Origin of the sequence: Virgibacillus sediminis (assembly GCF_042643265.1) — a bacterium.
Taxonomy (GTDB): Bacteria; Bacillota; Bacilli; order Bacillales; family Amphibacillaceae; genus Virgibacillus_O; species Virgibacillus_O sediminis.
Genome location: NZ_JBHRRZ010000013.1, coordinates 1 through 57,671, shown reverse-complemented (window position 1 = coordinate 57,671; position 57,671 = coordinate 1). Strand labels below are relative to the sequence as shown.

The 57,671-nt window shown below is 37.3% G+C and carries 47 protein-coding genes and 2 pseudogenes (1 of these 49 running past the window's edge); 11 read left to right on the top strand and 38 right to left on the bottom strand.

Features of this window, described 5'->3' with window-relative positions; all coding sequences use genetic code 11:
• Window positions 1-1,275: the 3' portion of an MFS transporter gene (locus tag ACFODW_RS07250; protein WP_390304766.1), read on the top strand. 135 nt of this gene lie to the left of the window's left edge; only the last 1,275 of its 1,410 coding nucleotides appear in the window; the start codon falls outside the window, past its left edge; the stop codon is at window positions 1,273-1,275.
• Window positions 1,276-1,434: 159 nt separating this feature from the next.
• Complete coding sequence (locus ACFODW_RS07245; protein ID WP_390304764.1) at window positions 1,435-1,584, top strand: hypothetical protein; 150 nt, start codon at window positions 1,435-1,437, stop codon at window positions 1,582-1,584.
• Window positions 1,585-2,103: 519 nt separating this feature from the next.
• Here the strand turns inward: ACFODW_RS07245 and ACFODW_RS07240 are convergent.
• The 11 genes from ACFODW_RS07240 to ACFODW_RS07190 form a co-directional block, all read right to left on the bottom strand.
• On the bottom strand, window positions 2,104-2,376 hold the full coding sequence (locus ACFODW_RS07240; RefSeq protein ID WP_390304763.1) for a helix-turn-helix domain-containing protein: 273 nt from the start codon (window positions 2,374-2,376) through the stop codon (window positions 2,104-2,106).
• A 140-nt stretch (window positions 2,377-2,516) separates the two neighbouring features.
• Complete coding sequence (locus ACFODW_RS07235; protein ID WP_390304761.1) at window positions 2,517-3,233, bottom strand: hypothetical protein; 717 nt, start codon at window positions 3,231-3,233, stop codon at window positions 2,517-2,519.
• A 139-nt stretch (window positions 3,234-3,372) separates the two neighbouring features.
• Complete coding sequence (locus tag ACFODW_RS07230; protein WP_390304759.1) at window positions 3,373-4,215, bottom strand: TauD/TfdA family dioxygenase; 843 nt, start codon at window positions 4,213-4,215, stop codon at window positions 3,373-3,375.
• Window positions 4,216-4,235: 20 nt separating this feature from the next.
• On the bottom strand, window positions 4,236-5,267 hold the full coding sequence (locus ACFODW_RS07225; RefSeq protein WP_390304757.1) for a hypothetical protein: 1,032 nt from the start codon (window positions 5,265-5,267) through the stop codon (window positions 4,236-4,238).
• A 201-nt stretch (window positions 5,268-5,468) separates the two neighbouring features.
• Window positions 5,469-5,852 carry a Swt1 family HEPN domain-containing protein gene (locus ACFODW_RS07220; RefSeq protein WP_390304755.1) on the bottom strand — a complete coding sequence of 128 codons (384 nt, stop codon included), beginning with the start codon at window positions 5,850-5,852 and terminating at the stop codon, window positions 5,469-5,471.
• Window positions 5,853-5,973: 121 nt separating this feature from the next.
• Complete coding sequence (locus ACFODW_RS07215; protein ID WP_390304753.1) at window positions 5,974-6,303, bottom strand: YolD-like family protein; 330 nt, start codon at window positions 6,301-6,303, stop codon at window positions 5,974-5,976.
• Window positions 6,304-6,644: 341 nt separating this feature from the next.
• Entirely contained in the window at window positions 6,645-7,715 is a 1,071-nt protein-coding gene (locus tag ACFODW_RS07210) for an ornithine cyclodeaminase family protein (RefSeq protein ID WP_390304751.1), read from the bottom strand.
• A gap of 62 nt (window positions 7,716-7,777) precedes the next feature.
• Entirely contained in the window at window positions 7,778-9,223 is a 1,446-nt protein-coding gene (locus ACFODW_RS07205; protein ID WP_390304749.1) for a sodium:solute symporter family protein, read from the bottom strand.
• A gap of 23 nt (window positions 9,224-9,246) precedes the next feature.
• Window positions 9,247-9,390 (bottom strand): hypothetical protein, encoded by a 144-nt coding sequence (locus tag ACFODW_RS07200; protein ID WP_390304747.1) that lies wholly within the window; start codon window positions 9,388-9,390, stop codon window positions 9,247-9,249.
• A 40-nt stretch (window positions 9,391-9,430) separates the two neighbouring features.
• Window positions 9,431-11,170, bottom strand: coding sequence for a hydantoinase B/oxoprolinase family protein (locus ACFODW_RS07195; protein WP_390304745.1), 1,740 nt, complete (start codon window positions 11,168-11,170; stop codon window positions 9,431-9,433).
• Window positions 11,151-13,238, bottom strand: a complete 2,088-nt coding sequence (locus tag ACFODW_RS07190; protein ID WP_390304743.1) for a hydantoinase/oxoprolinase family protein — start codon at window positions 13,236-13,238, stop codon at window positions 11,151-11,153. Before ACFODW_RS07190 ends, ACFODW_RS07195 begins: the two co-directional genes overlap by 20 nt.
• 299 nt (window positions 13,239-13,537) lie before the next feature.
• Here ACFODW_RS07190 and ACFODW_RS07185 point away from each other — a divergent pair, with 299 nt between their 5' ends.
• Together ACFODW_RS07185 and ACFODW_RS18330 are read left to right on the top strand one after the other, a co-directional pair.
• Entirely contained in the window at window positions 13,538-14,389 is an 852-nt protein-coding gene (locus tag ACFODW_RS07185) for a MurR/RpiR family transcriptional regulator (RefSeq protein ID WP_390304741.1), read from the top strand.
• Between the two features lie 478 nt (window positions 14,390-14,867).
• On the top strand, window positions 14,868-15,029 hold the full coding sequence (locus ACFODW_RS18330; RefSeq protein ID WP_449366028.1) for a helix-turn-helix domain-containing protein: 162 nt from the start codon (window positions 14,868-14,870) through the stop codon (window positions 15,027-15,029).
• Between the two features lie 210 nt (window positions 15,030-15,239).
• On the opposite strand, the gene ACFODW_RS07175 is transcribed toward ACFODW_RS18330, so the two are convergent.
• The 4 genes from ACFODW_RS07175 to ACFODW_RS07160 form a co-directional block, all read right to left on the bottom strand.
• A complete protein-coding gene (locus ACFODW_RS07175; RefSeq protein WP_390304739.1) occupies window positions 15,240-16,499 on the bottom strand; it encodes an MFS transporter in 1,260 nt (419 codons plus the stop codon).
• A 451-nt stretch (window positions 16,500-16,950) separates the two neighbouring features.
• Window positions 16,951-17,883 (bottom strand): alpha/beta hydrolase, encoded by a 933-nt coding sequence (locus tag ACFODW_RS07170; RefSeq protein ID WP_390304737.1) that lies wholly within the window; start codon window positions 17,881-17,883, stop codon window positions 16,951-16,953.
• Between the two features lie 197 nt (window positions 17,884-18,080).
• The gene (locus tag ACFODW_RS07165) at window positions 18,081-19,208 is read right to left on the bottom strand and encodes an FAD-dependent monooxygenase (RefSeq protein ID WP_390304735.1); all 1,128 of its coding nucleotides are present in this window, start codon (window positions 19,206-19,208) and stop codon (window positions 18,081-18,083) included.
• Between the two features lie 1,372 nt (window positions 19,209-20,580).
• The gene (locus tag ACFODW_RS07160; protein ID WP_390304732.1) at window positions 20,581-20,823 is read right to left on the bottom strand and encodes a hypothetical protein; all 243 of its coding nucleotides are present in this window, start codon (window positions 20,821-20,823) and stop codon (window positions 20,581-20,583) included.
• Window positions 20,824-20,837: 14 nt separating this feature from the next.
• Between ACFODW_RS07160 and ACFODW_RS07155 the strand changes: the two are divergent.
• Window positions 20,838-20,936: pseudogene (locus ACFODW_RS07155) on the top strand (SAM-dependent methyltransferase); the annotation flags it as partial.
• A gap of 89 nt (window positions 20,937-21,025) precedes the next feature.
• Here ACFODW_RS07155 and brnQ read toward each other — a convergent pair.
• From brnQ to ACFODW_RS07125, 6 genes are all read right to left on the bottom strand, one after another.
• On the bottom strand, window positions 21,026-22,381 hold the full coding sequence (brnQ, locus tag ACFODW_RS07150) for a branched-chain amino acid transport system II carrier protein (protein WP_390304729.1): 1,356 nt from the start codon (window positions 22,379-22,381) through the stop codon (window positions 21,026-21,028).
• Between the two features lie 151 nt (window positions 22,382-22,532).
• Window positions 22,533-23,510, bottom strand: coding sequence for an ornithine cyclodeaminase family protein (locus tag ACFODW_RS07145; RefSeq protein WP_390304727.1), 978 nt, complete (start codon window positions 23,508-23,510; stop codon window positions 22,533-22,535).
• A gap of 99 nt (window positions 23,511-23,609) precedes the next feature.
• Entirely contained in the window at window positions 23,610-24,791 is a 1,182-nt protein-coding gene (locus ACFODW_RS07140; protein ID WP_390304725.1) for an NAD(P)/FAD-dependent oxidoreductase, read from the bottom strand.
• A gap of 38 nt (window positions 24,792-24,829) precedes the next feature.
• Entirely contained in the window at window positions 24,830-26,038 is a 1,209-nt protein-coding gene (locus tag ACFODW_RS07135) for an NAD(P)/FAD-dependent oxidoreductase (protein ID WP_390304723.1), read from the bottom strand.
• Complete coding sequence (locus ACFODW_RS07130) at window positions 26,031-26,369, bottom strand: (2Fe-2S)-binding protein (RefSeq protein WP_390304721.1); 339 nt, start codon at window positions 26,367-26,369, stop codon at window positions 26,031-26,033. The genes ACFODW_RS07135 and ACFODW_RS07130 overlap by 8 nt, the downstream gene beginning before the upstream one ends.
• A gap of 3 nt (window positions 26,370-26,372) precedes the next feature.
• Entirely contained in the window at window positions 26,373-26,639 is a 267-nt protein-coding gene (locus tag ACFODW_RS07125) for a (2Fe-2S)-binding protein (protein WP_390304719.1), read from the bottom strand.
• 414 nt (window positions 26,640-27,053) lie between these two features.
• Between ACFODW_RS07125 and ACFODW_RS07120 the strand changes: the two genes are divergently transcribed.
• Window positions 27,054-27,602: a helix-turn-helix domain-containing protein gene (locus tag ACFODW_RS07120; RefSeq protein ID WP_390304717.1), complete on the top strand. Its 549-nt coding sequence runs from the start codon at window positions 27,054-27,056 to the stop codon at window positions 27,600-27,602.
• A 729-nt stretch (window positions 27,603-28,331) separates the two neighbouring features.
• Here ACFODW_RS07120 and ACFODW_RS07115 read toward each other — a convergent pair.
• Entirely contained in the window at window positions 28,332-29,099 is a 768-nt protein-coding gene (locus ACFODW_RS07115; protein ID WP_390304714.1) for a hypothetical protein, read from the bottom strand.
• A 298-nt stretch (window positions 29,100-29,397) separates the two neighbouring features.
• Here ACFODW_RS07115 and ACFODW_RS07110 point away from each other — a divergent pair, with 298 nt between their 5' ends.
• Window positions 29,398-29,676: an IS3 family transposase gene (locus ACFODW_RS07110; protein WP_390304712.1), complete on the top strand. Its 279-nt coding sequence runs from the start codon at window positions 29,398-29,400 to the stop codon at window positions 29,674-29,676.
• 139 nt (window positions 29,677-29,815) lie between these two features.
• Here ACFODW_RS07110 and ACFODW_RS07105 read toward each other — a convergent pair whose 3' ends face one another.
• The 4 genes from ACFODW_RS07105 to ACFODW_RS07090 all read right to left on the bottom strand — a co-directional run bounded on the left by ACFODW_RS07105 (window position 29,816) and on the right by ACFODW_RS07090 (window position 35,292).
• A complete protein-coding gene (locus tag ACFODW_RS07105) occupies window positions 29,816-31,207 on the bottom strand; it encodes an NAD-dependent succinate-semialdehyde dehydrogenase (protein ID WP_390304709.1) in 1,392 nt (463 codons plus the stop codon).
• A 280-nt stretch (window positions 31,208-31,487) separates the two neighbouring features.
• Window positions 31,488-33,080 carry a sodium:solute symporter family protein gene (locus ACFODW_RS07100; protein WP_390304707.1) on the bottom strand — a complete coding sequence of 531 codons (1,593 nt, stop codon included), beginning with the start codon at window positions 33,078-33,080 and terminating at the stop codon, window positions 31,488-31,490.
• 81 nt (window positions 33,081-33,161) lie between these two features.
• Window positions 33,162-33,302, bottom strand: a complete 141-nt coding sequence (locus ACFODW_RS07095; protein ID WP_390304705.1) for a hypothetical protein — start codon at window positions 33,300-33,302, stop codon at window positions 33,162-33,164.
• Entirely contained in the window at window positions 33,295-35,292 is a 1,998-nt protein-coding gene (locus tag ACFODW_RS07090; RefSeq protein WP_390304703.1) for an oxidoreductase, read from the bottom strand. Before ACFODW_RS07090 ends, ACFODW_RS07095 begins: the two co-directional genes overlap by 8 nt.
• A 302-nt stretch (window positions 35,293-35,594) precedes the next feature.
• On the opposite strand from ACFODW_RS07090, the gene ACFODW_RS07085 reads away from it, so the two are divergent.
• Both ACFODW_RS07085 and ACFODW_RS07080 read left to right on the top strand, forming a co-directional pair.
• Complete coding sequence (locus ACFODW_RS07085) at window positions 35,595-36,182, top strand: helix-turn-helix domain-containing protein (protein ID WP_390304701.1); 588 nt, start codon at window positions 35,595-35,597, stop codon at window positions 36,180-36,182.
• Between the two features lie 820 nt (window positions 36,183-37,002).
• The gene (locus ACFODW_RS07080; RefSeq protein WP_390304699.1) at window positions 37,003-37,635 is read left to right on the top strand and encodes a hypothetical protein; all 633 of its coding nucleotides are present in this window, start codon (window positions 37,003-37,005) and stop codon (window positions 37,633-37,635) included.
• An 854-nt stretch (window positions 37,636-38,489) separates the two neighbouring features.
• On the opposite strand, the gene ACFODW_RS07075 is transcribed toward ACFODW_RS07080, so the two are convergent.
• From ACFODW_RS07075 to ACFODW_RS07050, 6 genes are all read right to left on the bottom strand, one after another.
• Window positions 38,490-38,612 carry a hypothetical protein gene (locus ACFODW_RS07075; RefSeq protein ID WP_390304696.1) on the bottom strand — a complete coding sequence of 41 codons (123 nt, stop codon included), beginning with the start codon at window positions 38,610-38,612 and terminating at the stop codon, window positions 38,490-38,492.
• Between the two features lie 418 nt (window positions 38,613-39,030).
• Window positions 39,031-40,470 carry a cytosine permease gene (locus ACFODW_RS07070; protein ID WP_390304694.1) on the bottom strand — a complete coding sequence of 480 codons (1,440 nt, stop codon included), beginning with the start codon at window positions 40,468-40,470 and terminating at the stop codon, window positions 39,031-39,033.
• A 127-nt stretch (window positions 40,471-40,597) separates the two neighbouring features.
• Window positions 40,598-41,833: a M20 family metallo-hydrolase gene (locus ACFODW_RS07065; protein ID WP_390304692.1), complete on the bottom strand. Its 1,236-nt coding sequence runs from the start codon at window positions 41,831-41,833 to the stop codon at window positions 40,598-40,600.
• Between the two features lie 674 nt (window positions 41,834-42,507).
• On the bottom strand, window positions 42,508-44,283 hold the full coding sequence (locus tag ACFODW_RS07060) for a hydantoinase B/oxoprolinase family protein (protein WP_390304690.1): 1,776 nt from the start codon (window positions 44,281-44,283) through the stop codon (window positions 42,508-42,510).
• Entirely contained in the window at window positions 44,280-46,364 is a 2,085-nt protein-coding gene (locus ACFODW_RS07055; RefSeq protein ID WP_390304688.1) for a hydantoinase/oxoprolinase family protein, read from the bottom strand. The genes ACFODW_RS07060 and ACFODW_RS07055 overlap by 4 nt, the downstream gene beginning before the upstream one ends.
• Before the next feature lie 369 nt (window positions 46,365-46,733).
• On the bottom strand, window positions 46,734-48,140 hold the full coding sequence (locus tag ACFODW_RS07050) for an NAD-dependent succinate-semialdehyde dehydrogenase (protein ID WP_390304686.1): 1,407 nt from the start codon (window positions 48,138-48,140) through the stop codon (window positions 46,734-46,736).
• Between the two features lie 375 nt (window positions 48,141-48,515).
• Between ACFODW_RS07050 and gabR the strand changes: the two genes are divergently transcribed.
• A complete protein-coding gene (gene gabR, locus ACFODW_RS07045) occupies window positions 48,516-49,925 on the top strand; it encodes a MocR-like transcriptional regulator GabR (protein WP_390304684.1) in 1,410 nt (469 codons plus the stop codon).
• A 282-nt stretch (window positions 49,926-50,207) separates the two neighbouring features.
• Here the strand turns inward: gabR and ACFODW_RS07040 are convergent.
• Window positions 50,208-50,553: pseudogene (locus ACFODW_RS07040) on the bottom strand (group II intron maturase-specific domain-containing protein); the annotation flags it as partial.
• 189 nt (window positions 50,554-50,742) lie between these two features.
• Here ACFODW_RS07040 and ACFODW_RS07035 point away from each other — a divergent pair.
• Complete coding sequence (locus ACFODW_RS07035; protein ID WP_390304681.1) at window positions 50,743-50,979, top strand: JAB domain-containing protein; 237 nt, start codon at window positions 50,743-50,745, stop codon at window positions 50,977-50,979.
• 674 nt (window positions 50,980-51,653) lie between these two features.
• On the opposite strand, the gene ACFODW_RS07030 is transcribed toward ACFODW_RS07035, so the two are convergent.
• The 5 genes from ACFODW_RS07030 to ACFODW_RS07010 form a co-directional block, all read right to left on the bottom strand.
• Window positions 51,654-53,123, bottom strand: coding sequence for a sodium:solute symporter family protein (locus ACFODW_RS07030; RefSeq protein WP_390304679.1), 1,470 nt, complete (start codon window positions 53,121-53,123; stop codon window positions 51,654-51,656).
• Window positions 53,124-53,153: 30 nt separating this feature from the next.
• Window positions 53,154-53,345, bottom strand: coding sequence for a hypothetical protein (locus ACFODW_RS07025; RefSeq protein ID WP_390304676.1), 192 nt, complete (start codon window positions 53,343-53,345; stop codon window positions 53,154-53,156).
• Window positions 53,346-53,503: 158 nt separating this feature from the next.
• Window positions 53,504-54,571 (bottom strand): C45 family autoproteolytic acyltransferase/hydolase, encoded by a 1,068-nt coding sequence (locus tag ACFODW_RS07020; RefSeq protein WP_390304674.1) that lies wholly within the window; start codon window positions 54,569-54,571, stop codon window positions 53,504-53,506.
• Between the two features lie 155 nt (window positions 54,572-54,726).
• Window positions 54,727-56,160, bottom strand: coding sequence for a sigma-54 interaction domain-containing protein (locus ACFODW_RS07015; protein ID WP_390304672.1), 1,434 nt, complete (start codon window positions 56,158-56,160; stop codon window positions 54,727-54,729).
• Between the two features lie 864 nt (window positions 56,161-57,024).
• The coding region (locus tag ACFODW_RS07010; protein WP_390304668.1) for a transposase at window positions 57,025-57,671 on the bottom strand (647 nt) is incomplete at its 5' end.

Sequence of the window (57,671 nt, the reverse complement as noted above, 5' to 3'; positions counted from 1 at the left end):
TTCCTAATGGTGTTCTATACCGACATCTTTGGGATTAGTGCTGCAGCCGTTGGTACTTTATTTTTAGTTGCACGTATGTGGGATGCGGTAACCGATGTCTTATGGGGACGTTTTATCGACTCCAGAAAGACAACGTCAAAAGGAAAATTTCTACCTTGGATTTTTAGAATGTCATTCCCGCTTGTCATTGCAAGTGCTTTAATGTTTCTGCCAATTCCAGGTATGTCTGAAGGCTTTTATCTTGCATATGCCTATGTAACATATATTTTATGGGGGATGTTATATACATCTGTTAATATCCCATATGGTTCCATGGCTGCGGTAATCTCTAGTGATTCTACCGATCGTACATCCTTATCTGGATGGAGAACAATGGGAGCAACATTAGCGAGCTTAGTCATCAGTGCCGGTGCACCATTATTTGTTTTCGTAAATAACGAACTGTCTGCAAGCCGAATGTTCATGACAGCAATACTTTTTAGTATTCTTGCACTAGCTTGCTATATGGGTTGTGTAAAATTAAGTACCGAACGCATTCAAACACCAGATAAAAAGCCAGGTGAAAAACTTAACTTTGCAAAAACAGCTAAAGGTCTTGTGAAGAATACTCCGTTAATCACGATCTTGGCAGCATCCCTTCTATTTTTGATGACCATGATGCTTGTAATGTCCATAAACGTTTATTTGTTCAAAGATTATTTTGGAAACGCAACAGCATTAAGTATATTTACTATTCTCCAGACTGCTGCTGTTTTTGGTTCTATGCCAGCATTGACTCCACTAGTTAAGCGTTTTGGCAAGAAAGAGGTTGCTTCTTTCGGTATGCTGCTTGCGGGAATGGCATATCTTACTCTGTATTTCATACCAACCATTTCCTTGGCTGTGTTCTTCGCAGTCAACTTCATCGGCCTTCTAGGTTTTGCGTTGTTCAACTTGATTATTTGGGCCTTTGTTACAGATGCTATTGACTATCAAGAATACCTTACTGGAACCCGAGAAGATGGAACCATATATGCTATTTACTCATTCGCACGAAAAATGGGACAGGCATTTGCCGGTGGTCTTACAGGATTTGCGCTTACATTTGTCGGATATACTGCGTCTACAACGCAATCACAGGAAGTAAAGGACGGTATCTATACGGTAGCCACATTAGTACCTGGCGTCATGTACCTTCTTGTTTTCTTGATCCTCGTATTTGTGTATCCGTTAAACAAAAAGCGCACCAAACAGCTTGAAATTAATTTAGCTGAGAAACGGGAAGCAAACGAGTAAAAAACTTAAACGGTTAGAATAAGGCAATATACTCTATTTAAATAAAATAAGTGCACCCTGAAAGTTAGAGTCAAAAATCTAACTTTCAGGGTGTTTTATTATGGCTACGTATAGCTTTACATTATCACACCAAAGACAAGAAAGTCGCGACGTAAAATTATGGTGGAAATACCGCTCCTAGCTGAAACGAGTGTGACACTAGAGCAAATCATGGACCGCCTTGGCCATACCGATGATCAAACAACAAAAGATATATATATCCACGTTACACAAGAAATGAAAAAAGAGGCTTCCCAAAAGTTCAGCTAAAAACTTTGAGAAGCCTCTATTAATATAACTCGGGTGTTAGTAAAATGTGAGCATTTCACTCTCATCTTACTTAAAAACTACTAATATCAACGGTTTGGGGGCGTAATCCAGTTGCACAGGCTAGATGCTCCCGTCATAAGCAATCCCTTTACAAGTCCCAAGTTCAGGGACTTTACGTGGGTTTGCTTATGCGTGCGCATCTGGGCGAGCCTGTTCCACTTTTTGGATTACATCATGCCGCCCATGAGTTTAGCATCTGTTGGAAATAATATCTTTAGATATAAATCCTTTCACCATAGGGTTTATAACTGATTTCCAAGATATTATTTTTATGATTTTACCTTCATTTCTACACATACTAGGTTCAAAAATAGGTTCATTTTAGTAAATCATTTAACGACATATATAAGAAAATTCTATTTTTAACACTTTAACATGAGGGGGATATCAGTTTACTGAATAAAGCTTTCTGTTTATTGTATAGTCTTCTCTTTTATAACTAATCACGAATACGGCTGTTCAATTCCTTCCTTTCTGTGGTTCGGTTGATTTCTTCGATTTGCCCCCGGGTATTCTCCCGTGTTGATACACCCCAAAGACGATATAATCCAGGGTGACACCATATAGGTCGGCTATTTTCATCAATGTATACAATGAGGGTGAACTCTGTTGCCTTTCATAATTTCCATACGTATTTTCCGTAAAACCTAACTTGTAACTAACCTCCTTTTTAGTCCATCCGTGCTGTTCACGCAATTGTTCAAGACGTTTACCCCATTCTTTTTCTTTCATACAAATCCCTCCTATAAGAGGAATCTACCATCATTCCTTTGCTTTTTGAGAAAAACACACGAAATGTGTGTCCAACTATTAGAAGCATTGCAATTTATCGAAAGAGCTGTCATCCAGTGTAAGCTAGTTGGATGGTAGAACTAGAAAGGTAAATCAGTTACTAATCCACCATTTTTATCGATTGTAAATTCTTCATTAAAAATAAGGTGATCTAAGGCTTCTTTATAAAGATATAAGTATTTTTTTGGGAAATTCTTGGAAAAGTGATTAATTACTTCGGTAGGTAACATTCCTGGATTGCTATATACAAAAGTCTTAAGATCTTGTGTTGTTTTATTGAATTCCTCTGAATTCTTCAGCCTATTATAGCTATCAATATTATTACTAAACAACTTTTTGGCCTTTTCATAAAATTCTTCTGGTTTATCATCCAGTTTACTATCTTCCACTAACTTATATAAGGATGACAGTAAATCAGTATTCTCTTGATATCTCTTTTCTATTTTTGTCAATCCCATCTCCAGCTCTTTAGAAAAACTTGATGATTTATTCACAATCTCACTTAATTTTTCAATTTCCTTTTTCATATCGTAAACATTTTGTTTCTGACCAGAAACATCAATCAAAGTTATTATTATGGCAATAACAGCTAGTAATACAGAGCTTAAAGTTGCAGCAAAAGCTAGCATAGAACCTGCATATTCCGAAGACTTAAATATAAATGATGTAAGTAAAGTAATGATAATAGCCGCTATGCCAAGCAAATAGTATAAGTGATAAGTTTTGACGTATCCTTTTTTTAAATATTCTTTTTCTGTATTATTATTATTAATACCATTTACGGATTGTTGACTCAAAAATCTTCCCCCTTCTCAAACTTAACCCGCTTTACTTTATAATCTTTTTTTCTATTAACTGATATAGCTGAAGTTAACTATTCACTAGATAAAAAGTTTACTTTTTCTATGTACCTTTTTTATTCCCTTAACAGCCATATTAAATTTCTTTATGGAAGAGCCCTCTTATCATTGTTCTTTTTTTATTGCCATCAGTGTACTCCCTTCTCCCATGAGATATTTTGTGATTTGCCATTAAAACCCCCTGGTTCCCTTTTAGCTTAAATTCAATATAATAGGGAGAACTATTTTTCACCATTTCAACCATAAGATAATAAGCTTCTCTTAAAAATTGGACTTCTTTAAAACCATATTCCCAGTAACAAGTGTTATCCAATGAGAATCTTGATAAAATTTCTCCTTCTTTTATTGAAAAAGCTGGGCCAATATTCATCTCTCCGCCCCCATTAACTGCAATTCTTTTCAAAGCCCGTGGATCAAGTAAAGAAGAAGCTATCGAAGCTAACCTTTCATTCTTAAGTAAATCGTAAAATGCAGCAACACTATTGAAAATTATCGTTTCTCCACCTTCAACAGCTGGTGTTATACAAAGTAATACCGAGGATTTAATTTTTCCTATCGGTTCTAAAGTTCCATCACTATGGATTTCTTGTTCGTTACCTGACTGAAAGGCTCTGTGGGTTCCATTGCTTATTTTTATTTCATTTAACCCATTTCTCTTATAAATATTTTTTTTAGATGAATAGATATTAGGAATAAACGGATTTCCCAATTTTAGACTCGTTGCTAATTTTAACAATGCATCTTGATTAACTTTATTGTCTAGTAATTCAAAAACTACAAAACCTGCAGTATTATACTGTTTTACTAATTTCCTATGTTCAATTTCAGAAATCATGTCAACTGACTTTATTAATACAGGAGTAGTGTCTCTCGCACTATAAACATAATTATATATCGGCTTTTGATTTATTGGCTTCATCTACACAACACCTTTGCTATTTAATCATTTATCCCAAGGGCTCTCATCGCCATATGTTTAGTTGCCAATGACAATGCTTTACAGTCCAATTTACTAACATTGTCCTCAAAAATATCGTTCTCTTCATTATGTATAGCAATTACACCAATTCTTCCCGGCAAACATATTGTCAATACAGATTTATAGTACAAGTCATGTTCAGAGAAGTCTACAACCTTATCTTCCCCTCGCTCTAGACATTCCCATACAGAAGAGAGATTTCCACGAGACTTAATCCAGCTTGATCCAAAGTTTTCTTTTGTAGGAAAACGTGAGAATGGAACTAGCATTTCAACCTGCTCTTTGTTATAAGTTTTAATAACTCTTAAATATAGTTTAGCAGAATAACCTTTCCCCCCAAATAAGACCTGGGCAGTTTCGCTGATTTCTTTCGTAATGTGGTCGAGGCTAACTTTTTCTTTGTAAGAAAGATCATAGTCCTCAATTGGTAGAATTACATTTGTGTCTCGTGAAGAAGTAAAGCGCGCCTTCAAATTTACACATTGTTCGATAATAGATTTAATTTCCTGATCCATCTCAGAATAATCTTTGACTCTATATGATATTTGATCTATAACCTCTCTATTATCAATTACATCATGTTCATTAAGTCTTTCAAATAGGGCTAGTTTAGCTGCTAAGCGCTCCGACAAAGCAATTAACTTAATTTCCCTAACATCTTTTGCTAAATTCTCATAATCATCAGGATAAAACCGATACACAAAGTTTATAAATATATTTAAAACAGCATAAATTACCCAAACAGAAATGGCTACATATGTTGTTTCTATATCTCTTACTAAAATTGCAACAAGAACGGAAGCCCCGCTAATAAGTAACTGAGTAGAAAAAAGAAATGTTTTAAACCTATTATAAGTTTTACTGTCTTTAAGCCATTTATTGACTAGTCCTCTCCATTTGGAATAGCTATTCTTGTTATACTCCTCGTCTAACCCCTCTTGTTTTGCAGTTTGATTTAAAATTTCTTTAATGCTTCCTTTAATCAAATTCATTCACCCCCTTCCTTCCACATTATATTATATTAATTAACATTGCAGAGGAATAAATGATTATCAATGCCTTTGAGGAATATCACTAGTATAATTGTGTTGTCTATTAAACGGTCTATCTCGTTCCCTCTTTATAAACTACTTTAATTCAAAGCCAGAATAATATTGCGCTTATAGTAAGATGCTAGCATCAATTCTAACCAGCTATACATAACTAGTTATTTCTTCCGTAAAGGTTATACATTCCATGGCTAACTTGTGAGTAACCTGTAATCGCGCCATCTCTTCATCACTAATGCTCTTACAATGAGCAATTTTATTTCGAATGGGAACGGTTCTTACCAATTGAAGATAAACGTCTTTAGGAAGTTTAGGAAAACAAGGGTAAGCTCGCAGCATAGAGATAAGTTCGTGGTAATAGAAGGATTCGAAGTGTTTAGAGTAGGGTTTGTATTTCATGGTGGCAGGAGCTTGAATTAGCCAGCCGACCCCATAGGCTTTCTCCATCGTCTGTTCAATGTATTGACTCAGCCCAGTTTCTATTTCAAAGAACAACCCATATGCTTCTTTCATGTATTCAGTTTGCATGTGCCCATTCTCCTTAATTATTCTATAAGCAAATAGTACTACGTAGATATATTCGACAGGAATAAACGAATTCCTGCTGCTAATACCAATTATATCCAAAAATCACCCCTCAATTGAGGGGCTAGTCAATAATTATATCTAGGACACAATCAAGAGGAATTACGGTTCCATCCTCATCATTTAACTGGATCTGTTTATTCAACAAATCAATCTTCAGCAGTTTACCTTGAACCGTTTCATAGTCATGCCTAGCATAATATTTAATGTTAACCGTCAAGTTGTTATGTATTGCGAGTTGCAGCTGAGCATTGATGTCCTGCATCTTCTGCTCGTCTAAAATGGGTTTCTCTTTGTATTCCTTCTCTTCCCACATCTGATTTAACAACTGAATGTGCTCCGGCATCATTAGGGAAGTCCATTTCTTGGTTCCACGATCGTTTACTTTGCCCATTATACTTCCACCTTTCTAAGTTAAATAGGAACGTTTGTTCTTATGTTATCACTAAGGTTATTATGGTGCAAAGTTAATAATTAACAAGGTGTATCTCTTTCAACGCTTTTAAGATACTTTACTATCGGGGTTATGTTTATTTCTCCCGTTACTATAAATTAAAAAAGGCCTCAAGTGTAGTACCTCTAGTTGCTTCTGCACCACCCTTTTACATTTATCATCCACAAAACAATCAAAATGAATGATTTTTAATGATCCATTAGAAATACCAGCCATGAAAAATAACGTACAAAAAAAGGATAGGCCTCAAAAAGGCCCATCCGTTCTTTAGTATTATTTCATTAAGACCAGTGCGGTGCTTCCCACAACGGCAGGTCTTTTCCAATTCCCATTTTCTTCGCGTTTTGGTAAACTCGATATGCTTCAGAAACATCATGAATAGACATCCCAATTGGGTTAAATAGGATTTTTTGTTCGGCATTTTCTCTTCCTATTTTCTTCCCTGTCATAATGTCTCCTAAATTAAATACTGCTGAGTCAGAAATAAAACCATCTCGTACAGCTCTGTAACTTACATCAACACCATGACTTTTTACATGTTCGAAATCATCCACTACTACTTTATCATAGTAAGCCACTTCTTCTGGATCGGTATCCCAGAAAGAAATTTCTGAATGAAAAGCACCCTCTTTTAACCATTCCCCTTTTACATAGGGATAGGTTGACATGGTTGCAGTAATAACAACATCTGAGTTATGAAAAGCTTCTTCTGCACTTGTACTACGAACTAATTTTACTCCCAACTCCTTCGTCATTTCTTTTGCAAATTTTTCGGTTTTATCTTGATCTAAATCGAATACTTTAATTTCTTCGATTTGTTTTCCAAAAACACCTACAACAGCCATTAATTGGGTTCTACTTTGTACCCCTGCACCAATAATACCAACTCGACTTGAATCAGGATTAGCTAAATATTTTGCAGCAACTCCAGTGGATGCTCCCGTTCGCATGGCACTCACAATCGTACCATCCATAATAGCTAAAGGAAATCCATTGTGCGGATCCGTTAAAATGATGATGGCTGATGCGCGTGGCTGACCTAGTTTCTTCGGATTCTGCGGCATACTAGGAATCCACTTCATACCTGCTACATCTAATTCTCCTCCAAGGTAAGATGGCATTGTCATGATTCTTCCTCTTGTTTCTTCAGTTTCAGGGCCACCCCAGCGAATAACCGGCTTAGGTGGTTGAATCACGTCCTGCTTTCCATGTAGCTCAAAGGACTTTTGAATTGCTTGAAGCGTTCCATTCATGTCAAGGCCACCAGCCTTAATACAATCTTCTTGGGATAAGTATAAAAAACCTACCCCCATACTTTGAGAAGTTTCTTGTTTTTTCTCCACTTTATTCATCCTTAGCATCTCCTTCATATTAAACTAGCAAAAACATCTAACTGGAATTCATTATTCCTAGGTTATTTAATCATTTTCATATCTTTTGAGTTGCCTTCCTTTTTTTCATTTATTCTGTTTTCAATCAATGTTCCGACAATTAAAGTGATTAATGTAATAGGAAGACCTAATAAAATAGGATCTAATGCCCAAACGAACACTACTCCTCCCTCACTTCCTGAGGCAGCTTGACTTCCAATAATAACACCTATTATTACCCCCGCTGCTCCAAGAAGCATCGATAGAATAGTAGAGTAGTAAGCCTTTCGAGCAGCTTTCCAAAATACGAGAGCAAGCAGTACTGGGGCGAGAGAACCAGCCATAATCTTTCCACCCGTTAATAGTAACTCGAGAATATATGGTAAAGAGCGACCAATTAATGTCCCAACAATCGCTACACCAATAACCGAAATCCGTGTAACCATTACAAGTTGTTTTTCGGATGCATTGGGGTTAATAAATTGTTGGTAAATATCATAAGAAATATTGGATGCGGTTGTTAGTGTTGACGAGCTAAGTGTCGAAATACAGGAAGCGACAATAATGATTGCAAAAATAAGACTTCCAAATGTTCCAAATAGCTCAGTCATACTGATAAATGCATCACTAGGACTTATATTTGGAAAAATAACGATAGCTACAATCCCTACCAAAAATGGAATCATATACCAAATCAGGGCAATAAGCCCTCCATAAACAAAGGATTTCTTCGCTACTGCCTCACTTTCCGCTGATAACCCTCGTTGTATTAGTGTTTGATAACCTATAAAGGTTAGCGCTCCTGCAATAAACCATGCGAAGGTTTGCGATCCACCGGCACTAAATAAATCCACATGCGTTGCAGGTATACGATCGATAAATTCTGTCCAACCACCAATATAAGCAATCCCTAATGGTATCATGATCGTCGTTCCAATTAATATAATGATCGATTGGATTGTGTCTGTTATCATAACCGCCCACATACCGCCTAGCACGGTAAAGGTTAGGGTTACAACAAGGGTAATTAACAGTGCTAAATCTAGTGAAATATCAAATACAGATACAAAAACAACTGCCATACCAATTGATGCTCCAGCTGTAACCCCCATGTCGCGACACATAACAAGAACCGTTGCAACCGTTCTGTGTTTCCAGCCAAAAAAGCGGCTAAATAATTCAGGAATTGTTGTTAGATTCGCTCGGCGTAACCTAGGAATAAACCAATACCCCATCCACACTAAGGCAACCATATAGCCCATAGCTGAGAAGTAGGCAGAAATTCCTACCTCATAACCAGACCCTCCATACCCGAGTAAGGTGGCAGAATTTATTAATGTAGCGATAATTCCGCCAACCACTAACCAAAGGGGAACTGATCTCCCTGCTAAAATGAAATCACCGGAATCCTTCTTTTTCATTTTCTTCACAGCTATAGGACCGATAACCATCATGAACCCGAAGTACAAGATAAATAATGTTAGAGCCATCACTTCACCACCTATTTAGTATTCTAGGGCATCAGTAAAACCACCCATAGATAAGCATACAAAAAGCCCATTATTGTCATTAGAATAAATAAACTACTCATTTTTAAAATTGAAGATTCTACTTCATCCATTTCAGAGCCATCATATGTTTTTTTCAAATCACCCATTATTTGACCCTCCATATAGTCCAAATTTCAATTCTTTTTTCTACGCCTCTACACTACCTCTTATACAATCTGTTTCTGTCTGATTAACCGCACGATCCTCCGCATCAATAACAACACCATACTGATCCTTTGCTTGCTCTAGTGTAATATTACCTAGTATGACGTCCTGTAAAACAGCCTCTGGATCTCTTTCATACGAGGAACCGTAACCACCACCTCCAGATGTCGATAGAATAATTGAACTTCCCCTAGGTGCTGTAATCGTGACCTTAGAAGATAATTCTTCACGCTCGCCTTCTGGTGTAACTAACGTACAAGCGGAATTTTGACCACCGTCTCCACCAAAAAGTCCCCAAGGAGATAGCTTCTGACGATCCGACATTAACGTAACCGTGAAGTCATCACCTAATAGTTTGATATCACGCATTAATCCAAGACCACCCCGATGTTTTCCTGGGCCACCGCTACCATCCACTAAACTATATCGGTTAACGAGTAATGGGTAAGTTTGTTCAATCACTTCTACAGGTGTATTTAGTGTATTCGTCATATTGGTATGAACCCCATCCATCCCATCTAAATCAATGAGTCCACCTTGTCCTCCGCCATATGTTTCTACATAGGAGAAATACTCATCTTCCTCGGAATTAAATCCACCAATGGCAAATCCATTCATCGTCCCCGCACAAGCTGACATGGATTCTTCAGGAAGAATTTGCGCAATCGCACCAAAAATTGTGTCCGTAATACGTTGAGACGTATTGACATTTGCGTTGGATACCGCTGCAGGGAAATTAGGATTCACAATCGTCCCTTTCGGTGCAACAATTTTAATACTGCGATAGGTTCCACTATTGGGGGGCACTTCTGAATCTAAAACCGATTTGAGTGCATAGTACACACATGCATTAGTCACACCATGCGTAGAGTTAACTGGACCTTTCGCCTGCTTAGAAGAACCTGTAAAATCAACTTCAATTTCCTCATCACTAATATGGACGTTTACTTTTACGTTGATCAAGTCGTCCGTGATCCCGTCACCTTCAATGACGTCCTCAAACTTGTAACTTCCATTTGGAACTTTGCTTATAGCTGCTTTCATTCTACGAGCAGAATAGTCCATAATTTCTTTCATACTTGCAAAAACATGATCTAACGAATAACGATCAATGAGATCAATCATTCTTTTTTCCGCAACATTATTTGCTGCTAATTGCGCGTAAATATCACCGACAACTTCTCTACCTGTTCGAACATTTTTCTCAATTAATCGAAGCACTTCATTATCAATGATTCCTTCTCTTACAATTCGTACGCCTGGAAGTCTTAACCCTTCTTGGAAAATTTCCGTTGCTTTAACAGACATACTTCCTGGGACTAAACCTCCTACATCCACATGGTGAGCAATATTTGCAGCTAGGGCTACAAGCTCATCCTCATAAAAAATTGGACTGATCATAAAAATATCCGGAAGATGGGACCCACTGATGTAAGGATCATTGATTAAGATTGCATCTCCTCGTTTTAATTCGTATGTTGGGAAAATCTTCAATACTTCCTTCACAACCGATGGCATCAAGCCTAAATGAAGCGGAACATGCTCTGCTTGTGCTACTAGTTCTCCCTCTTTTGTATAAATGGCAGTGGAACAGTCCATTCTGTCTTTTATATTAGTGGATATCGCTGTTCGAATGAGGGTTATCCCCATCTCTTCTGCAATAGTGTGAAACGCATTTTTCATTACCTCAAGGGTTACCCCATCAATTTTTTGAATACTCATACTGAACTTCCTCCCTTGTTTGTTCGACAGCAAGATCAATGATTAAATTTCCTGTGTGATCTGTAGTAACTTTTTGATCTGGATGAATAATGATGGTTGAATCTAATTGTTCAATAACCGCAGGCCCTGTAATAGATACACTGCTATTCATACTAGTACGCTCATAGATTGGGGTAGTAACAAATGAATCATTGAAATAAATATCACGTTCTCCGATTTTTTCAACCTTTCCATCTGTTAAAAGCTCTTCTCGATCAGTGGACACTTCTTTTATTTTTCCATTTCCAATTAATCGAACATTAATTAATTCAAGTTCTTCTCCTTTACGGTTAAAACCATATACTCTTTCATGAATTTCATGGAACAGGTTAGTCGCTTTTGCTAACGAACTTTCCGTTACTTTCAGATCATGAATAGGTACATTAATTTCATATGCTTGACGGATGTAACGAAGATCTAAACTAGCTTCTAGTTCAATATCATCCTCTGCAAACCCCTCGTTTTCTAAATCTTGTTTCGCTTCAGCAGCAAGAGAGTCTACTATTTCATTCACCTTATTAAAATCTAGTGCCGACAGTTTAGTAGAATAGGTTTGAACGTAATCATGGCGTACATCTGCCATCAACATTCCCATTGCACAAGCAATCCCAGGACTTGGAGGAATAATTACTTCCTTTGATCCAAGCTCTTTAGCAATATCCACCGCATGTAGAGGTCCTGCTCCACCAAAAGCCATTAAGGAGAAGTTACGTGAATCATGCCCTTTCTCTATGGATATAACTCGAATTCCTCGAACCATGTTGGCATTAATCACTCGCAAAACACCTTCAGCCGCTTCTTCGACAGTGATTCCTAAAGGAGCCGCAATTTTTTCTTTCATTGCTTTACGTGCAGATTCCACATCCATTTTCATTCTTCCACCTAAAATGGAATCTGGATTCAATCTTCCTAAAATTACATTCGCATCACTTACGGTTGGCTCTGTTCCACCTTTTCCGTAACAAACTGGACCAGGATCAGCACCAGCACTATGTGGACCTACTCTTAACGCCCCACCTGCATCAATCCAAGCTATACTTCCCCCACCAGATCCGATCGTATGCATCTCCACCATCGGCACTTTTATAGGACGACCATCAATTTCACTCACCGTTGTATATTGTGGTTCCTCGTTCTCAATTAGGGCAGTATCTAAGCTTGTTCCTCCCATATCAATTGTAATGATATTTTTATAGGCTGTGTTTTTAGCAACGATACACCCAGCTAACACTCCACCTGCCGGTCCAGACAACATCGTACGTACAGGCATATTCATGGCTGTATCCGCACTGATAACCCCACCATTTGATTGCATAACATATAGGTTACTAGGTATTTCCATTTCCTTGATACTGTCATCTAAATGCTTTAAATAATGCTTCATTTTTGGTAAGACATAGGCATTCGCAACAGACGTACTGGTGCGTTCATATTCTCTAAATTCCGGTAAAATTTCACAAGATAGCGTGATGGAAACTTCTGGGACTAGCTCGTTAAGAATACGTTTCACTTCTTGTTCATGTGAAGCGTTTATATAGGAATTAATCAAGCATACCGCTAATGATTCAATCTTATTTTCTTTAAGTAACGCAGCTAGCTTCTTCAGCTCAACTCGACTAATCTCTTTTAAAACGTTTCCATTTGCTTCGATACGTTCATCCAATTCAAAACGTAAATTCCTAGGTACAAGAGGATTTGACTTGCGCGCACGAAAATCGTATAACTTCGGACGAGTTTGTCTTCCAATTTGCAAGACATCTTTGAACCCTTTTGTTGTTAACAGTGCTGTATTTACCCCTTTTTCTTCCAGCAGCGCATTCGTCGCAACCGTTGTACCATGAATAAAAAAGGATAAATCTTTTGTATCAATGCCAACCTCTTTAACAATCTGTTCAACACCATTTAATACAGCTACAGAAGGCTTACTTGGTGTTGATGGAACTTTGGTAACATACGATTTCCCCGTCTTTTCTTCAATCAATGAAACATCTGTAAACGTTCCACCAGTATCTACTCCAATGCGATACATAACAGTATAATCCCCTTTCAACTTAATGAATTTGTCTACTTTTACTCAACCATTCGTAAAGCGCTTACAAACGAAAAGTGAATAAATCGTTAAGGCACATAAACCTTAATGTTTAATCTTCTTTCTTTTACAAATGGTTTAAATAATTTGATATTATTGATTTTAGCACACAAAAAGGAAAAATCAATCCTTTTATTAAATAAAAAGGTTTAAATTTTCCCCTTTTCACACTACAATGATTATATTAAGCTCGATTTTTCTAAAGAAAATTGACCTCCTTAGAAAGGGTTGAAGATAGAATGAGTAATGAGAGCATCCTGAATCATTTAATTTCCATAAAGAACAATCTCCCTAAAAAACAACAAATTGTATGTAATTATATAATTGAAAACTATCAGGAGTTAAGCGTGCTATCGATCACCGAGCTAGCTAAAAGAATTGGAGTAGGACAAACAACAGTGATGAGGTTTATGAAGAAAGCTGGGTATGATAGTTATAATGACTTCAAAAAACAATTTCATTATTTCACGATAGAATCTACAAAACCTACATGGTGGCATCTAGAAAAGTCGCTCACTCATGCAGGTGTGAAAGATGGAACCCTTAATCAAACATGGAATGAAATTTTGACATTACTGGATCAGAGTATGAGTCAACAATTAATCGATAACTTCGATAAAGCCGTTGATTTAATCATCAAGTCGTCCACTGTGAACCTTCTTGGATTAAGGACTTCTAAAGCGGCAACGTATTATTTTGAATATATGCTTTCAGAGTTCTATCCAAATGTACGGCAACTTAGCTATGATAGTGACTTTATTTATGATCGAATCTTACACCTTGATAAAAATAATGTCTTGGTCATTATTGCTTTATCTCCATACACGACATTAACATTAGACATTGCCGACTATTGTCACAAACAAGACATTCCGATTATTTTGATCACCGACCATCTTTCGTGTTCTATATCGAGTTATGCAACGTATATTTTGCCAATCAAGTCTAGTGATGTTCAGTATTCCATCGTACCAGTTATCACACTGATCGAGGCCTTAGTAATCGAAATTGGCCAACGAACATCCAAACACTCGATCAAACAACTGAATAAATTAAACAAACTATTAACAGACAAAAATATAACAACTTAATGGGAAAGATACAAATATCTCATCCCGCTTTTTTTGATACACTAGACTAAACAGTTTTCCACAAATAAAACTGGCTCTTACGTACTTTTGGTGATAGTCACAATTTTCTCTTGATTGGCTTGTTAGATATCTCTTAAAGTCGAAACATTAATCGCTTTCTAAGCAGTCTGATGCCGACACGACCATACAGTTGTCGCTTGATCATTTTCAACTTGGTAATATATATTAATGTATGAATATGTGAGGGCTCCCCGGACGGAGTCCTTTTCCCTCTTTCAACTTATCTTCCTATAAATTTAATAAACGTTCGTTTTTGATACAATCCTTTAAATCATTTGAAGCTCTTAAAAATCCCTAAATATAGACTGAATTCTAGTTTCAAAAGTCGTCTCAAAATAAAAGTTTCAATATGTACTTACTTTAATCTTTTTGATCATATAAAAGTTATCAAAAGGGGGCCCAAAAATGTCATTTGGCTATGCGCGGGTCAGTACCAAAGATCAAAATCTACATAAAAGACCAATCCAAGTTGGATATGGCCTTTCGTATGTATGATAGTAAGCAATATAGTATTCAAGAGATATTGGATGCTGCTGGGGTAAGTCGGGCTACTTTTTATCTCTACCTATCTAATAGATGAGTGTACTATCTATCTAAAATCATATATGGAACTTCAACTTTACTCTTGCTCATTATATGTAAGGGCAGTTACGGATACTTAATTTAATTTCAATTGAATTTTGTTTTTTATTCTCGAACACAGATTCTATATAATAAATTATCATTCTTAGAATCAAAACTTTTAAGTTATGATTACTGATTTCTAATTTGTGATCAGCTTTAAAAAATCTTATTCAATTGAAGCACCTGATTGCGGAAGATTATATGAAATTAATTTTTTACTAATTAGCTTTTTTTTTTCTCTACTTTGACTGGATACTCTTTCCTTTTTTCCATGTAGAATGTAGTAAAGTAAAATTGATACTAGAATCACAAAGACCATCGCCAAGAATAAACCACGGTATCCTGTAATTGGAATGAGGAATCCGAGTAAGAAAGGTCCTACACCAAGTCCTGATTCATATGAAATAAAATAAGTAGAAGTAGCCAATCCTACTCTATCAGGTGGGGTCTCTTTTATAGCAATTGCTTGAACTACGGAAATAAAGTTGCCATAACCTAAACCAATAAGAACAGCAGCTACTAATAAAGTCACTCCTTGATCTGCCTGACTAAATAACAGCATGCCAAGAGCAAAAATAATAAGACATGGATATACTATGATATTTGGCCCTTTTTGATCCATCCATTTCCCCGTAAAAGGTCTTAAGATTAAAACAAAAATGGCATATACTGGAAAGAAAAGTCCCCCAGCTTCTACTAATTGAATCTCCTCAGTATAAATAGACAGAAAAGACATAATACCAGAATAAGCGAAACCAATGATAAGCGCTACAAACGAGATGGGTACTGCATTTGGTTCAATGAAATGGGAGAGTTTTAATCCTTTTGCCCCTTTATCTTGATTTTTGTTAGACAGTTGATACATAGGGATATTCATAGTAAATGAGATGACCAGGCAAATAATAGCTAGAATTAAATTAAATAACAAGATCATTGCAAAGTCGGAATTACGCATAAAAAGCATGCCTATAAATGGACCAATAGCAGAGCCTAATATAGCGGTCATACTAAAATAACTAATTCCTTCTCCTTGTCGCTTTCTAGGAATGACTTGAGCAACAATCGTTCCGGCCGCAGTACTAGCAACTCCTACAGCAATCCCATGTAAAAGTCTACTAATAAGTAATAATGGTAAATTAATAGCTGTATAGTATAATGCTGTAGTGATGATGAAGAAAATGAGTCCAACCAACAAAATTTTCTTACTGCCTTTATCTTGAATAATTCTTCCTGTTATTAAACGTCCAATCAAAGAACCAATAATAAAAATACCTGATACGAGCCCAGCAATACTTGTAGAAACATTGAATTCTTCTACAGTATAAGGAGCAATTGTTACTATTAATGAAAAATATACCATCATGATTAAAAAATTAATCAAGGATACTAGTGTAAATTCCTTTGTCCAGAGTTTCCCCTTATTCATAATGTCCCCTCCTGAATCTTTCGAAGCGCCAAAGTTCCACTGGCTTCAAACTGTTCTTCTTCATTATCCTCATTATCTGGTGTTAAGCATCTTGTTGAAACTGTGGCTCTCCATTTGCCGAGTTATATGTTTGCTTCAACAATTGGATAGGTCCCTTCTTTTTTATGGAGGGTTCGTGTTAACGATAGATCCATTCCGGCTCTTAATAACAATGTCGAGTGTAATGATGATTGTGGCTAGCTTTGAGTAATGTGTACTTAAAATATCCTACAAGAGTAATAATTAAAATTGAGTAGGATAGCCTCTATGGAGGCTACCCCCTCATTAACATAGAGATAGTTTATTAAAGCCTACCGAGACCATTTTATGGGAGGCCGTATTATCAAAGGTGCCGTGCCCCAATTCTTTATAAACTCCCTCGGCGTAGCTCAGCTGTATAAAGTACGATTGTTTAGTCTAATTTTTCATTTAAAAAAGCACCTGTACGCTGGTAAATGTTTCTATACTCATCAAGATGAGTGAATTTGCCTAGGAATCCATGAGTGACACCTTCATATCTTTTTGTTTTTACATGTACACCAGATTCTTTTAAATTCTCCGCAAATAGTTCCCCTTCATCCCGCATTGGATCATATTCTGCTGTGACGACAAATGCAGAAGGGAGGTTTTTCAAATCTTTTTCTCGAATTGGTGAGACAAGCGGATTATCGGTATCTACGTCTCCTAATAAATAAAAGAAGTTGAATTCAGCCAATTGATCACTTTCCACGAAATAGCCCTTACCATTTTCCACTAACGATGGGTACCGAAATTCACTGACGTCAAGGTCTAAGGATGGATAGTATAAAACTTGCTTTGTTAGGGTGAATTCCTTTTTGTCACGAGCCATTAGAGACAGAGCAGCTGCTAAGTTACCTCCTGCACTATCCCCTGCCACTGCAAGGTTCTTACCATCCCACTTTAATTCATCCCCATGTTCTGCTGCCCATTTTGTGACATTGTAGCAATCTTCTAATGCAGCCGGAAATGGGTGTTCAGGAGCAAGACGGTAATCAACAGAAATGACTTTATAGCCGGACTCCATGCAGATCGGACGAACAACTTCATCATGACTTTCTAAATTTCCCGAGAAAAATGCTCCACCATGGAAATACATAAGAATGGGATAGGAATCTTTTTCCTTTGGTGTATAAATTCGTACCGGTATATCTGCTTCCGAAGTTGAAACTGTAATGTCATCCACCCCATGAACCTGTACCCGCTTTTCGGGTGGCACTGTAGGTGCATTCATACTTTCTCTGGCTTCTTCTGGTATAATTTTCTGTTTAGCATCGGACTGTGGAATAGAGTCCAAAACTTTTTTTATTTCGGGATGTACTGGCATCTGTGAGAACCTCCTAATTTTTCAGTATTTTAGCTGAACGACTCCTTTATTTGTAAGATTGTTAATAATACCAATATTCGAACATCAAAAAATATATTGAGGCCAATATTATATGTGTGCGTGCCCAGCAAGTTTCTAAGCTGGTTGGTTATTATCATTGTCTGTAATAAGGAATGCTTGATTGCGTGATTAATAGATTAATTGAGTATTTTTTCAAAGTGTTCTTTTTCTGGAAAAGCTGTTTCAGCTTCTTCTGATGGGAAAATACGTGATAATTGTTGATATTTCGTTGTAATTGGCTTTCTTCGTGTCTCATATTTTTGTAACGCTTCTGTAACTGTATTGGATTCACGTAGTGCCACAGCCAATGCGCCTCCGTCTTGAATCGCCTGGTTTGCACCTTGCCCTACATTGTGGAGCATGGCATGTGCCGCGTCCCCTAGTAATGTGACGCAACCAAAGCTCCAACGTTCGAGCGGTTTAATATCATATAGCGGTCGACAAGTGAAGTCTTCAATATTTAGGTTTTCTACAATTCGTTGGATTTTCGGATCAAAGCATTTTAAGTGGTTAAGAATTTCTTCTTTCGCCACTTTTGGGCGCCATGACTCATCCGAAGAAGGAGCTGTTACATCAACTGAAACTTGTTTTCTATCTTGTAGCGGCATTAAATATACCTGTACTTGACCATCCACATAAATTTGTAAGATATTGGCGTCAGATGCCATATTAAATGCATTTTCTTTATTTACGATTGTCCGATAAGCATGGAATCCAGAGTAAACAGGCTTATCCTCACTGATTAACTTTGAACGAATAAGGGAACGGATGCCGTCAGCTCCAATAACTAAATCTGCTTCTATGGAGTGACCGTTCTCAAAATGAACTTCTACATAATTTTCATGATGACTGATTGATTTACAGCGGTGGTTTAAATGAATGGAATCAGATGGTATTTGCGACAAAAAAGTGTCTAATAGATCGGCTCGATGAATCAATCTTGCCCATCTTTCTTTTGGGTTATCCGTTAAAGCAGGCCAATTTTCCTTGATTTTGACTTCACCATTTCCTGCAAGGATTTCCATGTAGTCACTTTGACAGCTTTTCTTTGCAACCTGTTCGTAAATTCCCCAATCCTTAAAATACTGGACCGTTGGTGAACGTAAACCAATGCCAGCCCCAACCTCTGCTAAAACGGGGGCTTGCTCATAAACTTCTGCATGAATACCTTCATTTCGCAAAGCAACTGCAGCTGCTGCACCCCCAATTCCTCCTCCGATAATAGCAACTTTTAACTCAGATATTTTTTTGTCTACTATACGCATAAACAACTTCCTCTCCACTTAAAATTTTGTACTTAAGAGTACATTTGTGAATCTGAAGTAAATGTTAACAATATAAAAGTTCAAAATTCAAACGATATTTTTCTGAAAACATAGGGAATAATCCTAAAAGACTACACTAAACGATGGTGCTATGTGACTGGTTTCTCGATTTTTAATATAAGATATACTAAGCAGAAAGTAATGTTATAAGCATAGAAAAGTAGGAAGAATACCCGGGTGCCTTTTGATCATTTTTTAGAAGAAATTTCCAAAAAGTGATCGACAAAAATAGATTCCGCTAAAGAAAATTTAAAAAGAAGGATTTACCCTTTTCCCTTTGCAATCTGAGAGAAAAAAGACTCAGGTCATAGCATTCAATTGGAAATGACGGCTAACCCATCAATGGACTTGTGTTCATTGCGCAAGTACGTTAGTACATATTTAACAAAAGTCTCCCCTTTCTCTAGAAATACTTCTAGGACTTCGTTTAAGTTTTACCGGGTTCTTTATATAGCGAGGTTTAATAGACCCCACACACCATGACTATTCCTTTCAGTCTCATTGCTTTTTGCAATCGTTTCGCTGACAACTTCCGACACCATTAATTACACCCTATCAGCATCAGAAACCATTCTAGCGGGGATAGTGGCTCTTTTATCTGCCTTTACTCCTTAGCCCGTAGAGAACTTTAACTACAAGTCACCGCCAATACCGAACACAAAATCAAAAAGTCACTCTCCAATACGAAAGACATTGAGCTTGTAGAAAAACACGGGGTTTCTCTACAAGCTGAGAGCCTACTCCCCCTATAAAGGAAGTAGGCTCTTTTGTTTGGTTGCTCTGTTACGTATGGAGAAAATGCAAGGGAGACCTTACATCATGCCGCCTATTCACTCGGCTAGTTAACAGGAAAATAATAAGGCCCACAGAACCTTACTATCTCAAGGTTTCCGTTAGCAAATAAATTGATTAAACATAATAAGTTTCAATACATTATGAACAGTATCCAGTCATAATCCAGTCACTCAAAACATCACCTAAGTTTCAGACTATAAGAAAATGGACCTTAACTTGAATAAGAAGGTTTAGGCGAAAGCAGAGAGAAAATATCAGCTAATAACGGTGGGGCAATCATAACCCATAGAATTTCCTGATACCCACCAAACCAATCATAAAAGATTCCAACCAAATGCTGAACCTAACACCATTACAGTCTGCGCCAAACCTTTGATACTTCCTAAATGTTTTCTTCCAAAATAATTAGGCCTCACGATACTTCACACAATTCGCACAAACCCATTAACACTGCCCCAAATCACTCCGTAAATAACCGCACCGGTCCATGAACTGACTTGTAAAAGCACGAATAAAGCTATAACTTGTCCGCCAAATGTAATGGCTGATAAATAATGAACAGGTACTCGATCCACAGATAACCGACAAAAAAAGTTACCGAAAATCCGATAATTGCCGTCATAGATAGAACCAAAGCTGCAACGGAATCTCCTAGTCCTTTCCCATCTGCAATAGATACAAGGTGGAATGTAACTCCAGTGTTAACCAAAGCGGGTACACTATAACAGAAGAGAATGAGCCAAAAAGCTTTTGTTCTCATGGCTTCCTTGAGAGTCAAGGTACACTTTTTCCACTCCTTATGTAAAGGGTAGAGTTCTAGACCTCGTGTGTGGAACAGGCTATGGAAGTGCCATGGTAGCAAAAGAGAAGAAAATTGTGCAAAATACGAATCAGCATATTAAAGCACAAGCAAAAAAAGCAAAAGAAGAAGCCCGATTCTGTTTTACTTATCATTATCCAAACTAAGCATCTTTCACTTCTTGTCCAGCGTTATTAATTAAAGTAGTAGGTTCTCTTTTGCCCTTCGCTATCATAAGACCTACAGCAAACCCTACTAAACCAGTCACAATCCACCCAGCTCCATTTTCAAAAAAAGGTATGAACATGAAATAACTATTGATTGTTCCTGGGGCTATACCTGCTTCTTTTAAAGCATCCAGTATTGCTACAATACCTACTCCCGTTATTGTCCCAACATATACTCCTTGATGACCTCCAAATATGTTATTAGCAAATATTAATCCGATTAGTGCTATAGCTAATGGGTATAAAAGCAAAAGAACCGGAGAAGCCATAGTCAAAATAGTATTTAGCCCAAAATTGGTAAAAACTAAGCTTAATACTCCAAATACTATTAACCACTTCTTATAGGACACAGACGCTTGGATTTTTTCGAAGTACTCAGAAACAGCCCCTAAACAAGCAACGTTAGTAGTCACTCCAGTTAGAAGGATAACCAGCCCAATTACATATATGCCCGCCTGGCCAAGCAAGTATTCTGAGCTTTGTGCTAATACTTCTCCTCCGTTTTCTTTATAACCGATTGCGTCTATACTTGTGGCGCCGATCCAAGCCATAGATACTTGAAGAGCTACTAAACCAACAGTTGTAATCAACCCTGCTTTTACAAATAACTTTGAAACTTCTTTTTCTGATTTTATACCTAACCCCTTAATCGACTTAATGAAAATACCGCCAAATACAAAGGCAGCTAAAACATCCATAGTATAATACCCTTGGGTGAAACCCTTCAAAAAGATTCCACTTACGTATTCTCCTTGAGGAGAACCTAGACTACCCATTGGTGTAGCAATAGATTTTATCACCAAGACCAACAGCAAAACTCCGAATATAGGGGTTATGATTTTCCCTAAACGATCTACAAATTTTGTTGTATTCCAAGATAGAAGTATAGTGAACAGAAGAAATAAAAAGGAGAAAACGAATAAATATATCGCTGTGTTTTCAGTTCCTATAACAGGTTTTATCGCTATCTCATAAACCACAGAAGTTGTTCTTGGGATGACATAGAAAGGGCCAAGCGCTAAAAAAAGGAGAACTGAGAATACCACCGCAAACTTAGGATGCACTCTGCTAGCCAATTTTTCTACTGTTCCTCCGCCACGTGTTAGGGCCACAATTGCTAAAAGAACGAGCCCTACACCTGTTATTAAAAATCCTGTCATAGCAATCCAAGTATTTGTTCCTGCTTGCTGTCCAACTATTGGTGCGAAGATGACATTTCCGGCTCCCAAAAACATAGCAAAAAGCATAAGACCTATAATTAAAATTTTTGAAAATGGCAATGAATCGTTCATTCACCAATTCCTCCTTCATTTTTTATATCTAATACTCCAAACTTAAACCGCTTACATTTTTTGAATGAATATGGAGGGGATTATAGAAAAAAACACCTTCTCAAGTCATCTTTTTGAATGATTTTCGCCACTTATCATTAGGGTATCGAATTTAAAACTGAATTGTCGTTCCTACATTATTCTTTACAGCTTTGTCATAAATGTATTGGGCTACGATGATGTCAACCACAGCTACTCCTACCGATTCAAATACCGTTATCTCTTTATCACTATTTCTTCCTTTCAATTCACCATTGGCTATTCTTCCTAGTTCTCCATAAATGTCCTCTGAATTAAAAACACCTTCTTGGATGGGTACTAACAAATCACCCGTTTCTTCTAAAGCAGCTTCTATCGCTTCTACTACCACCTTGTCTGCAGAAGATACAGCATGAGAAGGCAATTCTTGCATCGTTGGCCTGAATGATCCAACAGCATTTACGTGCACGCCTGGCCTTAACTCTTGTGAAAATACAGGAGTTGAAGAATTTGTGGTTGTAACAATAATATCAGCATCATTTACGGCCTCATTAGGATTCGTATATACGTGCACGCTCTTATGAAAGTTTTCTTTGAGATATTCAGCGAATTCTTGTGCCTTTTGAGCTGTTCGGTTGTATAGCAAAATTTCCTCTATCTCACGTACAGCCAATACAGAAGCAACGAGGCCTTTCGCTTGCTCCCCCGTACCAATAACACATAGTTTTTTTGAGTCTTCACGAGATAAATATTTGGTAGCTACCCCTGACAAAGCACCAGTTCTAACCATTGTCAAATGGGATCCTTCTAATAGAGATATAGGCTCCCCCGTTTCAAAGTCAGAAAGCATGACAACTCCATTAATCGTTTTCTTACCTATTTTTTTGTTATTAGGAGCTACAGTTACGACTTTTACCCCTACGCTTTCAAGCTCTTCAGCTACCGAAGGCATAACAAGGGATGTGTTCTCTCCTTTCCGAAACGGCAAGGCAGCACGTATAGGAGTTACTGTTCGCCCTGATGAAAACTCTTTTAATGCTACAGCTACGTAATCAATCACCTCATTCATATCTATAAGTTTCTTCTGTTCTTCAGCAGTTAAAATTAACACTTGTACCATCCTCTCTTTCACAGTCACTAATACTTTTTAAATAAGTTCTACAGTTACAATAATGTAAAGAAAACTCTTCCTTCATAGAAATAAATGTAGTCATACTCTCTCTTCCATACTAAAACGATCATAACGAAGAGGTTCAGTAGGTATAGAGGTTTCGACCCCATTTATCATCTCTTCGATTACTTTACCTGTGATAGCAGCTAAACTAATTCCGTCTCCTTCGTGTCCAGCTGCTATATAGAATCCTGGAACCTCCTCTACATGTGAGATGATAGGAAGGTGATCGATCGTCCACGGGCGGAGCCCGGCATATGTTCTAATTACGGTCATATCTCTTATCTTAGGGAAGAAGCGTACCGCTCTTTTGGCTATGTGCTTTACAACATCATGATCTACTTTTGTATCATAACCATTAAATTGACGACTACTTCCTACTAAAAAATTTTGGCTTGCGGTAGGTTCAAACACTAGAGCAGCTCCATACTTCTCAGTAATTGGGTCTACCTGCCTCTCTCCACCAAATTTTGATATAAGATAACCAAATTCCATGACATTCCTAGTCGCAACAGTCTTCTGTCTTGAGGCGACGATGACATGCCCTTTTCGTGGTTTAATGGGAATATTTATGTCTAACATTTCTCCGATATATGGAGCCCACGCCCCACATGCATTCACTACTTTGTTTGCAGTGAAAGTACCGTTGTTGGTTTCTAAAACAAATATCTTTTTTTGATTTTTATATAGATTTTTCACTTCCGTATGAGTATGTATTTTCGCCCCGAACTTTTTTGCCTCTTCCCCCATTGCATATGTCAACATGTAGGGATTTACTATAGAATCAGTCCGGCATTCCAGACCTCCGAAAAGATCATCAGCTAAATAAGATGACTCATTACGTAAATCCTCTCGGTCTAACATCCTGAAATCCAGCCCCGCTTCTTGTTGTTGGTCAACCCATCGCTGCGCAGTCTCCATTTCCAATTCGTTTTCACAAACCAACACACTGCCAGGATTCCTATAGTCAAACGGAATCTCGAGTTCCTCTTTTAATTTATGAACCAGATTTTGGCTTTTCAAAGACATCTGACTATCAAAACCTGGATCTTTGTCAACTGCCAAGATATTGCCGTCACATTTAGAAGACGTACCACTAGCCAACTCTTTCTTTTCCAGAAGGGTAATATCCAATCCAGACTTCGAACAATAATACGCGATAGCCGAACCGACAATACCGCCTCCGATTACTACAACGTCGCAATAACGATTATTTGCCAAATCAATTCCTCCCTGGTGTTATAAAATACCCCTCTCACTCACTCTTCCGAATGATAAGATTTCCATTGATTTAAAATCTTTGTATGTCCTTTATCTATTTCCGGATGAAATTGTATATGAGCTTCCTCTCTAGTTTTAGAAGTTTGTTTTATAGAGTATTGAACCTCATCCTCCAGTTGATTGTCCGTGGCGTGACAAACCATAGATAACCCGGCAGTTCTTCCTTGAGAAGTAGCAACTTTGGCTCCTTCAATACCGGTGATATTACCTGCGACATAAAGCCCTTGCAGAGGAGTTTCCATTCTTTCATTATGTAATGGAACATAGCCACCTAATTCTTCTACCAAATAGAACGGGCACCCTGCGACAGCAGCTAATTCGGCCAGAGGGTATAACCCTCCTGCAATACACACAAAGTCTAAAGCAATATTTTCTTCACTTCCCGGAACAATCTCTCCTTTGGCATTAATCGTAGCTAGTTTGACTCCTTCTACTTTATCGTCACCATAAATTTCTGTAACAGCTTTTCTAAGTTGCACTGGAATGTTCCACATTTTCACTCCACTCTTAGGATAGAAATTAACTCCTAACGTTTGCATAAAACTGTTCTTCATAAGTCTACTACCCCAGCGAGCGAACCTAGAGGGAGCCATATGAGATACATGTAGCAGAGATTTCATAACCTCTTTTGGATTCGCGGTTTCTTGAGTGATAAGGTTTTTCTCTGGTAAAGCTAGTGAAACTACTTCTATATTTGCTAAACTTAATTCCATTGCGATTGCAGCAGACAAGACATTCACGCCAATAATAATTCCTCGATCGCCAGGTTGAACACGATGAACATTTGTCATCACTTGGGCTGCCCCCACCGACATAACTCCTGGCAACGTCCACCCAGGAATAGGAATTGGAGACTCTGCCGCTCCAGTTGCTAATAATAGATGTTCGGTTTGAAAAATTTCTTGCTCAGTATAAATAGTCCAAACGCCGCTATCATTTTCCAAATTATTGACCGGAGTATTCAAGCGAAATTCAACTCCTAGCTCAACGGCTTTTTCATATAGATTGCGTGACTCTTTAATTCCATTCCACCAACTACCATCTGGTTCTTCATATAGTTGTCCCAGCAACCGGCCTCCAGTTCTCATGTACTCGTCAATAACCAGGACGTTCATTCCATTTTCTGCACAAGTCGCAGCTGCGGTAAGTCCTGCGGGCCCCGCTCCTATAATGATTGACTTATTCATCCTCAGCCATCACCCTTCCTTCTCTAGAAGGTATAGATTTGCCACTTTCGACAACCATCCCTTCCTTAACAGGTGTTAAACATGCTCTAACCCCTGGCCTTCCGTCTACAGTAACCCTACACTCATAGCAATGACCAATATTACAATAAACTCCTCTAGCTCTTCCACTTTCTTCATGATAACGTAGCTTTCGAATGCCATTAGCTAACAACGCAGCAGCCAATGACTCATTCTCTATTCCTTGGTAAGTTACTTCATCAAATTGAAAAGATACATAATTAGAGTCTTCAATTCTTCCCAATATAGGGTGGTCTAAGATTCTTCGCGTCATTCCCTATTCCTCCCCTAAATCTTCAAACCTCATTGGTCGAACAGGTGGTTGATATTTCAGTGATATATATGTGCGATCTTGCTTACTTTCTTTTGAATTCGGAATTTTGTCCACCATTGGACGGCATGATCTCCCCCCACAGTACCCCATGCCTGCCCGTGTTCGTAGTTTCAACTCTCTGGATGTACATTGGTATTTTTGAGCTGTAACTCTTAAAGTTTGATAATTCACTTCTTCACACCTACATATGATCAATTCATCCTTATTCATTATTAAGCCTCCATCGGTTTACTCTTAGTAAAAACTAGTATTCGCAAAATATTAGTATCTTTATGGCAGAAACTATACCTTAAGAGAAAGGTTGATTTTAGTAAGCGCTACCAAGTTACAGTGACACTGAAATTATTAAACAAAAAAATATATATTCTCTTGTTAATTAGAGTTTTTAAAAGCTATCATGTGTGAAATTTAAGTGTTACTGAAATTATACTTTATGTTTCCTTAAAATTCAAATACTTATGCTGTTTTATGCAAAGTATCCATTATGAGCTATGCTGTATCATCCCTCGATCTTCTTTGTAATCTTTACACCCTCGTGTTTTAATTATTTCTGTATTCCTATATAATTTGGTTAAATAACAACACTAAGATTAATTGAACATATACTGATTTTGAGGTGTACTCATGAATGAAGAAATAGGAAGTTTAATTAAAAGCCTAAGAAAAGAAAGAAAAATGACACTAAAAGAAGTTTCGGAAAAAACAAATTTATCTATAAGTTTTTTATCACAAGTAGAGCGTTCACTTTGTTCTATAACATTATTGTCTTTTAAGAAAATCTCCGAAGCTCTTGAAGTGAGTCCAAGCTATTTTTTTCCTGATAATATACAAGTTGACGAAGGCATGATAAGAAGAGCAAGTGACGAGCAAACCATACAAAAACAATCTTTTACTTATTCTGACCTTTCCGGGAATGTTTCCAATCCTTTATTTGTTCCTGTCCTAGTCACATTACTGCCAGGCGATAAAAGAGGCATCCCCTTTTCACACGAAGGTCAAGAGTTTATTTATGTTATAGATGGGACATTAACTATTATTTTGGATGAAAACGAGTATGATCTTTATTCTGGAGATAGTATTCACTTAGATTCAAGTAAACCTCACAATTGGTTCAATAAAACTGAAAACCCTATTAAGTTTTTATTTGTTAGTACTACTAACTCTAGCGAATAAAAGCTGTGATTAATATTTCCAGCAATCAGGGAATAGTCTGTTACTCATCAAAATACTTAAGAATAAAGAAATGGTTAATTATCAAGCGTAATGCTATGAAATTTGGGTACGCGAGGGGATCAACCAGTAATCAAGATTTAGAAGGAAAGATTCAACCTCGTAACAAGAATGGTGCGAGGAAACTTACCAGGATTTTGTAACAGGGGCTAAGCGAGGAAGGTGAAAAAATTCAATGAGCTCATCAATCGATTAGCTGACTCGGATATACATTAGTCATCACCAAACTGGACCAGTTTGATCGTTCGGCTAATTACACGACGAATTATTAAAAGAACCGGCTAACAGTGTCTCCCTCTATCCTAATAGATTATTTATAGCTTATCTTACCGGTCACCTATTAAAAGAAAATCCCCTCAATAGTTTATAAACTCTTGAGAGGACCTAGATTTAGCAAACGTTTTTTAAAACCAGTCAAAATCCAGTCAAATTGTTCTCAAACCCTATGTTGAAAGGGTTTTGGGCGTTATCACATCATGCCGCCCCTTACGTCTTAACCCCTAATCATGGTAGCGAATTATATAAAAGCTGTCATATGAGCATTTTGAGTGATTGTCACTTGTTAAATCAATATTTTAAAATACGCTTTTATATTTTTTCTGTGACCAATTTTGAGTAATAAAGCATGCAACAAAGTCTTGTGCTATAGGCCACAAAAATGCATTCACTATTTTAGAGTTCATCTATCTGGGTTATATTTTCAGGTGAAATACAAACTTCTTCATTTAAGAAAACCATAAAATTCTGGTCAGGGTCCCAATAATTTGTCTTTTTAAATAAAACATATTCTACTGCCTTTATTACATATTCCGCAGGTTCAAAATAATTGATATCTTCAAAGTTCACTAGGAGTGACATTTTCATTGATTTGGCACTTTCTTTCCATTTTCCAATCAACCCAGGCAGCTGAATAAGTTTGCTAATATCCCATATAAATTCAGGGCATTCTCTAATATGTCCTACATTTGAATTACTTTCAGCATCTTCCTTAATCAAAAAACCGTTAATACATCTATCTGAGTTAAAACGATGAAAAAGCATCTCATCTTCGAAAACTTTTCCCTTAAAATGAATTAATGGTGCCGAACCTTCCTCATATTGAATTTTAACCCCCGAAGCAGTAAAAAAAGAAGATAAAATATCATTTTTAATTATAGATTGTAAGTTCAAGATTCCATACTGTCGAAAGCTCCTATCATCAATTCCAGAAGTAAGATGAAACATAAGTAATTTATCAGGAAGAATTTCATCTTTACGTAAATTAAAAAAGTCTAATACCTCTTCAATTTTGAGGTTATCATAATACCAGCATTTATCTTTATTAGTTACTCTGTACTTATTACTCTCAATATACATATCTAAAGTTGCTTCGTCAGTTCTAAGCAATTCACATAAAGACTTTAAAGCTGTGTCAACTGTTGAACAATCTAGCACTCTCACGTTATTTCCCCTTCCAATTGTTTAAAAATTTATCCTATGTCAATCACTCATTTAACTGTAAATCTTCACTCGCTTCTTTGATGGTTCGATTTAGAAGGTTTCTTTTTTAGAGAAATAATTCCTTTATATAGAATTGCTTTGAAGAGATAATAAATTTTATACCTCATATGTATCACGGAGAGATCCTTTCATACGGAATTAGTATGCGCCCGACACTAGGTCTAGTGATGAAGCCACTGAAAGACGTCCTCCAAATGGTTAAAATCAAGTACCGGACAACTATACACTCTGATCAAGGATGGCATTATCAGCACAGGAAATGGGGCAGAACTCTAAAAGAACACAACGTGTTCCAATGTCTCGGAAAGGAAACTGCATCAATAATTCACCGATGAAGAATTTCTTTGGACTAATGAAGCAGGAAATGTACCATGGAGAGTCTCTTCGCACTTACGAAGATTTAAAAAGGGATATCGAGTCTTACATCAATTATTACAATAACAATCGTATTAAACAGAAATTGGCCGGTATGAGTCCGGTTCAGTACCGTCTTCACAACAGCCAATTAACTGCTTGATATAAAACTCTAACTTTTAGGGGTCACCTCACTCTAGGGCTTTTTTATAATCTATGGGAGTGATGGGTTTATATCCGTGCGTCCATACTTCACAGATTTATTTGATTTTCGTACGGTAAAATAATTGTACTATTAATAACTACTTTTTCAATCCCCCAATTGACAAATACTTTGTCTCTAGATAAGACTCAATTCCTTCGATTCCACCTTCTCGTCCTAATCCGCTTTCTTTCATACCACCAAATGGTGTGTGTGCCGCAGATGGAGCACCATCATTCCAACTAACTATTCCGAAATCTAAGTTCTCATGGAAATAAGCTCCTGTTCTGTAATCATTGGTAAAAAAATAAGCTGCAAGGCCATAGGGAGTACTATTAGCGATTTCTACTGCTTCTTCTATTTCTTTAAATGTAGTAAGTGGGATAACAGGCCCAAAGGTCTCTTCTTGCATGATAGCCATATTTTCATTAACATTTTTTAATACAGTGGGATGAATAAAGAAACAACCGGCATCCCTATTGGCATTGTAGTTATTCCCGCAAAGCACTTCTGCTCCCTTTTGCATCGCATCGTTTATTTGATAAATGATTTTATCAAAACCTTTTTCATTAATAATTGGGCCTATGTTTATGTCTTTTTCTAATCCATTACCAACCTTTAATTTTACTACTTCTTTTGTTAGTTTTTCGGAAAATTCATCAACTATATTTTCGTGAACTAATACACGATTAACGCAAATACAGGTTTGGCCAGCATTTCTGAACTTCGAGGCTATTGTCTGTGATACGGCAAAATCAATGTCAGCGTCCTCCGAGATAATCAGTGGTGCATGCCCTCCTAATTCCAAAGATATGTGTTTTACCGTGTCTGCACTATCCTTCATGAGCAATTTGCCAACAGTTGTCGATCCTGTAAACGTGATTTTTTTAACATAAGTACTAGCTGTAAATAGTTTTCCAACTTCATTTCCATACCCATTCACATATTGAACAACATCTTCTGGAATTCCGGCTTCATGTGCTAATTGAACCAACTTTATCGTTGTTAATGGGGTGTTTTCAGCCGGTTTAATGATAAATGTACAACCTGCAGCTAGGGCTGGCGCCGCTTTCCGAGTCATCATTGCTGCTGGAAAATTCCAAGGTGTAATAGCAGCAACAAGTCCAACCGGCTGACGCGTCACAATAACGCGTTTCGATTCAGAATTAGCCGGTATTGTACGTCCATAGATTCTCTTAGCCTCTTCAGCATACCAATCTATATAACTTGTTGCATAATCGACTTCATTAAGTGATTCCTGAATTGGCTTTCCACTTTCTAGAGTAATTGTTTTAGCAATCTCTTCTTTTGCTCCTTGCACTTTATTTGACCATTTTTTTAATAACTTTGAACGATAATGGGCATTAACTTTAAACCAATTGTTAAAACTCTCATGCCCCCTTTTTAATTTTTGTTGAATCTCTTCTTCTGTATTGATAGGTACTTCCTGAACAAGTTGCCCAGTAGCAGGGTTTTTTATCTTGAGTTTCATATCAATACTCCTTCCTTTTCTTATGACTCTTATTTATTACTCAAATTTAACCAAATAATATTACGTTTTTCTGATAATAAATTAGATCAAAAGTCGAGACTCTTCTTACATTGCTCACCATTGAGTTAGCAGGATAGACTAAGGAAATTCATCCATATGTTCAACCCCATTTAAACCAAATCTCCCTAAAGGTATCCATGGTTTAGTTGGTACAAAACCTCAAGAACATCCAAGTGATCGAGCGTAAAGTATCTATTCCATTACTGTTATAGAAACAACTTTATAAAAGATGCAAAGGAGTATAGTAGAAAACAATAGTGATAGCGATTAATAGGACTCCACTTATTATAAGTGCATTGGGATATTTCTCAGTAATATTTACTTCATTAACATCCTCAAAAGTTTCTGGTACCTGCAGTATTTTCTGCTGAAATGCTCTCTCCGCTTCTGTAACATTTTCTGACTTCGAGATGAAAATTATAGCAGAGGTAGATAATACAGTACCTATTATTACTGGATGTAAATAAACAGGTAGCCCCATTACAAATGTTTGAAATAATTCAGCCCCTACAACGCTTAGGAAACCAACGATTACACTCCAAAAAGCAGCTTTTTTTGTGATTGTTTTAGAATAAATACTTGAGAATGCGACCGGCCCCCAGGAAGCTGCAAACAACGTGGCCGCAAAGTAACCAATCCACATAACCGCTGGTGGCTGCCAGTATGTTATAAAAAGAATAACCAAACTAGTAACCAACATAGTGTTTCGACTAAATTTCAAAACTACACTGCTATTTTTTTCTTTATTGATCAGTATGTCATGAGCAACACTGTTACCTATAAGTTGTAGAAATGTGGAACAAGAAGATAAAATAGCTGCCATTATTCCAACAATTACAATAATCCCCAACCATGTTGGCATAAGGTTTATCGCTGACCAAATAAATACATTTTCTGCTGGATTTATATTTGGATTCACCAAATTCACTGTAGCCATCCCGATATGAAGAAATAGGTAAATTACAAAAATCGAAATCGTTGCGATAACTCCTGATCGAATTACAACATGTTCACTTTTAGCCATTAAGTACCTACTAGTTTGCCAAGGACTAACAGCAACAACTGTCCCCCATACCAGACCTAGTATTATTGCCCACGTTAGTGCTTCAGCAGGTGTACTAAAATAAGCATCTGTTCCAATCATTCCATGCCAGCTAAGAATACCTTGATGTGATTGCAAAGATGCGGTCTCTAGAATAGCATTCGGCCATCCCCCTGTTGCATTTAAAATAAAAGGAACACCAACTACAGTGGCAACTAAAAAAATGATGAACATAATCGTGTCATTTACCAATACACCCTTAGCTCCTGAGAGGAATGTAAAAGAGGTGTATGCAATCCATATAATAATTAGAGAAAGACCATAAGAAAGACCTGAAACCGAGGAGAATAATAATGCTCCACCCTGAGTAACCGCTATAATATAGGCAGATACACCTAGAATTGTTGTTATTCCTGCAACCTTTCGTAAGTTTTGTGAATCAAATCGCTTGCCAAAGTATTCAGGAACAGTTAAAGCTTGGCTTCTGCGCAAGTATCGCCCAAAGAAAAATGCTCCTAACACGTAACCACTTGCATTAAATATAACTAGAATCAACTGGACAATTGGATAGCCTTGATATGAAAAACCAGCCTCTCCCATAAAGGTAACTGAGCTTAAAAATGATGCAACCAGAGAACCGGTTATTAATAAAGTTGGAGCGTTCCGTCCTGAAACATAATAATCATCAATGTTAGTTACTTTTTTTGCTAAAATTATTCCAATAAAAATAAACAATAAAAATGCTATGAGAATCCCAATCAAATACGCCATCCAATCACTCCATTTCTTAAAGTATTAAATAATTAAATATGTCTCCACAGTCTGAGAGTAAACAAACTGTGGAGAAACATTTTATTCAGCTACATTCTTTTCACTATGAAGTCTTTCAATTCTTTCATTTTCATTCTTAAATTTATTCATCATATATTTTGCAAACAACCCAATAAGTATTAAAGCGCTTCCATAAAAGATAGAAAAAATCAACTCACCCATACATCATCTCCTCCTCACTAGCTTTGGAAAGCTTTAATCCTATATTAAACCCTTCAGATACAGCTTCATCTAATGTTCTAGGACTTTTAGCATCTCCTATCCTAAAAACTTTTTTGAAACGTTCCTTTAATAGTCGATACTCATTTAAAGAATCAGAAGAGTCTTGACCAAGGGTGATTACAATCGCACCGGGTTTACGACCTTCAGTTCGACCGCTAAATAAGTGTTCCAAAACTACATTATCTTTTTTCACTTCGACAAGTTTAAAATTTGGTGTTTGCTTGACTCCTAACTTATCCATTTGCTCAAGAAACTTATTCCGTTTGTACTGCTGAAGGGCTTCTGCAATTCCATAACTCTGAGAAACAATTTCTACTTCCTTCCCCTTCGAAGCTAAAAATTCCGCTGCTTCTACTCCAGGCCAATCCCCTTTCCAATCTAGAACTAATACATTATCCTCCACTATCGTTTCTCCTTTTAAAACATTCCACGATGTGTAAAGAGGAATGTTTGTCTGCGAAAACATCTTTGGTATAAGTGGTTTCGAACCAGTTGCTACAATTACCCCATCAAATCTCTTACTCTCTATTTCTTCCATATTGAATCTCTTGCCCTTTTTTATCTTTACATTCAATCTTTTTAATTCATTTGTAAGGTATGTTTGCCAGCTTTCAACTTGACCTCTGTTTATGGCACCTCGAATAATATTTAATTGTCCACCGAGCTCATCACTCTTCTCAGATATTGTCACGTCATGCCCTAGCTTAGCCAATGTAATCGCCGCCATCATCCCGGAAGGTCCGCCTCCTACGACCAAATAATATTTTCTACTATCAGCCTTTGGTAAATCTGTAAAGTATTTCTCACGACCTGTGACAGGGTTAACTGTACAACGAATAGGTAGATGTTCTTGGTACCGACCAATACAACCTTGATTACAAGCAATACACGGTATGATTTGTTTCTCGTTATCTTGTAATATTTTAGAAGGAAGATAGGGATCAGCTATTAAAGCTCTTGTCATACCTACAACATCGGCGTATTCATAATCAATTAATTTCTCGGCTATTTCTGGCTTGTATATTCTAGAGGTTATAATTAAAGGTGTCTTCCCAATAATCCCTCTGACTTTGCTTACTTCGGAAAAAAGTTGCGCGGCTGATTCACTAGCCGGAGGGACAATATAAGTACTACCTTTATAACTGGCAGATGAACCGATTACTAAGCTCCAATAATCAAGCATTCCCAGTTCATGAAGATAACCAATTATTTTAAGAGACTCCTTTCCCGAAGTCCCTATGTCATCCTTTGAATTTAAAGACATCCTCATTCCTAATACAAAATCTGCCCCCACAGCTTCTCGTACCCTTTTAATTACTTCTGTTGTAAACCGCATCCTATTTTCAAAAGAACCACCCCATTTATCAGTTCTCTTATTTACTGCAGAGCTCCAAAATTGCTCAAATAAATAAGTATGGGAACCCACAAACTCTGCCCCGTCTAGTCCAGCTTTCTTCAAGTTAAGAGCACTTACTACAAATCCATCAATAATTTCTTCAATTTCTTCTTCTTCTAACTCCCTTGGTATAATATGAAACCTCTCCGTTGGTACTGCAGAGGGGGCAACAACGTCATTACTACCTTCACTAACATAAGCTTCCCGTCCATGATGAATTAATTGAGCGAATAATTTCCCTCCGTATCGATGTACCTTTTCAGCGGTCTTTTTGTGAAGATCAATTATTTTTGGATGGCTGGCATCGATAGCAAAAGGAGTATTAAGACCTGTTTTATGAACACCATGGGCCTCCATAACTATTAGACCAACCCCTCCTTTCGCCCGTTCTGTATGATACGCGGTGAAATCCTCTGTTGGTAAATGTTCTTTTACTAACGTTGTTTGGTGACCACTTGTCATAATACGGTTTTTAATTTCTACGTCCCCAATTTTATAAGCAGAGAGTAATTTAGGGTATTTACCATTTGTCATAAGCTTACCTCCATCATTTTAGAAATTAAATATTAGTTAATTAATGAATATTTTAACAAATTTTATTAAACAGTCAATACTGAATTTTATAAAAATAATAAAAGGATTTTACTTAGGAAATACAATTGTTAATGGTACTAATACCCTGTCTCTTTTAAGTGAGTCCCACTAAAGTAGCCGTTGAAAGCTCGATGGCTTATAGCACATATCTGGATCCTTCTTGTATTCCTTTTTTTATTTGAATGAATATATTATATTATCATTAATAAAAGTTGTAGCTTATCAAAGGGGGCAGTAAAATATTGAGCGGATCTAGAGAAGATAAATATACAAAAAAAGTGGGTCAAAGATTACGTACGATTCGTTTATCAAAAAAATTAACATTAAATTATATCGCCAGGCAAACCGGACTCACTGCAAGCTTTATTAGTCAATTTGAACGGGGATTAACAACTGCTTCAATTGCCTCTATGCAGAAAATAGCTCAGGTGTTAGGATTTCCTTTAGCTTCTTTATTTGAGAATGGTAATATACAGGATTACAAAACCAACGAGGTGAGTATAGTTAGAAAAAAAGACCGGAACCATCTCTTTTACCCTGAACCGACTCTCACTAAAGACTATTTACTTACAAAACTAGACGGGAAAATACAAGTGATATACTCTATTACAAAGCCTGGAGGGGAAAGCGGGGAGCCGTATAGTCATAATAGCGATGAAGAGTGTATAATAATTATGTCTGGAAAGATGGAATTAACAGTAAATAATCAAACATTTACTTTATTCGAAGGTGATACAGTCAATTTTTCCAGCCGTTTACACCACAGCTGGAAAAATACAGGTAACAAAATACTAGAAGTTTTATGGGTCATTACCCCCCCTAGCTTCTAAAGCATTCGACATATCAAACCCATATAAAAAAAGAAGAACCATAGATTTCATTTCTATATCCGTCGGTATAACTTGTAGAGTGGCTTTAGCCCTATATATTGCCGAATCGACAATTTTCGCGTGTTAATCGTCTGATTAGGATGCAATCAATGCAAGGAAAATTATGGACGGTAAAAGCCACTCTCGCTGCTGCACTTATACTGTTAATAATATTAAGTTCCGAATTGATCTATATATTATCGTATATTTAGGTTCCTAGTAAAACTCCTCTTCAAGTTAAAGAACAATCGCCTAAAGCGAAAACCTCTTGATCAAGAGGTCCAAAGATAGCTGCATGAATTAGAGTGTAACAGTTGCTCAATTCCTTCCTTTATGTGATTTGGATGATTTCCTCGATTTGCCCGCGGGTATTCTCCCGTGTTGAAACACCCCAAAGACGATATAATCCAGGATGACCCCATATAGATCGGCTTTTTTATCAATGTATACAATGAGTTTGACCTCTGTTGCCTTTCATAATTTCCATACGTATTTTCCGTAAAACCTAACTTGTAACTAACCTCCTTTTTAGTCCATCCATGCAGCTAAGGAAGCTTGACCGACTATTAGGAACCTATTGTTATCCTTTTCTTAAATTCAGGAAAATTATTCATTTAGAAGTGGTAAAATCATAGGTGATTTTGTAAGTAAGTGGGATGAGATAATCAGTTGATGATTTGTTAGGAACGAATAAATAAATGAGAAAAGCTTTGGATTATGTACTGGAGCTAACTAAACAACAATCCACACTATTCATGAGGTATGTAAGGAGGATAATAAAATGACTCATTGGATTATGGTACTATCCTTGCCATTGGTATTTTTAATTGTAATGGTTATTATTGGTAGTGGAATATTCGGTAAGAAAACAAAGTATGGTTTCCAGAAACTCAAACAGTTTATGGTATATTTCATAGAGATGTATACAGTTATCTTTATTGGAATTAGTGCAATTACTTATTTTGAATCAGGATCATTTATATTTTGGCAATCCAATGAATCGTTTTTTGAATATTTCCAGCGTGGTCTAGCCGTTTACAGTACCTATCAATTATTTGTTTTTGCAACCCTAAAGTTATCCGTTGCAGCCGATCAAGATTCATATTTGGCTTATAAGAAGGTATTAAGGGTTGTTTTGCAACATATAGATAATGACTTATCATTAAGTAAACTAAAAGAATTTTTGGAAGGTAACTATGAAAGTCCAATGTTTTCAAATGGGGTAAGAAGTTCCTTATCACATTTAATAGAAGTAATAGAAGAATATAGCGTAATTACAGATAATTATGATAAAGGGGGTTATAAAAAGGAGTTAGTGTTAACTCTTAATTCCCAAATTATAGACGTAGAACATATCTTAGAAACTTACAATCTTGCATGGATGAGTTCATTTTTGCTATATATATTAAAATAAATGGCTTAAGACATAGTGTTCTTTAAATTCAGCAATTGGTCATTTTGTGGGATAAGTATCTAGGAAAGGGGGGATTTTAATATTATAACTTTATTTTAGAGCCATAAGAATATTGTGCGTTCAATTAAAATGCTAACATCAATTCTAACCAGCTATAAATAGCTAATTATTTCTTCTAAAAAACATATATAACTCTTGGCTAACTTGCACGTATCTTGTAATTGGGTCATTTCTTCATCACTTATACTCTTACAATGAGCAATTTTATTTCGGATGGGAACGGTTTTTAGCAGCTGGAGGTAAACGTCTTTAGGGGATATCAGTAAAACAGGGATATGTACGCAGCATGGAGATAAGTTCGTGGTAATAGAAGGAGTTGAAGTGTTTAGAGTAGGGTTGTATTTCATCGCAACGGGAGCTTGAATCCGCCAGCCGATCCCATATGTTTTCTCCATTGTCATTTCAATGTATTGCCAGCCCGGTTTCTAATTCAAAGAGTAACCCATAGGCTTCTTTCATGTATTCAGTTTTCATGTGTCTATTCTCCTTAATCATTCTATAAGCAAATAGTACTATATAATATAGATTCGACAGGAATAAACAAACTCCTGCATTAAAACCAATTATTCCCAAAAAAATCACCCCTCAACGGAAGGGCTAGTCGATAAATACATCCAGGATACTATCCAATGGAAGTATGGTTCGGTCCTCATCATTTAACTGAACGTGTTTATTCAAGAATCAATCTTCAGCAGTTTACCTGACCGTCTCATAGTCATGGTTGGGATAATATTTAATGTTAAGTTATTATGTATGGCAGCTGCATCTGAGCGTTAATGTGCTGCAGCTTCTGCTCATCTAAAATGGGTTTCTCTTTGTATTCCTTCTCCTCCCATATCTGATATAACAACTGAATAGTGCTCTGGCATCATTAACGAAGTCCATTTTTTGGTTCCATGATCGTTTACCTTGCCCATTATGCTTCCACCTTTCTAAGAACGTTTGTTCTTATTTACACTATTGAGAGTTTTATAATATTTCACCAGTATGCTAAACCTAGAATAATGACCACCCTATTTTGAAACACCGGATGACAATTTGCGCGTGAAAGAAGAAATGTTTTCTCATTCACCAATATACTTGAACATTTGTTAAATGCTAGTCAGTCTTCCTTAGTCATTAAATTTTCTTAAAAAGCAAGGGCGGATGTAGCAGGATCTCAGGGCAGAAGGACCAAAAAAAAAAAAGACCAATACAAGCAGGAATTGGCCTTTAAGATATAAGATAGTATAGTATGCAGAGATCGAGCCAGCCAGTCAAGACTGACTCTTCCCTTATAGGTTTTTACTATTTTTTAAAGTAGAAACTGTTCATTAATTCAAAACACTCATCCGATTAAAGCGTTACGTCGTTAGAGCAAGATGCTGAAGCTTCTGTTGTATAATTATTTTCATCTGTTAGCATAGCTGGATATTTCTTGTTGAACATCCTATACCCCAGGTAATACAAAATAGCTGCCAGGGTTGTTGAGACATAAAAGCTTAAATACGAGAAAAATACAAAGCCGATTAAGGTTGATATTATATAAACAGAAAAAGCCACAATATTCACACCTTTAAAGTATTGGTACTTTCCTCTAGAATTATAAAGTGCATCAAGGCTTATATTTCTTTTTCTGATTATATAATAATCTACTCCAATTATAGCCATTGCTGGACCTGCTGTAGCGCTACATATAGAAAGAATAGAATCTAAATACCCCCCTGTTCCCACGGGCACTAAAATAAAACCGAGTATTGTTAATCCAACAATTGATGTCTTGAAACTTAATTTCTTTGGGAAAAGGCTCAAAATAGCATATGTCGACGGTAGCAGGTTTGCAACAGCATTCGTAGATACCTGAGCCAGTACAATAAATAATTGAAGTAGTATTGCCAATATCATTGACCTTTCTTGAATTAATTCGGATATAACAACTAAAGCATCTGTACGTCCGGAAAGGGCAATGGTTATGGCTCCTAAAGTACTTAAAAACGCAAGGGAAGGTACCAGACCCATGAGTGCCGCGATAAAGTATCCTCTGTTGGATTGAAACCATTTATTATTGTTACTAACATTTTTACAGTCTCTAGTGAAATCATTTACTCCTAAGGCTACACTAGAAAAAACACCTATTACTACTGTGACGCTAAAAAGCCACCTACTTATGGAAGGGCTTTCATTTTGTAAATTCCCCATGCTAAATGTATCAAAAAAAGATACATTATAAGCAGTAAGAACTACATAAAACATATATATACCAACAATAAACAATATTGGAGCAATAAAGAACATAAATTTTTCAATACCTTTTATTTTGTTCAATGTAACAGGAAGTAAAATTCCTATATTTATAACGAGAGCAAGAATTATACTTTCGAAGCCAAAAACCATCTTAAAAAGTTCATTAAGAGCAACCGCTCCTATATATGCGTTTAAACCAATAAAGATCACACTAGGAAAGATTCGTATCATATTGGTTATTCTACCGCCTCTATATCCAAAGGCGACTGAAACTGAGGTTGCAAAACTTATACCATATTTTAAACCTAAATCTTGAGCAATAAGACTAAGGATACCTATTAGGGTGGACCCTATTATTAAAACTAAAATAAATTGACCAATGGTAAAATAGCTAACCAGTGGGGAAAGACTCATAAAACATGTAATTTGAATTGCTATCCCAAACCAAACAAATCCGTATCCAATTGGTTTGACTTCTTTCTCATCTTCCTCTACTGGCGACAGGTCTGAGTTATAAAGATCGTGTACGGACGAGTCTTTAAATTTCCCCATAAATAGCCCCCTCATTTTTTATTTGATAATTCCCGGCTGATTCTGTGACACTGACCTAAAAACCATTAATACAGTTTTATTTAGTTATAATAACTCTGACAAAAATAGAAATATTATACGGTTTCATTTAACGACTAATTCCCTCTTCATCTATTTTTATTAAAGAACTAAGAAGAAGATTAGCAGCTTTTTCAATATCTATCCAATCTGTCCTCTCTTTTGGAGAATGGCTATTACCATCTATGCTGGGCACAAAAACCATTGCTGTAGGACAGAAGTTATTCATGAGGGAAGCGATGTGGGCTGCCCCACTAACCATCCTTTTAAATTTATAGTTTAACTCTTCCGCAGAATCTATTAATACACCTATTATATTAGGGTCAAATTGGATAGGTCTCATTGTTTTAATTTCATTTATCGTAATTTCTAGACCTTCATCATATGCTATTTCCTTAAGCTTATTTTTTATAAGCCTAACCCCATCATCTAGTTTTTGTGATTCTTCAGCACGAATATCTGCTGTAAATATAACCTTCCCCGGAATTGTATTAATATCTCCTGGTTCAGCCGTTATTTTCCCAACCGTTGTCATTGACTGATCACTAATCTCGACAGCAGAATTCTGAATTGCTGAAATCATTTTTGCTGTTGTGCTTAAAGCATCTTTTCTAAAAGACATGGGCGTTGGTCCGGAATTCTGAGCCTCTCCGATAACCGTTACTTCATGCCAAGAAAAACCGATAATTCCTTCAACAATTCCTAAAGGTATTGTTTCTTTGTCTAGTATTGGGCCTTGTTCAATGTGTAATTCTATGAAAGCTTCAGCTTCTTTTAATCGGTTTTTTTCATGACCTAAATAACCAATTGCTTTTAGTTCATCCAAAAAATTAGTACCTTTTTCATCGCTTTGTTTATAAATTTCATCCAACTCATAATCTCCGGATATCAAACCACTTCCCGCCATAAGTGGGGGAAATCGTACTCCTTCTTCGTTTGTAAAATTCACAACCTCTATCGGTCTGGTGGTCGTTATTTCGTTTTCTATTAACGTTTCCAACACTTCAAGCCCACAAACAATTCCTAAAACTCCATCAAATTTTCCTCCGTTAATAATAGAATCAAGGTGGGATCCTATGACAATCGGTTTTGCTTCTGGGTTATTCCCTGTTCTTCTCCCGTATATATTACCAACATCATCAAATCGAACATCAAGCTGCATCTCTTCCATCCAAGAAACTAATAAATCCCTTGCTCTTTTATCCGCTTGAGACAGGGCATGCCTAGAGATACCCTCACATGACGACGCTCCTACGGCGCCCATTTCATTAAGTCTTTTTCTTATTCTACCTAAATTCACTCTCACTTTTATCCTCCTCAATAACATTGTTGAATACATATACTTACATGATACTTAGCCCTCCACCACATTTTAGGTTTAGGCTTTCTGTATGATATAAAAGTAAAATTTTTCTGATAATATATGGTTGTGAAGAAGTGTTGTTTGATGACCCTCTACATAATACGGTTATGAACTAAACATCTAGAATACTCTCGCAACCGATGTATTGCACCTGAAACACATTGTAATCGTTACTATTTTCCCGCCACAAATTGTTTACCGGCTTCCAAAAGCTGAATGACATACCGTCAGCAAGGACGAGCACCTAAAGAATTCAACAATCTATTTATATATCAAACCAATAAACTCTTACTCTTTTGTTTGCTCCCATTCGTTCACACCTTCGAGAGACTGTTTTAAAAGGCCGACAAAGAATTTGCGTCTTTAGACGAACTTCTCGATAGGTCAGGAACAGGAACTTCTGCTAAGGCCAACTAAGTCGTCGGCCCTAGCACTTCCTGCTCTTACCACATACCAAGACCATAAACTCGAGATAGAAAATTACTTTTACTTCGTTCAAAGTATCGCTAACGAATCTACCAACTAGCTAGGCTCCGATGCTAAAAGCTGTGCTTCCTCGAAGTTCTCATCTCTTTTTTTTATGTGGTAAGTTAGTAACTTAACACAACCTAACCCATTTAAGATTTTATGCTGGCTTCTGCTCGTTTTAATTTTGTCGCTTCTTCATCAACCTCAAAATCGTCAGTTAGCACAACGCCATAGAGTTTAGCTGCCTGTTCCCTGGAAACAATATCATTAAGTACATCTTGAGCAACAAGTTTTGAATCACGCTCAAGGGGGTTGCCCCAACCGCCACCGCCTGTACTTTCAAAAACAAAAGATTCGCCAGGCTGAAAAGGAATATCCCTTAGTATTTGTGAGTGCCATGACCCATCTTCTGCTAGTCCACCAATTGTCTTAATTTGACCATCTGGGGACTTTAGTAATTGTCTTTGTTGAGCAGAATGTAACCCTCCATTCACACCTGGAGAACCTTCTATTGTTCGGGAACATGTCATCCAAATTAACTCTCCACGTCCAATGAATTCTATTTCAAGGTGAACTCCAACGCCACCACGATAACGTCCAGCCCCGGCTGAATCCGTCCGCATTTCAAAAGCATTATATCGTATTGGGAACATGAGCTCTGCAACCTCGGCCGATAGATTTTGGGAGTTTCCAAGTGGATCTGTCGTTACATGCATACCATCATTAGTAGGTGTTCCGCCCCATCCTCCAGCAGGTAAGTCTGAAAATATATGCGACTCACCTGTTTTCGGATCAGACGCACTTGCGGTAAACCAGTTTGACTCAGCATATGTTGGAGCAACAATAGCATCAGGGATAGCTTGAGCTAGGGCCAACCAAATTCCTGAAGCCACCTTGGAAGCTGTTGTGGTTGTGCACGCAAGTGTTGGGGCAGGCCAACGTGGATTTAGCCAAGTGTCTTCTGGAATTGTAATGTCAATTTGTCGATACATACCCGCATTTCCTGGCGCATCAGGGTTAAGAAAAAACTTTACAGAGTAGTAGACGGCTGCAACTGTATTGGCGTAAGGAGAGTTAACTGGACCGATTGTTACGGGATCACTTCCTGTAAAGTCAAGTTCAAGCCGATCTCCTTTAACTACAAGTTTTACTCTTACCCTGACCGGATCATTAGTAAATCCATCACTATCAATGTAATCGCTCGCATTATATTCACCATCAGGAATTTGCCTGATTGCCTTTTTAGTCATTTCCTGTGTATAATCTAGGACTTCACGCATTCCTTGTCTGACCTTATCGACCCCGTATTTGTCGGCGAGACGTGTTAACTCAGCTTTAGCTGCCTGTAGAGAACCCATTTGTGCTTGAATATCCCCCTCTATATACTGAGGAGTACGTGAATTACTACTTATGATATTAATAAGGTCATTATTAGGTTTTCCACCCTTATAGATCTTTAACGGTGATAAACGTAGACCTTCTCCAGTTACATGGGTATCGAACCCGCCACCTACGTCTGTCCAATGGGCTCGGGTTACTGCAATACCAAGTAATTCCCCGTCATAAAATACAGGCATTGTCATCGTGACATCATTAGTATGGGTACCGCCATTATATGGGTCATTAAGAATGATTACATCATCTGGACTTAATTCATTTACAGGGTATCTTTCTAGAGAAGCCCGTGCGCTGGTGTGCATAGCCGCAATATGGACAGGACAGTTCGCAGCCTGACCTATCAACTCGAGGTTTGGATCAAAAATAGCAGTAGAAAAATCTTCCATGTCGTAAATGATTGGAGAAAATGAAGACTTTTTTAACACTAGACTCATTCTTTCGCATGTATATACAAAAGAGCTTCTCAAAACTTCAAAGGTAATAGGGTCAAGTTGGCGATGTGAAGATTCATAGTTAGTGGTGGTCATTGCATAACCTCCTTATTTGATTGATTAATAGTTTTATCAACAGTAATATGGGTAAATCCATATTGGTCAAAAACGGCCAGTGCATTGGGTGGGATAACAATTTCACTATTAGAATGTTCTATAATTGCCGGGCCATCAATTTCTTGTTCATTACTAAGAAGACTAACATCATGCACATCCACTATATGTTTTTCTCCATTAAAATAAGTTTCTCTTTGTTCTTTTATACTCGATGTGCCCTTCTGAATACCTGACCCCGATGCAATTTTTAAATCACTTGCTTTTGGTTTTTCCGTTTTCCCATAACCTGTCATACGTAAAGTGACAAAAGCTACAGGGAAGTTTTCATTTGCGACTCCGTACTCACGCTTATGCTCTTTATTAAAAGTTGACGCAATTTCTAAGAGTGTGTTCTGATTTATAGATCCATTAGGAACTGGAGTCGCAACTTGGTACGATTGACCAACATAGCGCATTAATGCAATTCTCTCAAATGACATTTTTTGTGAAGTAATGCCATCACTCTTAAGCAAATGTCGACACTTCTCTTCTAATTTATCAAACGCATTGGTGAGATCTTTGGGATTGAGCCCCTCTATTGGTGCATAGAAAGTCTCTTCAACATCGTGACGTACATCCATTGTAGAAGCCCCAGTCGCACAATCAACACCAACAAATGAAGGCACAAGAATACGATTAATCCCCGCAGACTGAGCTACACGATAAGCATGCAAACCACCAGCCCCACCAAATGAAACATATGTCTGATCACGCGGATCACGACCGCGGTCCGTTGAAACCATGCGAATAGCATCCGCCATATTTTCACATACAATATCGATAATCCCTTCAGCACATTCAATAACAGATAGACCGAGCGGTTCTGCCACAGTGCTTATTGCATTAACGGCAGCTTCGTAATCAAGTTGAAATTTCCCACTCAAAGTAGGATTCAAGCGACCTAATACCAGGTTTGCATCTGTTACTGTCGGCTGAGTTCCGCCTTTTCCGTAACAAGCTGGGCCTGGAGCAGCACCTGCACTCTTAGGACCAACACGCAAGGATCCTCCATCATCAATCCATGCAATTGACCCACCGCCTGCCCCAATACTGCGGATATCAAGCATAGGTGTTATAACTGGCATTTCCCATTCAAGTTCATATTCATCAGTTACCAGCCCTTGACCCTCTTCTACAAGACTCGCTTCAAAACTCGTGCCCCCTACATCAGTAATAATTAAGTTTTTTTGATCAAGCAGGTGATGAATAAGACCACCAGCAGCAACCCCGCCCGCAGGGCCTGATTCGATAAGTTCTTCCGGATGCTCTTTTGTTGCAGCACTCCTCATCATACCGCCGTTACTTTTAACAATAAAGAGAGGTGCAGTGCAGCCAGCATCTTCTAAAGTTTTCTCTAAACGAGAAATGTAATTTTCAACAATCGGGAACAGGGAGGCTCGAATGGCAGTCGTGACAAACCGACCAAGTTCACCCATTTTAGGACTAGTTTCGGATGATAAAGCAATTTTTGCATCTGGAATTACTTCCAAAATAATGTCCCGCATTTCCTTTTCATGACGCCCATCAACATAGGAATTAATGAATGTTATAGCAACATTTTTAATACCTAGTTGAGCAATTTGCTCAGCAACTTGCTTGGCATCTTCCCTCTTTACGGGTTTTACAGTTTTCCCATCAGAACCCATTTTTTCACTCACAGTAAAGCGCCTATTACGACTAATGAGTGGGGAAGGTTTAGTCGCGTAGGGATCATAAAGATGCGACCGTTTTTGTCTTCCAATTTCAATTGTGTCTCTGAATCCTGCTGTAGCTATCAACGCAGGTTCTGGATACTTACGTTCTAGCAACGCATTTGTACCAATGGTCGTACCATGAATAATTGTACCAATCTCTGATGGATGAATACCCGCTTCTGCAAGCGCATTCATAACTCCGATAACAGGATCATTTGGTGTTGATAATACCTTGGCCATTCGTACTTTGTGAGATGCTGTCGCCTCTTCATCCCAAGCATAAAGATCAGTAAATGTTCCACCAACATCAATTCCTACTCTTAACATTTTCTACCTCCTATTTAATAATTTTAGTACCTTTTAAAATCTGAAAGCTGTTTTGGTTATCTATACCTTTTTTGAATTATCATTGTCTAATTTCTATAAGTATCCCTCCATCCAAAGTTGTTAACAACTTGTCCCTCGTGTACTTTTAGAGAACCAAACACTATTAAGAAAATCCCTTATTTGGCTGGATAGACTGAAACACCTTCATTGCAGAAAATATTTATTTTGATTTCCAGCCTCCATCAAAAACTTAGTAATAATCCTGAAAACTACCTCCCTTCAAAATACTTCATTTCTCTTATAGACTGTATATTCTGTATCTATACAATAATATAAATATTCACTATATTAAAGTACCAGTTTAAATTTTTAATAGGGACCAGTTGGAATTCCACCAATTGATAAATACTTCGTTTCTAAATAAGGTTCAATTCCTTCCATACCACCTTCACGACCAAGACCGCTTTCCTTCATACCACCGAATGGTACATTCGCAGCAGATGGGTTTCCATCATTCCAACTGACGATACCGAAATTTAATTGCTCATAGAGATACGTACCAGTACGATAATCATTCGTAAAAAAGTATGATGCAAGACCATACTGCGTACTATTGGCGATTTCCACCGCTTCTTCCAAGGTACTGAATGTTGTAATTGGTACAATCGGTCCGAAGGTTTCTTCTTGCATGATTTTCATTTCCGTATTAACATTCGTTAATATCGTTGGATACACGAAGTAGTAACCTTTTTCGCGATTTGCATTATATTCATTCCCGCACAAAACTTGGGCGCCCTTATCTATCGCATCCTCCACATGGGAAACTACCTTATCGAACCCTTTTTCATTAATTAAAGGACCGACCTTAGTCTCCTCGTCCAAACCGTTTCCAACTTTTAATTTTTTTACTTCTTCTGTAAGTTTTTCGGCAAATTCTTTGGCAATGCTCTCATGCACTAACACACGGTTTGCACAAATACATGTTTGACCGGCATTCCGAAATTTTGATGCAAACGTTTGTGCTACTGCTAGATCTAAATCTGCATCTTCTGCAACAATAACCGGTGCATGTCCTCCTAACTCCATAGATATATGTTTTATGGTATCAGCGCTATTTTTGATTAATAGTTTCCCTACTGGCGTGGATCCAGTAAATGTAATTTTACGAATATATTTACTATCCGTGAAAACTTTCCCAACATTGCTCCCGTAACCATTAACGCATTGCATTACATCTTTTGGTATTCCTGCTTCATAAGCTAACTCGACTAATTTTATCGTGGTAAGTGGGGTGTCCTCTGCAGGTTTCACAATAAAGGTACAACCTGCCGCAAGTGCTGGTGCCGCTTTTCTCGTCATCATCGCTGCCGGGAAGTTCCACGGAGTAATTGCAGCTACCAATCCAACTGGTTGGCGGCTTACAACAATGCGCTTGGATTCAGTGTTTGCAGGTATCGTACGGCCATAAAGACGTTTCGATTCTTCTGCGTACCAATCAATGTAACTTGTCGCATAATCCACTTCGCCAAGAGATTCCCGTAACGGCTTCCCACTTTCTAATGTCATCACTCTTGCAATCTCTTCCTTGTTACTTTGAATAGTATCTGACCACTTTTTTAACAAACGAGCACGCTCATGGGCATTTATTTTTGCCCATTGTTTGAAACTTCTATGTCCTCTTTCGATAGCAGCTTTTATTTGTTCCTCAGAATTGATTTTCACGTCTTCTACCAACTCTCCAGTTGCAGGATTGATCACATGTAAAACAGTTGTCATAAAAATACCTCCTCTTACTTAATGAAATGATACTGCGGGGATTTTTTATAATATCTTTCTACTCCTTCATAAGTAACGAAAAGTGGGGATTGTCTGTTCCGGTAGATAATATTAATCATATAAAGATTCCAGTCATTCTTGTTTTATTTGTTGTATTGTTACACCTACCTCCCCCGCTTCTAGCGCAACTCTCGAACTTTTACAAGTATTCATATTTCTTCATCGCCCCCTTTCTGGGACATTTGCTTCCGTCAATTGACATTATGTTATTGCTATCACACCCCCAAAAATTCGTTATATATATATTACAAATATTCTGGTATAATGAAAAGAATCAGTTTTTAGAATATTTGGGTACCAGAGGGGGAAGATATAATGATTTTTTTCCATATAGATAAAGATAATTCCACTTACATTTATCAGGCAATTTATAATCAATTTAAGGATGCAATTTTACAGAATAAAATTCCATCCAATGAAAAGTTGCCGTCAAAACGTAAGTTGGCGGAACAACTAGGGGTCAGCATTAATTCAGTTTCCAATGCATACGAACGGTTACTAGAGGAAGGTTATATATATACAATTGAAAGAAAAGGGTACTTTATAGAAAACATTACAAAGTTCGCAAATTTGCAAGAAGTTTCCAATACAGGCGCGCTACCTGAGGATTTATACGAGAAACCTACTGTGGATAAAAAAGACTGGCTGTCGTTATCCCATTTTACTGTGGATATGTCGATGTTCCCATTTAAGGAATGGCTTAAATGCGAGAAAAAGGCATACGAACTAAATTGGAAGGAATTAACGGAAATTCCTCACCCGCAAGGCCCTTATTCTGTACGACAAACAATTGCTCAATTGGCCACAATGACAAGAGGTGTCACTTGTGAGCCGGAGCAAGTAGTAATAGGCTCCGGTACGCTGCCCCTAATCAGCCAAGTAATGCAATTGCAGAAAAAAAACACAAAAGTGGCTGTTGAAAATCCTGGTAATTATCGGATTCATAAATTTTTAAAAGACCATTTTGATGTATATCCAATTGATCTTGATAAAAAGGGAATCAATATTGATAAGGTGGAAGAAATAAATCCGAACTTTCTTTTTATTACACCGTCGCACCAATACCCAACTGGAACGATTATGCCGATTTCCCGACGGATTGAAGTACTGAACTGGGCTACTCGTGTGGAAGGTAGATATATTGTCGAGGACGATTATAATAGTGCATTTAAATATGGAACAGATAATATTCCTTCATTGCAATGTTTGGACCGGAATCAAAGAGTAATCTATGTTGGATCGTTTTCAAAAACATTGAGCCCGAACGCTAGGATGAGTTATCTTATATTGCCACCGGAAATGCTCCGAGAATATCGGAAGCATTATTCAACTTGGGTTCAAGGTAGCAATACGCTTAATTTGTTTACGCTTCATCATTTTATTGAAAACGGTGAATATACAAGGCACGTGAAGCGAATGAGTCACCATTACGAAAGAAAACGTAAACTATTGTTGAAAGAATTGCAAACTAGATTTAAAAATGAAATAGAAATAAAGAATGCTTCAGCAGGGCTCCACTTCCTGGTAAACTTTTCTAGCAATAAGCCGTTTTATGAACTCGAACAACGGGCAAAACAAGAAAAACTTGAAATCTCTACAATTCAAAGATTTATGTTGGAAGAATTTAAAAATGAGGAAGGGTGTTCCATCGTTCTTGGCTTTGCAAATATTAAAGATGAGGACATCCCTGAAGCTGTAGATCGTCTGTATCATATAGTATATTAACGAGTTGTGGGCTAACGCCAGAAGAGAAAGGAACTATGTCACGAGTAAAAATGAAAAACACCAGTCATAACTCAAATCCAGTAGTTAAGTCGGAGCTAAAAAAACAAAAAATATAATAATTCTCAAAAATTTGAACTTTAGTCACTCAGAAAATAGAACTGAAAAGACAATAAACTCATATGTTCATACGCAAGTTAGAAAAAATGCAATCGAGTAGGAGGAGGTGACTAACCTCCGTCCTCTCACACCACCGTCCGTACGGATCCGTATACGGCGGTTTCTTTAAGCTTGACGTAAGAAAATATATCTTTCATACAAACTGCGAAGCCCTAAACGACTCCAGTAAGAGTTGTTTAGGGTTTTACTTAGTACAGGACTCTCCGCAACTCGCCAGTATCCTTTTCTGGTATTCGCCCATTCATGGGCTTTCCACTTAGGAACACCTAAACCAATCAGCTTCCTCTTACGAGTCTTCGGAAGTTTCCATTCCTTCCAAAGACACATTCTCAGTCGGCGACGAATCCAGGCATCCAGTTTAGAAAAGATGCTCTTCGTATCCGCTAGCGAAATACCCGCACCATCCGGTAAGGTATTGGTTCAGCTGTAAGATACGGTATTTCATACTCCATCCTTTCAATGACAGCCTTCTATGAGATTCGTGTTCCTCGGGTCGGAGATTTGCCTTCAGCTAACGGTTACAATGACCTTCACCGCTCGGGACTCGAACCCTAAAGTGTGCGCACATGCCGGGCACACCACTAAAAATAAGAGGTATCGCTCCCTCTTATTTGTCTCCTTGCTCTAGTTGTTTTCCGAAATGGAAAATATCTATGAAATCCAGCGAATCAAACAGGTGAAAACGGAGATGCAAGTGAAGGAGAATACGGTACGGATGCCGGAAAATGACGCAATGATTGCCAGATCATTTATCGGAGATGATGATAGAGAGATACTATTTGTAATATGCCTGAATATGAAAAATAAAGTGGTAGCTGTTCACCGAGCGTATGTTGGATCGTTAAATGTGAGTGTGGTTCATCCAAGTGAGACGTGATGCCCAGTAGAGAAGATATCCTTTCTTTGTTAGACAGCAAAGGTATTTTTCTGAAAAATGGAAGTCAAGGGAGAACAGCAGGCGAATGCGTAGCATCAAAAAAGAATTAGAGAATGTTAGGAAAACCAATAACTTACTAGGAGTTGAAAAGCGTTTTCTGTTTTTTCACACCTAGTTAGCCAACTTGGATTTCTTACATTCTCTCGTCTCTTTTTGCAGACCCTTTACTAGAATCATGAGGAAACAATTATAATGGAGAGAACAAAGAAGGAATGAGACTCGGGGGAATGGTAGCAAAGATGCTGTCGCCAATCATGGAAGTGCCTGGAACAATTGCTACGTCTTGATTCTATCGGTTTATAAGGGTATGACCTCCTCACAAAACGCATAAAACAAAAGTTGTAAAAAGTTACATATTGGGTAATAAAGTACGCATTATTTAAACTAAAGTTGAAACGGAAAACATTGTTCAGCGATATTCCCGCTGTTTTAAGAATTGGGGTTTCCTCCATCAAAAAACAACAGCCTATGACTTGCTAGCCCTATTCATTAACAAGCCATAGGCCGTGAGACTACCTTATTCATTTCTGTAGTGGATGTTAATCCAGAGGGCACCCCATTTTTTCAGCGGTGACGTAATTTTTCTGTAACTGATAAGATTATCTTAGCCTTAATTACGCGCTCTTTTTATAGTATTCCTTTAATGTACCGTGAAAGTGGTCATAATTTCTGCTGTAGTTTGGTGTTTTTATTACAATACTCAGTACTGAAATAACTAAAAAGTTAAATAGTACTCCCCAAAGTCCTGAATGAACCCCTAAAGGATGTTTTACAATAAATTCAGTAATGATTGTTACAATAACACCTACTATCATTCCCCATAATGCACCTTGTTTATTATATTTGGGAATAAATAGAGCCCCAATTAATGCTGGTATAGTTTGCATACCTAACCCACCAGCTAAGGCACCTAAAAAGACAATTGATTCAGATGAGCCTGCAATAAATATTAACCCAATAAAAACAACAAACAACTGGGCAATTCTTCCAACCCATGGACTGATAACAGTACTCTTTGTTATTACCCTATACAAGTCGTGCCCTGTCATAGCCCCGCTGGCATGTAAATAAGCATCGGCGGTTGAATTTATCGCCGCGAAGATACCCAATCCAACGAGAGCGTATAATAAACTTGGTCCCGTACTAATTAGAGTAGGTAACACTTCATCGGTAACGCTTATACTCGGATGCAATACCATTGCTGTAAAACCAATCGTTGGAATCAAAAGTATATACATTACAACTTGAGCAACGATACTAAATATTCCGGAAAAATGAATAATTCTTTCTGATTTAGCCGATAGAGCCCAAGTTAATGAAAGGGGACCAATAACTGTCCCTACTGCAATGCTTAACAACAAAGTTGCGTTGGTTTGCCATGAGGTTGGAATTACTCTACCTTCCATAACCATATCTTTAGATAAAGATCCAAGCTCATTAAATAATCCCATTGGACCGCCTACTAAAATTAACCCATAAACCGCACCAAGAAATAAGGCTAGTGTCATCAAGGATCCTTGTATAGCATTTGTAATTGCTGCAGATTTTAGGCCTCCTAAAACTACATAAACAACAATTATTCCACCCATTACATACATTCCAGCTGATACAGAAATGATTCCTTGACTTAAAATATTAAACGCGGTACCTGCTGCAATTAATTGTAACGCTACGTACGGTACCCCCATCATTAATGCAATCAATGCAATCATTCCTCTTATCGAATCACTCTTATAATAACTTCCAAGCATTTCGGCAGGTGTAAGATATTTGTTTCCACGATTTATTAGCCAAACTCGTTTATAGAATATTGGAATTAAAACACTTATGGCTATCGGAGCTCCACCTAAGTAAGTTAAATACGACAAACCGGACCCATAGACGTTTCCAGTATGCCCCATTAAAGCAATAGAACTGTTATATGTTGCTAATAGCGATAAAGATAATACAAAAAAACCTAAACCGCCACCGGCAATAAAAAAATCCTCTGATTTTTTAGTTGTTTTAAACCCATAAATTCCGACTCCTATTAAAAATAACCAGTATACAAATGCAATAATCATGAAGGCAGTTGCTCCACTCATTCTTACCCCTCCTGTTTTTATATATTTAATTTATTTTTTCTTTTTCCCAGCTAAAAAAGGTACATGGTTAACTCCATAAATAAACCAAATGATGGAAAGCGCTCCCATGATAACGTACCAAATATAGATGCTCATTGGATTATCAAAAATCAAAATAACTGGGCCAGATGTACCTATAAAAAGAAGCAAGATTATTATTATCCAGACGATGTTTTTAATCATTACATTCAACCTCCTTAACGTAAACGCTGACCTGCTTAGCAGGTGATTTGGCATACTAGTCATTTCAACCGGCCAATTGATACCAAGGTACTTTCACTCCATTAGACTTCCAGCCTGCTTCAGATTAGATAACTTATTTTTTAAATATTAATTGAAGATCACTCGAATGTGTATGTTTTATAAGGGTGTTCACAAGGAGTACCTACTGTAATATCAAACCTTCTCATTGTTAAATTCATAATTATAGAGAACGCTGTGTCACTTGCTTGCGGTCGTCCAAGGTCAGTAGGGTAGTCTTCACCATGTCTACAAATACTATCTGGGTACCCAATATGATTTGAAAAAATGCTTTTTAAATTTTTATCGTTTATTTGCTCTGCTTTGTTTAATAATTTATTTGCAACTCCCTGTCTTAAGTGCGTGTCAGGGTATAAAATTCTAGCAGTATCATTTATATTCACTTTTCTCGGACCTATAAAATGATTAGCATGCGCAATGTATCCATCTTGAGGATATAAAACATCGTAGTCTGTAGGTGTACTTTCAACATTTAATACTTCTCCTTCTGCATGCGCGATTAAGTAATTGGCTGCAACACCTCTTTGTAATCTTCCAATTTGACCAATGGCTTGATTAATATTATTTGAATTTAATATTCCTCGTAAAATAACATGAATAGGCACTCCTTCTTTAACATGCTGACTTGTCCCTAGTAAGTTTAAACAAACTCCTAATCCTTTTTCGTTCATTCCAATTTTCCCTACAATACCAGCCTCAGTAGCCATCAAGATACGTGGACGAGGCGTTTGTATAATATCAAGCAAGATAACTCCTTTCTTAACTAAACCATGCCAATCCCAATTTTGTCCTAAATATGTGACTTTTTCTTCATTCGTCTCTGGAATAGAAGCTATACTTGTACACCCATCTGAATTTAAAACAATTTCACTTCTTGCATTTAACGCTGTAATTTCTAATAAATCGAAACCAGAACCCTCGCTTATCCCCCTAATTTCCTCCATTATTTCATTGTCATAAGCCTCTATCCAAGGTATATAATCTGCTGCTTTCTTTTTTGCACTCTCCCAATCAATATTTGCATTCTTCTTAAATATTTCTTTATAAGCTTCAATATTATGCTGAATTTCTTGCTTAGCTAGTCTCCCTAATTGCTTACCACGGTCGTTAGCAGATCCAGATACTTTAATTAACTTAAACTCTTCCATCATAATCACCTCATAAAATTATTAGTTACACTATTTTAATAAGCAAGTTTCATACCAAAAATAAAAACGCTTTAACAAGCGTTTTTTCATCTTCTATCATTATGAATTTTTTGCATTTTGGAAAATTCGCTTGCGATCCTACAAAACTTCAAGGGTCACTCTAGACCTTTTGGAAAATGTTTATTCAACTTCCGACTCACTGTAGATGGATCAATTTTTAATACCTCTGCTACTTCTGTCAGTTTCTTATATTTGTTAAATACAGTTTTGAGTAGCTGTTTTTCAGCCTCTTCCATACATTTTTTATATGGAAGAATATTTTGAATTATGACATCATTTTTATTTAAAGTCTTTTCTTTGAATTCCGATGACACCCCCACTGTATCAATAATTGATTCAATGATACTATCATCATTTATAACTACAATTCTTTCTATAATGTTTTGAAGTTCTCTTATATTCCCTGGAAATCTATATTCTATCAAGTTATTAATTGCAGTATCTGAAATAGTTACTTTTCGTGTATATTTATTATTATAGAAATCTAAAAAGAGATATACTAGATCATTAATATCTTCTCTTCTTTCTCTCAAGGGTGGTATGAAAATGGGAATAACATTTAATCGATAATATAAATCCTCTCGAAAGTTTCCCTCCGCTACTTCACGTGATAAATTTTTATTTGTTGTCGCTATAATACGTACGTCTATTGGAATTGTTTTTTTTCCTCCTATCCTGGTTACTTCTCGCTCTTGAAGCACTCGCAAAAATTTAACTTGAATAGCTTGACTCATTTCTCCTATTTCATCTAATAGTATGGTTCCTCCATTTGCTTGTTCAAACAAGCCAATTTTGCCACTTTTATCAGCACCGGTAAAAGCACCTGGTTCATATCCAAAAAGTTCTGATTCCAATAAACTTTCAGGTATCGCTCCGCAGTTAACCTTAACAAATGGTTTATTAGTTCGGTAACTATTCTCATGAATGTAATTTGAGACAACTTCCTTTCCTACCCCTGACTCTCCATACACTAAGACTGTTGAATCTACTTTTGATATTCTATCAGATAATTTAATGACTTGTTTCATGCCTGGACTTTTAGCAATTATTTTCGAATGTTTAAAATCCTCCATTTTATATTCTTTAAGTTCCGAACGATAGCCTTCTATTAATTGCTGCATTTCATCAATTTCCTTTTGCAGTTGAGTAATCTCAGTAACATCACGAGCTGCGTTGATAATTCTTACTATTTCCCCCTTTTTATTGCGTATGGGAGTTCCGATTGCCATGAGTTTTCTCCCTGTTTTTGTAGACTGAATTGATCTTACTTTGTCATTTCTTTCGAGGACTAATCGTGTGATTGAAGGACTATATACATTTTCTTTTTCTAAATCATACACATCTCTACCTATTAATTCATCTTCTGATTTTCCCCATAACCTTTCGCACGACTGGCTTACACGTAATGTTTTACCTTTATAATCTGATACATAGATGACATCATATACAGAATTCAAGATAGCTTCTAAATCCTTGCTAAGTTCTTTATAATATTCTAAGGAATTATAGAGACCTTTATTGTTTACCACTTTCATCACCTTTTTCATTATTGTTTTTTTTATTATTTCGCAAATGTGTTGATGTGATTCTGTTAACTAAGCCGCTTTTAAGAGTCACCGTTATGATACAGATACTTACCAAAAGCTCATAACCCAAGGAGAATCTTTACAAGCATCATAAGCAAAACTTTCGTATTGATCCAGCAGTTGGGCAAACATAGTTTCTTGTAGCTAAATAGACACAATATGCTTTTGCAGTCGATGAAGGCCGTGGGAAAGCTCGGGGTTAGGTTAATCTAGCTAAGACTTTTAAAAACTTTCTTTGCCATGATTCTTAAACTTAAAGAGTTACACGATAATAAGTAGTTTCTCCCGTAGATTGTTTGACCCACGGGTGAATTATTAGGTGAAGCTTGGTACAGTACCTTATTTACCTAAATATGCTTTATATAGTACATAGATTTAATATCCTGGTTTTCTTCCCATGCTACATGTTTAGTTATGCCATGTATGGAGAACCTGTCTAGGGTGGTTTAGAACGAAGCTTCATCTTATATTAACATAAGATATATGGTCATCTAATGATTATACTGTTATGCTTCTGACTTTTCCCTCAGAATAATGTAGGAGTTTGTTTCTTCATTAAATTTCAATAAACATTAGAGCCTCTCAAATGAGAGGCTCTAATCAGCTTGTAGAGAAACCCCGTGTTTTTCTACAAGCTTTTTTTCTTGCCTCCAGGAGCACAGACCATTCCCTTTCCGCGGACGAACGCCCGAGCCTCCTCGTGAAAACCCCACACTGCGGGGTCTCGGATCGCCCGTTTTTCCGCAGGAGTGTCATGGTCCTTTGCTCCTTAGTCCGAGGTTAAAACCGAAAAAGACTCTCCTCCACCTAGCTCACCCTAGCTAGGTGGAGGGCAACCTTTTTCATATTTTGACAGGCAGCCGTCATCAGCGCCTGTTCCTTGACTTTCTCTTTTCCGCGCAAGCGACAATAGCGCAGCCCATGCAGTTCTTTTGAATCTGCGAAGCTACGCTCCACTTTCTCTTTTCTCATGCGATAAATCCACTTACCTTCACTGGAAAGTCGGTTCAAACGAACCTGCTCTTTATCTCCCTCCCATACATGGCGTGTAACGGTTTTCTGATGCTTTTGGTTTTGGGTACACTGCGTAAGAAGAGGACAGGTCTCACACTGCTTTGGGTCTGACTTGTAATGGCGGTATCCATCACGGTCCGTTGTGGCATACCTTAGTTCTTTTCCTTGCGGACAGACATACATATCATGTTCCTCATCGTATTTATATTTCCATTTAGGTAGAAATCCTTTCCTTGTCTGGTAGCGACGGTGGGCAATCACGCCGAAAATATTCCTTTGGGCAAGTCCATGACAGATAGGAGTGGTTAAATAGCCAGCGTCTAAACCAACAGCTTCCACAGAAAAGCCGAACCGTTCCACTTGGCGATCCAACCGGTTTAAGTAGGGCTTAGAATCATGGATGTTTCCAGGGGTGACATGTACATCCGTAATAATATTGT

Excerpts from the sequence above, each read along its gene's own strand:
- ACFODW_RS07245 (WP_390304764.1), top strand. The coding sequence starts at position 1,435 with ATGGTGGAAATACCGCTCCTAGCTGAAACGAGTGTGACACTAGAGCAA.
- ACFODW_RS07240 (WP_390304763.1), bottom strand. The coding sequence starts at position 2,376 with ATGAAAGAAAAAGAATGGGGTAAACGTCTTGAACAATTGCGTGAACAG.
- ACFODW_RS07230 (WP_390304759.1), bottom strand. The coding sequence starts at position 4,215 with ATGAAGCCAATAAATCAAAAGCCGATATATAATTATGTTTATAGTGCG.
- ACFODW_RS07225 (WP_390304757.1), bottom strand. The coding sequence starts at position 5,267 with ATGAATTTGATTAAAGGAAGCATTAAAGAAATTTTAAATCAAACTGCA.
- ACFODW_RS07220 (WP_390304755.1), bottom strand. The coding sequence starts at position 5,852 with ATGCAAACTGAATACATGAAAGAAGCATATGGGTTGTTCTTTGAAATA.
- ACFODW_RS07215 (WP_390304753.1), bottom strand. The coding sequence starts at position 6,303 with ATGGGCAAAGTAAACGATCGTGGAACCAAGAAATGGACTTCCCTAATG.
- ACFODW_RS07210 (WP_390304751.1), bottom strand. The coding sequence starts at position 7,715 with ATGAATAAAGTGGAGAAAAAACAAGAAACTTCTCAAAGTATGGGGGTA.
- ACFODW_RS07205 (WP_390304749.1), bottom strand. The coding sequence starts at position 9,223 with ATGGCTCTAACATTATTTATCTTGTACTTCGGGTTCATGATGGTTATC.
- ACFODW_RS07200 (WP_390304747.1), bottom strand. The coding sequence starts at position 9,390 with ATGGGTGATTTGAAAAAAACATATGATGGCTCTGAAATGGATGAAGTA.
- ACFODW_RS07195 (WP_390304745.1), bottom strand. The coding sequence starts at position 11,170 with ATGAGTATTCAAAAAATTGATGGGGTAACCCTTGAGGTAATGAAAAAT.
- ACFODW_RS07190 (WP_390304743.1), bottom strand. The coding sequence starts at position 13,238 with ATGTATCGCATTGGAGTAGATACTGGTGGAACGTTTACAGATGTTTCA.
- ACFODW_RS07185 (WP_390304741.1), top strand. The coding sequence starts at position 13,538 with ATGAGTAATGAGAGCATCCTGAATCATTTAATTTCCATAAAGAACAAT.
- ACFODW_RS18330 (WP_449366028.1), top strand. The coding sequence starts at position 14,868 with ATGCGCGGGTCAGTACCAAAGATCAAAATCTACATAAAAGACCAATCC.
- ACFODW_RS07175 (WP_390304739.1), bottom strand. The coding sequence starts at position 16,499 with ATGAATAAGGGGAAACTCTGGACAAAGGAATTTACACTAGTATCCTTG.
- ACFODW_RS07170 (WP_390304737.1), bottom strand. The coding sequence starts at position 17,883 with ATGCCAGTACATCCCGAAATAAAAAAAGTTTTGGACTCTATTCCACAG.
- ACFODW_RS07165 (WP_390304735.1), bottom strand. The coding sequence starts at position 19,208 with ATGCGTATAGTAGACAAAAAAATATCTGAGTTAAAAGTTGCTATTATC.
- ACFODW_RS07160 (WP_390304732.1), bottom strand. The coding sequence starts at position 20,823 with ATGAGAACAAAAGCTTTTTGGCTCATTCTCTTCTGTTATAGTGTACCC.
- brnQ (WP_390304729.1), bottom strand. The coding sequence starts at position 22,381 with ATGAACGATTCATTGCCATTTTCAAAAATTTTAATTATAGGTCTTATG.
- ACFODW_RS07135 (WP_390304723.1), bottom strand. The coding sequence starts at position 26,038 with ATGAATAAGTCAATCATTATAGGAGCGGGGCCCGCAGGACTTACCGCA.
- ACFODW_RS07130 (WP_390304721.1), bottom strand. The coding sequence starts at position 26,369 with ATGACGCGAAGAATCTTAGACCACCCTATATTGGGAAGAATTGAAGAC.
- ACFODW_RS07125 (WP_390304719.1), bottom strand. The coding sequence starts at position 26,639 with ATGAATAAGGATGAATTGATCATATGTAGGTGTGAAGAAGTGAATTAT.
- ACFODW_RS07120 (WP_390304717.1), top strand. The coding sequence starts at position 27,054 with ATGAATGAAGAAATAGGAAGTTTAATTAAAAGCCTAAGAAAAGAAAGA.
- ACFODW_RS07110 (WP_390304712.1), top strand. The coding sequence starts at position 29,398 with ATGGCATTATCAGCACAGGAAATGGGGCAGAACTCTAAAAGAACACAA.
- ACFODW_RS07105 (WP_390304709.1), bottom strand. The coding sequence starts at position 31,207 with ATGAAACTCAAGATAAAAAACCCTGCTACTGGGCAACTTGTTCAGGAA.
- ACFODW_RS07100 (WP_390304707.1), bottom strand. The coding sequence starts at position 33,080 with ATGGCGTATTTGATTGGGATTCTCATAGCATTTTTATTGTTTATTTTT.
- ACFODW_RS07095 (WP_390304705.1), bottom strand. The coding sequence starts at position 33,302 with ATGGGTGAGTTGATTTTTTCTATCTTTTATGGAAGCGCTTTAATACTT.
- ACFODW_RS07090 (WP_390304703.1), bottom strand. The coding sequence starts at position 35,292 with ATGACAAATGGTAAATACCCTAAATTACTCTCTGCTTATAAAATTGGG.
- ACFODW_RS07080 (WP_390304699.1), top strand. The coding sequence starts at position 37,003 with ATGACTCATTGGATTATGGTACTATCCTTGCCATTGGTATTTTTAATT.
- ACFODW_RS07075 (WP_390304696.1), bottom strand. The coding sequence starts at position 38,612 with ATGGGCAAGGTAAACGATCATGGAACCAAAAAATGGACTTCGTTAATG.
- ACFODW_RS07070 (WP_390304694.1), bottom strand. The coding sequence starts at position 40,470 with ATGGGGAAATTTAAAGACTCGTCCGTACACGATCTTTATAACTCAGAC.
- ACFODW_RS07060 (WP_390304690.1), bottom strand. The coding sequence starts at position 44,283 with ATGACCACCACTAACTATGAATCTTCACATCGCCAACTTGACCCTATT.
- ACFODW_RS07055 (WP_390304688.1), bottom strand. The coding sequence starts at position 46,364 with ATGTTAAGAGTAGGAATTGATGTTGGTGGAACATTTACTGATCTTTAT.
- ACFODW_RS07050 (WP_390304686.1), bottom strand. The coding sequence starts at position 48,140 with ATGACAACTGTTTTACATGTGATCAATCCTGCAACTGGAGAGTTGGTA.
- gabR (WP_390304684.1), top strand. The coding sequence starts at position 48,516 with ATGATTTTTTTCCATATAGATAAAGATAATTCCACTTACATTTATCAG.
- ACFODW_RS07035 (WP_390304681.1), top strand. The coding sequence starts at position 50,743 with ATGGAAAATATCTATGAAATCCAGCGAATCAAACAGGTGAAAACGGAG.
- ACFODW_RS07030 (WP_390304679.1), bottom strand. The coding sequence starts at position 53,123 with ATGAGTGGAGCAACTGCCTTCATGATTATTGCATTTGTATACTGGTTA.
- ACFODW_RS07025 (WP_390304676.1), bottom strand. The coding sequence starts at position 53,345 with ATGATTAAAAACATCGTCTGGATAATAATAATCTTGCTTCTTTTTATA.
- ACFODW_RS07020 (WP_390304674.1), bottom strand. The coding sequence starts at position 54,571 with ATGGAAGAGTTTAAGTTAATTAAAGTATCTGGATCTGCTAACGACCGT.